A 56,586-nucleotide genomic window follows, 5' to 3' on the forward strand; every position below is an offset into this window, starting at 1 on the left:
GGTTGCGGCCTCCGGCGCCCGCCGCATCCACATCAACCCGCCCGCAATCACCAGCAGGATGGAAAGGATCTGCGTGCCGCTCATCGCGCCGCCAAAGAATTCGCCGCGTCCGGGATCGTCGCGGAAAAACTCCAGGAAGTACCGCCCGAAGCCGTAGAGGAACAGATACGCGCCCATCACTTCGCCCGCGATGCGTCGCCGTTTCAGGCGCCACATCAGCACGGTGAAGACCGCCAGTTCCAGCAGGAGCTCGTAGATCTGTGTAGGATGCAGCGGCACGTCCAGCGGTGTTCCCACCAGCGCGTTGGCCAGCGGATGTGTGAAGGTTACGCCCCAGGGCAGGTCGGTGGGCTTGCCGTAGCAGCAGCCGGCAGCGAAGCAGCCCAGGCGTCCGAAAGCGTGCCCGAGCGCCACGCCGGGAGCGAACGCGTCCGCGGTGCGGAGCGCAGGCATGCGGTGCTTGCGCATGTACCAGGCGGCCGCAAGCAGGCCCGCCACCAGTCCGCCCTGCCACACGCCTCCGGTCTGCAGCGTGGAAAGCGTCAGGATCTGCCGGGGATGCTCCAGGTAATAGCGCCAGTCACCGGCCAGGAACAGGAGCTTGGCGCCGATGATGGCGGAGAGGATCGCCACGATGCCCATGTTCCAGGCCAGGTCGGGGTCGATGCCGTCGCGCCGCGCCAGCCGCACGTTGATCATCAACCCCACCAGAAGGCCGGCCGCCGCCAGCACGCCATACGTGGGCAGCCCGTAGTTGCCGAAATCGAGCAGGCGGGGAAGCATGAGGCAGCGATTAGCGGTCGGCAGTTAGCATTTAGCTGACCAGCGATGTGCCAACCACGCTGAGCCAGTTTAACAGGGGAACAAGGAGGGTTGGCCAAGAGCCAAAAGCTAGTAGCTAGAAGCTAGCAGCTCGAAAAGTAAAAACCGACCCACTCGGCCGTGAGACTGACCGTTTAATGAACCCGTCTTACGACGGTGGGTGCCCTCCGGGGCCCTTTAGGCATTTCCGCATGGCGGAACATTGCTCACCGGGCCATCATCCGAGCCGGGCTCCCGTTCATTAGGTGTTGGTTCAAAAAAACGGCTTCGCCTACACCAACTTTGCAGGCCGGCTTTCGGGGCTCATCCTAAGAGCAAGGCTGGCGTAAGGCAAGAGGGATGCCGCAGAAAGTTGGCACTTGGTTTGCAATCATGAGCACGTGCACAGCCGCCTCCGCGATACAATGGCCACGCCGAGGAGGAGTTGTCATGCACCCCGCCCGCTGGACGACGCTTGTGTCCGTCGCCGCCTTCGTCCTGCTAAGTGAAGCGCCCGCTTTCGCCTACACCGACCCCGGCTCCGGCATGCTGCTCTGGCAGGGACTGATGGCGGCGTTGGTCGGCGCCGGCTTCTACTTCCGCAAGCTCCTGTTCCGCCTGGTGCCCTTCCGAAAGAAATCCGAGGAACCCAAGCAGTAACCGCGCATGGATCCGGTTGCCACCAGGGCTTCGTTTCGCGATCCCGCGGGGCGGCTGTTCCGGATCGACGGCCGTATTCTGCGCCTGGTGCAGCCCGACGCCCGCGCCGACCTCGAAGCCTTCCTCGCCTCCGCCGTGGCCCGCCGCTTGGCTGGAGAAGGTCGCCTGGTGCACACCGAAGTGGTGGACCGCAACGCCGCGCTCGCGCTTCTCAACCGCGACTCGGATGCGGCGGCGCTTCTCGCCGCTCATCCTGACGCGCTCGTGGTCGAGCACGAGGCCATCGAGTTCCCTTCCTATCCCTACGAATGGCCGCCGGAGATGCTGCACGAAGCCGGCCGTCTCACTCTCGATCTGGCCCAGGCCTTGCTCGCCGACGGCCTCGGTCTCAAGGACGGCACGCCGTTCAACGTCCTTTTCCGTGGCCTTGGGCCGGTGTTCGTGGACGTTCTCTCCGTCGAGCGCCGTGAGCCCGGCGATCCCACCTGGCTGCCCTACGCGCAGTTCGCCCGCACCTTCCTGCTGCCGCTGCTGGCCAACACCCGCTTCGGGTTGGCGCTGGACGAGGTCTTCCTCGGCCGCCGCGACGGGCTGGAGCCGGAGGAGGTCTACCGCCTGTGCGGACCGCTCGCGCGCCTGCTGCCGCCCGTTTTCGGACTGGTGACGGCGCCGGTGTGGTTGGGAGCGCGCGCCCGTGCGGACGACACGGCGCTGTATCAGAAAAAACTTCTGCCCGATGCCGAACGCGCCGCTTACATTTTGCGCGCCACGCTCGCGCGTCTGCGCCGCTCGCTCGACCGCCTGGCTCCGCGCCCCGGCCGCAAATCCATGTGGTCCGACTATCTGGCCACTGCCACGCACTATAGTCGCGAGCAGTTCGCCGCCAAGGAAGCGTTCGTCGCCTCCGCCCTGAGCGAGCTGAAGCCGCGCCGCGTTCTCGACGTGGGCGCCAACACCGGCTACTTCACCCGCATCGCCGCACGCGCCGGTGCAGGTGTGGTGGCCATTGATTACGACGCCGTGGCCGTTGGCGAGATCTGGCGCGGGGCGCGCGCCGAGCAGCTCGACGTCCTGCCGCTGGTCGTCAACCTGGCCCGTCCCACGCCCGCCACCGGCTGGCGCAACCGCGAGTGCCCCGCGTTTCTGGAGCGCGCCCAGGGCGCTTTCGACCTGGTGATGATGCTGGCGGTCGTCCACCACATGCTGGTCACCGAGCGCGTGCCGCTGGCCGAGATCGTGGACCTCATCGCCGCGCTCACCTGCGACGCCGTCGTGGTCGAGTATGTCTCCACCGACGACCCCATGTTCCGCCGCATTGTGCGCGGCCGCGAGGCGCTGCACCGCGACTTGACGCCCGAGAGCTTCGAATCCGCCTGGCGGCAGCGCTTCGAGATCGTCCGTAGTCTGCGTCCTGAAGGCGCCACCCGCGCCCTCTACCTTCTGCGTCGGAGAGACGGCGCCCGATGATGCGCCGCGATGCGCTCATCGCCCTCTCTCTCGCCAACGTGTGTTTCTTTCGCGTGTGGCGCGAACTGCTGGATGGCAAGCTGGCCTATTACAGCCGCACCTCACCCGCACCGCATCTGATGGCAGTGCTGCTGGACGTGCTGCTTGTGGGCGCGATTTTCTTCAGCGGAGCGACGCTTGTCCGGAGCATCGGCAAACCCGCCGTCACCCACGCTGCGCGGTTTCTGTTCCTGTTGCTGGTCGTCGCCAATCTGCGCTTCGGACAACTCGCGCTCGTATTCCGCGAGCGCTTCGGCTGGCCCGGAATCGCGCTGTGGTTCGTGTTGCTGGCGCTCATTCTGCTGGCCGTCCGGCGTTGGCAAAGACCTCTCGCCCGCGTCGCATCGGTTCTTCTTCTGATCGCTTCGCCCTTCGTCCTGGTGACCGGTACGCAGGGCGTGTGGCTGCTCTACCAACTCCAGCGGATGGACTTCGCAAATGCTCCCGCCATCCAGCCGCCTTCACCCGCTGACCCGGCTCGCCCACCGCGCGTGCTGTGGCTGGTGCTCGACGAGATGGATCAGCGCCTGGCCTTCGCCGAGCGCCCACCCTCGTTGCCCCTGCCGCAGTTCGACCGCCTGCGCAGCCAGGCGCTCTACGCGCCCAATGCCTACCCGCCCGGTCGCATGACCGAGCTCTCCATGCCCGCGCTTTTCACCGGCAAGCTGGTGGCGCGAACCGAACCCCGCGGTTCTGATGAGTTGTTGCTCTGGTTCGGCGACGAAAAAGGCAACGTCGCAGACCAGCCACGCCCCTGGACCGCCGAGCCGGGTATTTTCGCGCGAGCTCGCAACACCGCCCTCATCGGCTGGTACCACCCGTATTGCCGCGTGCTGCGCGGTCTGTCGCAGTGCGCCTGGCAGGACGGGCCTCTGCTGTTGGGCGCGGTGCGCCGTGACGCCTCCGTCGCCCAAACCATGTGGGACCAGGCCGAGTCCACGCTCGACACCTGGTTCGGCCTCGCCCGCTGGCGTCTGCTGCCGGCTCGCCTGCGCCGCGAGCGCCAAGAAGACATCCGCGACTACCAGGCGCTGTTCGACGCAGGGAAGAAGGCCGCCATTGACCCCGCGCTCGATTTCCTGGTGATTCACCTGCCGGTGCCGCATCCCATCGGCTTCTACGATCGCGCTCGCGGTGAATTCCGCCTCGATGGCGCGCCCGGCTATCTCGATAACTTGGTACTCGCCGACCGCACTCTCGGCGAACTGCGCGCCGCCATGGAGCAGGCCGGCCTGTGGGAGCGCACCACCGTCATCGTCACCTCCGACCACTGGTGGCGCGCCGACTTCTGGCGCCGGCAGCCCGGCTGGACCGCCGAGGACGAAGCCGCCCACGCCGGCCGCCTCGACCATCGCGTTCCGCTGCTGGTGCGCTTCCCGTTCCAGTCCTCCCCGCTGGTCTTCGCCAAACCTGTGAACACCGTGCTCCTGCACGACCTCACGCTCGCCATCCTCTCAGGCGAACTCCGCGATGCCCCCGCCGCCGCCCGCTGGCTGGAAACTCGCGCCACCTTCGGCGAGAGCCCGTACAACACCAGAAAGTAGAGGAAACCGCGGATACCCGCGGATTTAGGAAATCACCGGGCGAGTTGTGTGGATTGGGTTGGCCAGGTTCAAACTTCGAAGTTCACAGTTCGCAGATCGCAAATGGGCTTCATCCCACCCGTCTCATCTCGTCCAGCGCTTCATCGATCTGCCCGGCGAGCTGGTGGGCGCGCTGGTTGTACTCGGAGGCGACCTCGTCGTACTTGCGCTTGAGCGTGTGATACTCGTCGGCGATGTTCAGCGCGGCCAGCACCGCCACTCGCAACGAATCCACCGTGGCCGCCTGCGAGGCCACCACGCGCATCCGTTCGTCCACGAACTTGGCCAGCCGTTCGATGTATTCCGGGTCTGAGCCGCGCAGGTTATAGAGCTGGTCGTAGATTTCCACCTGCACGCTGCCGTCGGGCCGGTTGGGCAAGCTCTTCCTCCGTGAGTTCCGCGTTGGTCTGATTATGACGCGGATTCGCCCGACGTCAAGGCGTCAATCTGTCGCAGGATCTTTTCTACCCGGGTTCGTACCTCTTCGCGCTCGCGGCGCAGGGCCACCACCTCGGCCCGCAGCGCGTCGAACTCTTCGTCGCGCTCGCGCATCTGCTGGCGCACCCGCGCGGTTTCGCGTTCCGCCGCGGCGCGCGCCTCCTTGGCCGCTTTCAGGGCTTCGATGGTGCGCCGGATCTTCTCTTCCAGCGCCTGAAATTCGTCGGCGGAGATTTCCGGAGCCGGCTCGCGCAGCGCCTTCGCCGTGGACATGAGTGCACCTTCAAATCAATGCGTGAGGATTGCGAGCGCAGTATACCGCAGAACCGGCGCTCAGGCGCGCGCCGCTTCCGGCAGCGTGTCCCACGCCCGCCAGAACGCCTTCATCTCCTCCGGTGTGCCCAGCGAGATGCGCGCCATCGTCTCCAGGCCCGCGAACGGCCGTCCGATCAGGATGCCCTGCTTGGCGAAGTGCGCCATCACCGCCCGCACCGGCCGCCCGCACTCCACCATGAAGAAGTTGGTGAAGGAAGGGATGAAGCTCACGTTTCTCCGCTTCGCTTCCGTCTCGAAGTCCGTGTGGTCCTGCGCGATCCTCCGCGCCGCCGCCGCCAGTCCCTCGCGGTCGTCCAGCGCTGCCATGGCGCATTCCAGCGCGATTCCGTTGGCGCTGTCCCACAGCCGGTAGCGGCGCATCTTCTGGATTGCCTCCGGCGCGCCCACGCCGTAGCCCAGCCGCAGCCCCGCCATGCCGTAGATCTTGGAGAACGTGCGCGCCACGATCACCCGCGCGTCGTCCACCGGCCGCTCCAGGAACGAAGTGTATCCCGCCGCGCCCACCGCAAAATGATGATAGGCCTCGTCGATGAGTACGTGGGTCTCGCGCGGCAGCCGCCGCAGGAAATCTTCGATGGCGCCGCGCGGCGTCAGGCTGGCCGTCGGATTATTGGGATTGCAGATGTACACCAGCCCCGCCGGCGGCTTCTCCTTGGCGTGCACCCGCTCCAGCATCTCCTCCAGATCGTGAGCGTAATTCGTTGTGAGCGGCACCGTCTCCACCTGGCCTTCCTCCGCGCGCGCGTATTCCAGGATGGCCTCGAAGGTCGGCGTGGGCACGATTATCCGGCGCCCGGCGCCCGCGAACGCGCACGCCGCCATGCGCAGGATCTCCGTCGATCCACAGCCGGCGATCACTCGCTCCCGCTCCACACCGTGGAACCGCGCCACCTTTTCCATATACTCATCGTCCCTTTGGAACGGATAGATGCTGGCCACGCGCGCCGCACCGCGCATCGCCTCCAGCACGGAAGGCAGCGGCCCATACGCATTCTCGTTGCTGTTCAAGCGGATGGGCCGGTCGGCGCGCGACGCGCCCTGCCCCGCCAGCATCTGGGGAAATGGAAACTGCAAGACGCCGGCGGCTGCGGCCCCCGCACCCGCGGCCAAAAATTCCCTGCGTGAAAGCGGCATGGCTCACCTCGTACCGCGCGGATTGTACATTGAGCCGGCAAGAGGACGTGAGTCAGTGCCTGCCGGTTGGGACCCTGCTCCCTTTTGCTGCCGTCATCCTGAGCGAGGGAGGGTTCCCAAGTATTTTCTCCAGCTTGGGAAGCCCGAGCGAAGGACCTAGGGTTAGTGCTGGTTGCGGTTTACCTGGTGGGAAGTGATGAACTACCAATTGCCAATGACAAGTCCAGCATCACGCTCGTAGCGTGCCGCCCAATCCCTCCAGCGCCTTCACGATCTTCCCCGCCCACGCCGCCACTTCATCGTCGCGCAGCGTGCGCTCCCCGGATTGGAACGTGGCCCGCAGCAGCAGGGAATATTTGCCCGCTGGAATCGCGCCGCCGCGGAACGTTTCTACCGGCCGGAAGGCGCGCAGGTCGGCCAGCTTCAGCCCCTCCACCGCCGCGCGGATCTTCTCGAAACTCACGTCCTGTGCGAACAGGAAAGAGAAGTCGCGCTCCACCGCCGGGAACCGAGGCACCGGCCGGTACACCGGCTCGCGCAGTCCGCTCTTGAACAGGCGGTCCAGCGCGACCTCGGCCACGTACACGTCCTGCCGCAGCTTGCGCCGCTCCGCTACCTCAGGATGGATCTGCCCGAAGCGGGCCACGGTCGCCCCGTCCATCACCGCCCGCGCCGCGCGTCCCGGGTGGTAGTAGGAAGCGGCCAGCGCGTCGAAGTACAACGACTGATGTACGAACTGCCCCAGCAGCGTCTCGATGTCGCCCTTCAGGTCGTAGAACGAATACGGCCGCGGGGCTTGGTGGACGCTCGTTTCTCCCGCGTGCCCGGTGGCGCCGAGAACCAGCGCCTTGCGTTCGTCGCAATCGGAGCCCAGGGCGGCGAACACCTTGCCCATCTCGAACAGGCGCGCGTCGCTCACGCCGCGGTTCAGGTTCCAGGCCAGCATGTCGAGCATCCCCGGCGCCAGCGACGTCCTGAGCACCGTCGCTTCCTCGCTGATTGGATTGGCCAGCTTCAGCGCCGCTTCCGTCGAGAACGTCTTCGCGTCCGTCTCTGATATGAAGGTTGTGGAGATGGCCGCATGGTATCCCAGCGCCCGCAGGCAGGAGCGCACCGCGGCTTCTTTCGGGGCATCGGGCAGCTCGACCACCGCGCCGCTGAATGCCGGCAGCGTGTTGGGGAAGCGATCGTACCCCCACAGCCGCGCGATCTCTTCGATGAGGTCGATCTCGCGTTCCACGTCCAGCCGCCACGTGGGCAGCACCACGTGCCAGCCTTTGTCTCCACTGCCGCGCACGCCGAATCCCAGCCGCGCGAGCATGCGCGCGATCTCCTCGCGCGGCAGCTCCACACCCAGGATGCGCGTCACCTCGGAGTAGCGCAGTGCCACTTCCGGCCGCTCGATCGTGCGTCCGATAGCGTCCATCTCCTCGCCCGCCACTTCGCCGCCGCCCGTCTCCAGGATGAGCTGCGCCACGCGCGCGCAGGCCACCGGCGTCGCCGCCCAGTCGGCGCCGCGCTCGAAGCGATGCGACGCGTCGGTGTGCATGCCGTGCCGCCGCGCCGTCTTGCGCACGGTCATGGGATCGAACCATGCCGACTCGATCAGCACGTTGCGCGTCTTCTCCGTGATCATGGTGTCGAAGCCGCCCATCACTCCGGCCAGCGCCACCGCGCGTTTTGCGTCGGCGATCACCAGATCTTCGTTCGTGAGCGTGCGGTCCACTCCGTCCAGCGTTTTCAGCCTCTCTCCGTCCCGCGCCCGCCGCACCACGATCTTTTCCCCCTCCAGCCGGTCCAGGTCGAAGGCGTGCGTCGGATGCCCCATCTCGATCAGGTTGTAGTTGGTGGCGTCGGCCGCGTTGTTGATGGGCCGCGCGTCCATGCTCTCCAGCCGCCGCGCGATGGCCGCCGGCGAGGCCACCACGCGCGTGCCCTTCAGCACGCGCGCCGTGTAGCGCCCGCACAGCTCCGGCGCTTCGATCTCGATCTTGAAATCGGTCTTCCCCGCCGACGGCGGCAGCTTCGCCACGATCGGTCTCAGCTCGGTGTCGTAGATGGCTGCGCACTCCCGCGCCACCCCGTAGTGGTTCATGGCATCCACCCGGTTGGTGGTGATCTCCATGGAGAGAATGGCCGCGTCGCCCTCGCCCGCCAAGCTTTCCACCGAGATTCCCGCGCGCGTCAGGTCTTCGGCGAGCCTCTTCGTGTCGACCTTCAGGTCAACGAACTCGCGCAGCCAGGCAACCGAGATCTTCATTTTTGCTTTTTCCTGCCACTGGCCACTGGCCACTAGCCACTGCTTTTCTGGCCACTGACCCCTGACCACTGACCACTGTCTTATCCAAACTGCTCCAGGAACCGCACATCCCCATGGAAGAAAAGCTGTATGTCTTCCACGCCGTACTTCATGATGGCGATCCGTTCCACGCCCAGCCCCCAGGCGAAGCCGCTGATTTTGGCCGGGTCGTAGCCCTTCTCGCGCACGAAGCCATACACCGCAGGGTCCACCATGCCGCAGCCCAGCAGCTCGATCCAGCCGCTCTGCTTGCAATGCCGGCAGGGTCCGCCCGCCGCGTAATAGCCCTTCCCACCGCAGAAGATGCAACTGATGCTCACGTCCGCGCTGGGTTCGGTGAAGGGGAAAAACGATGGATGAAAGCGCGTCTGCACGCTCGATCCGAACATCGCCTTCATGGCGTAATCCAGCGTCCCTTTCAGGTCGCTGAAGGTGATGTTGGTGTCCACGGCCAGCCCTTCGATTTGGTGGAACACCGGCGAGTGTGTGGCGTCGGGCGTGTCGTGCCGGTACACCTTCCCCGGACACACGATGCGCACCGGCGGCGCATGCTTTTCCATGGTCCGGATCTGCACCGGGGACGTGTGCGTGCGCAGCAGCAGCCGCTCGCGCAGCGGCTTCTTGTCCTGTCCCGCCAGGAACAGCGTGTCCTGCGTGTCACGCGCCGGATGCTCGGGCGGAAAATTCAGCGCCTCGAAGTTGTAGTAGTCGCTCTCGACCTCGGGCCCGTCGGCGATCGAGTAGCCCATCGAGCGGAAGATGCCGAGCAGCTCGTCGTTCACCTTGAGCACCGGATGCTCCGCCCCCAACCGCCGCCGGATCCCCGGCAGCGTCACATCCAGCCGCTCCGCCTCCAGGCGCGCCTTCAGGCCTCCGCCGTGGACGCGCTGCCGTGCCGATTCGACCGTCTGTTCCACCCGGGCCTTGAGTTCATTCACCCGCTGTCCGACGTCGCGCTTCGCTTGGGCCGGGGCGGCCTTCAGCCACCGGTCGTTTACCTGGGTCAGGACGCCGTTCTTGCGCGCCATCCAGCGGTCGCGGAACGCCTTCCACTCGGCTTCGCTCCCCAACGCCGCCGCTTCACCGTCCAGCGCCGTCAGCAATTCGCGCACCGCCGCATCCACCGCTGCCGGCGTGTGGTCGTTCAGTTCGGGGACGCTGTACATGCTCGCCTGTCCCTCAAATGCAGCCCGAGCGAGCTTCACTCGGTCATGTGATCCCTGCCCCTTGTGGCCCTCATCCTGAGCGCAGGAGGGCCCCGCGCGACTTCACCAGCGCGGGAAACCGGAGCGAAGGACCTTGGGTTGCTTCTTTGGAAGAGCGGCACCGCCCGACCGACCCTTCAAGAGCAGAGAACGCCTGGCGGAGCCGCCTCAGGCCGCCGAACCCAGCGCAGCCCGGGCCTGCTCGGCCAGGCTCTTAAACGCCGCCGGGTCCTGTACCGCCAGGTCCGCCAGGATCTTGCGGTCCAGCTCGATGCCGCTCTTCTTCAGCCCGTGGATGAACTGGCTGTAGCTCATGCCGTTCAGCCGCGCCGCCGCCCCGATGCGCACGATCCACAGCGCCCGGAACTGCCGCTTCTTCAGCCGCCGGCCGGCGTAAGCGTATTTCAGCGCCCGCTCGACCGACTCCTTCGCCGAACGGTAGAGCTTGGACTTGGTGAGGAAATAGCCGCTGGCGCGATCCAGGATCTTCTTCCGGCGCGCGCGCCGCTTCGTCCCACGTTTGACGCGTGGCATGGTCTCTCCTTTTTCCTGCTTCGTTTCGCGGCTGGAGGCAGGATTCCCTCGGCCTCTTCGCTCGCGTGGGAGTTGAAAGCCTCTGGCTTTCAACTCCAGCTTCTTGCCTCTAGCTTCTAGCTAGAAGCTAGCAGCTAGTAGCTGCCTCTAATACGGCAGCATCGCCTTCACGTTCTTGACATCCGCCTTCGATACCGTGGCGCTCATGTCCAACTGCCGTTTGCGCTTGGTCGGCTTCGACGTCAGGATGTGGCGCAGATACGCCTGGCTGCGCTTGATCTTCCCTCCCGCCGTCTTCCGGAAGCGCTTGGCCGCGCCCTTATGGGTCTTCAACTTCGGCATGGATCTTCTCAACCCCTCTTCTCGAAACTGGAAACTCGAAACTGGTCTTACGCTTTCTTGGGCGCCAGGATCATGTGCAGCGTATTGCCTTCCATCCGCGGCCGGAACTCGACGATCCCCTTGTCGCCCACATCGGTCAGCAGCCGGTTCAGGATCGCCCGTCCCAGCTCCGGGTGCGTCATTTCCCGCCCGCGGAAGAAGATGGTGGCCTTCACCTTGTCGCCCTCGTCCAGGAAGCGCAGCACGTGGTTCTTCTTGAACTCGTAGTCGTGCTCGTCCACGTTCACCCGGAACTTCACTTCCTTGATGACGATGGTCTTCTGATGCTTGCGCGCCGCGCGCTCTTTTTTCCCCTGCTCGTAGAGAAACTTCCCGAAGTCCATGATGCGGCAGACGGGAGGATTGGCGGTGGGCGAAATCTCTACCAGGTCCAGGTTCTTGCTGCGGGCCATCTTCAGCGCTTCCTGCGGCGGCATGATGCCGATCTGCTGCCCTTCGTCGTCGATCACCCGGATTTCCCGCGCCCGGATGCGCTCATTGGCTCGGATGAAACGTTTGTCGATATTTCCCTCCGTTGCTTGGATTGCAGGCGAACTTCGTGATTATAACATGCAGCTTGCGCCCGGCCCTGCGCGGCGCCAACCGCAAGATGACAGCCTGACCCTTACAAATCGAGCTTCCGCAGATACGCTGGATTCTCCGCGAAGGCGCCGCCCATCACCGCCCTGTCGGCCTCACGCATGTCCCAGGCCACGACCGACTTGGGCTTCAGGCGGATGGTGACATCGTCCCACCCGGCGAACACCGGTCCCACGCGAGGGTCCGCCAGCGCCGCCTCACTCAGGTAGCGGCGGTGAATGCGCGCGTTCCACTCCCGCGAAGCTTCGCCTTTCAGCAACTCCGCGGCTCCACTCACCGTGACCCCGCGCGACGCCTGCGGATCGCGCGAGTCGACCATCAGGGAAGCCCGCGGCCGGGCTTCGACATTGCGCGCCTTTCGGCTGCGCGACGCCGTCGCCACGTAGAGCGCTCCGCCATCGAACAGATACCAGACCGCAACCAGGTGAACGGAGCCATCCGAGTTCTCCGTCCCCAGGCAGGCGACAGAGCGCCCATCAAGCAACTCTCTTACCAGCGGGTCAGAAAGGGAAGCCACGATACTGCACTCCAATTACGGACTGGGATTCGCAAATTACAAATTAGGGATTGCAAATTACAAATCGCAGATCACAAGTTACAGACTCCTTCGAGCCCGTCTTTCGTCACTCCCACTACTCGCACGCCCATCCACTGATTGGCCTCGTGCCGTCCTGCGAGTCTCATCTTCAAGTAATTGTCGGTCAACGCCTCGGTCGAATCGCCGTCCTGCGCGCTGAGCGTGATGGCCGGAATCGTTCTGCCGACCATCTGCCTGCGGAATGCCAGGTTCTTCTCCGCGGCCAGTTCACGCAGCACGCGATTGCGCTCCCGCGCGACCTCACTCCGCACCTGTCCCGGCATAGCCGCCGCCGGCGTCCCCGGCCGCGCGGAGTACGTGAACACGTGCAGGTAGGTGAAGGGCAGGGAAGCGATGAAGGCGCGGTTCTCCTCGAACTCGGCATCGGTCTCGCCGGGAAAGCCCACCATCACATCGGCTCCGATGGCGGCCAGCGGCATCCGCTCGCGGATCCTGTGGATGCGCTCCGCGTAGTGCCACGGACGGTAGCGCCGGTGCATGCGCCTTAGCACCCGGTCCGAGCCCGATTGCAGCGGCACGTGCGCGTGCCTGGCGATGCGGCTCTCCCCGGCCACGAGGTCGATCAGCCGCTCCGTCCAGTCCATGGGTTCGACCGAACTCAGCCGCAGCCGCTCCAGCGTCGTCTCCGCCAGGATGGCTTCGATCAAATCTTCGAACCTCCGCGGCGGCTCAAGGTCCCGCCCCCATCGCCCCAGATTGATTCCCGAAATGACGACCTCGCGATACCCGGCCTCCACCAGCGCCCGCACCTCGCGCACCGCATCCGCCAGCCTCAAAGACCGGCTTTGTCCGCGCACCGCCGGGATCACGCAGAAGGAGCAGCGATTGTCGCAGCCATCCTGCACTTTCAGGTTGGGCCGCGTCCGCTCCGAGTGCGTTCTGGCCTCGAACACCGGGGCAGCCAGCAACTCGGTGTGCGCAAAAATATCGCCCACCAGGACCATCGGGCCATTTGCAATCGCGTGATCGGGCGATCGGCCCAACGTCGCAACGGGAATGAAGTTCGGGGAGCGTCGCCACTCCTGAGTCTGCGCCACGATTCCCGCCACATCCTGCTTGTGCGAGTTGCCCACCACCCAGGCGACGCCGGGCAGCGCGGCCAGCTCCTGGGGCGCGCGCTGCGCGTAGCATCCGGTCACCAGGATGCGGCACTCCGGGTTTTCGCGATGTATGCGCCGGATGGCGCTGCGCGCGTCCTGGTCGGCCGCGCCGGTCACCGTGCAGGTGTTCAGGATGACGAACTCGGCCGCACCCGCGTCATCTGCCGGGTGCAATCCGTGTTCCAGGAGTTGGCGCTCCAGGGCGGCGCCGTCCGCCTGGGCGGCCCGGCAGCCAAAATTCTGTACGTGGAACGTGGACACTTCGGAGTATTATAGCGGCCAGCTTCGGAGGCGTATGAAGCGCCGCATCCTGCTTGCCGACGACGACCTGGCCGTGCAGCTCGCGCTGCGCAAGCTGCTGGAGATGCACGGATTCGAAGTGGAAACCGCCTCCTCGGCGCGCGAAGCCATCGCCAAGCTCGACCCCGGCCCTTTCCACATGGTCATCACCGATATGGCCATGGAGAGCGAGACCGCGGGCAGCGACGTGATTGCCGCCGCCCAGCGCCAGCCCTACAATCCGGCCACCGCCGTCCTCACCGAGCTGGCCGAAACCGGCCCTTCGCGCGCCGGCGCCCAGTCCGTCATGGTGCAGGCCAATGCCCAGGACCTGGTGCGCCAGATCGAAGCCCTGCTCATCGCCCACGAGGACGGCAAGCCCGCCCACGCCAAGGGGCCCGTCGCGGTGCCCGCCCCGCGCCCCCGCCAGCTCCGGCGGGCACGCTGACTCACCGCCGCTAGCCTACGCCACCGCGCTCGGCGCCGTGGCCCGCCGCGCCTGGAAGCATTCCCGGCAATAGACCGGGCGTCCCTGCGTAGGCCGGAAGGGCACAGTGGTGTGCTTGCCGCACTGCGAGCACACCGCCTGCGTTTCCACCTTGGGCGTACGCACAACGCTGCCGTTCCCGCCCAGGGAGGAGATGCGCTTCATCTTGCAGGGCTTGCACCGCTTGGGCTCGTTCTTGAACTGCTTATCGTGGAAGAACAACTGCTCGCCGGCCGTGAACACGAACTCGGCGCCGCACTCGACGCACTGCAACAGCTTGTCCCGGAATTCCATGTGAGAGATCTCCCCTACTGCCGAGTCTCCCTGCGCCGGCATCCTCATCCGCCCGGCCAGCTCGCGTAGCCGGCGCGGTCGGGAAGAGTTCGCAGGGTCTTGCCCCTAAGTTCGGCCCCGCCCTTGCCGCCAGAGGCGAGGGCGTACCTCACTCCGAACTCTTTCCGGCGCAATGGAATTCCAAAAGCAACGGGCCGCCGCGGCTGGGCGACGGCCCGGTTGACTCCGCTAGTCCTGCTCCTTGCGCGCTTTCTTGCGGTTCCGCTTGCGCGCCAGAGCTTCCTTCAAACGCCTTTTCTCTCCAGGCTTGAGGTAGTAGGAGTGACGCTTGACCTCCTTGATGATGTCCTCGGTCTGGACCTTGCGCTTGAAGCGGCGGAGGGCATTCTCCAGCGATTCGCCCTCCTGCAATCTCACTTCAGCCAATCGAAACACACCTCCCTGCTTATCCCGAAAGGATGTTTCAGTTATCGCAGCCCAAGCGAGATTCGTCAACTGCACTGCGCCGGAATACGAGTACGAAGCCGAATAAGAACTGGAACTCATCAGAACACCGCCTTGAGGGCGAACTGCACCTGCCGCGGCGAGTAGGAACGAACCGGCCGCAGGAAGCTGGAAAGCCGCTGGTAGAAGGCGGGGAAGATGGCGCCGCCGGCCGTGGTGGTGAGCGGGACGAAATTGGCTGCGGTATCGGCGAAGCCGTCGTCGCCGATATCGACCCGCCGGTTGTTGCGGTTGAACAGGTTGAAGGCCTCGACCATCAGGTCGAGCTTCACCCGCCGGGTGGCGAACAGGCGCCGCGCCAGGCGCACGTCCATGGTGGCGTAGTCGGGCCCGGTGAAAGCGTTGCGCCGGAAACCCGGCAGGCGGTCGTTCTCCAGATTGTTGTCGCCGTTGGCGTCGCCCGCGATGCGCGCGTTCACCGGGCGCCCGCTGCCGCGTGTGAACACGCCGGAGACACGCCAGTCGTTGAACGCCGCCCGCAGCCCGGGCTGGTCCGCGCCGAAGAACTTGAATTCGTAGATCCAGGAGACGGCCAGCCGGTGCCGCTGGTCGGTGACGCTGCGGCCACGCTCCAGCCGGGTGGCGAAGGAGTTCTGCACCGTGGCCGGGCCTGCGACCAGCCCGTCCTGGTTGTCGTCGATGGCCTGGCCGAAGGTGTAGGCCACGCGGAAGTAGAAGCCGTCGGTCATGCGCCGCCGCGCCGACAGCGTCAGCCCGTGGTAGACGCTGGAGGCCGCGCTCTCGAAAACGTTGATGGCTTCCACCCCGGCCAGCGGCCGCACCGGCTCGTTGATGCAGGGCGGAAACGGACAGGTGAGCGAAGGCGCAAGCTGCCAGGTGGAGAACGAATCCACGCTGAAGAAGTCGCCGGTGAAGTTCGTTCCTTCGAAGACGGGATAGGTGAGCTCGACCGGCTCGGGCAGGTTGACGTCGCGCGCCCGGATGAGATGCTGCCCGTGCACGTACAGATAGGCGGCGCCGATCGCGAACCGCCGCGCCACCTCGCGTTCCACCGTCAGGCTGGCCTGCTGCACGAACGGCGTCTGGAAGTCGGGCGCGAAGGAGGAGATCTCCGTCGTCAGGCGCGAGGTTACCGAGGCCGGCGCCGCGCAGGTGAGCGCGCGCACGCCGCACTCCACCAGCGGATTCGGATACGCGGGAAAGATCTGGCGGTCGAAGAAGTCGGCGTTGTCCAGCAGCAGATGGGAATTGTTCAGGCCGTTGTCGGTCTCGATGGCCGAGTTGTAGATCTGCGGAATGCGCGTGTAGAAGATGCCGTAGCCGCCGCGGATCACCCACGGCCGCCCTTCGCCGAACGAAAGGGCGAACCCCACGCGCGGCGCCACATTGTTGGTGTCCGTCGGCGCCTTGCCCGAATCCGGCCACAGCGGATTCGAGACCAGGCGGTCGCTGCGGAAGGTCTGCAGGTCCCAGCGCACTCCCAGGGTGAGTGCCAGGCGGTCGGAGACGCGGATGGTGTCCTGCGCGAACAGCGCGTACTCGCGCGTATCCGGATGCGAAACCGCGCTGCCGAAGTTCTGCGAATAGAAGCGCGGAACTTCGTGGGCGAAAGCGCGCAGCGGCGTCAACTGCAGGCCGAAGGTCTGCGGCGCGAAGGTGAAGGGATTCACGCGGATGCTGCGAAAGGTGTACTGCCCTCCGAACAGCAAGGGGAAGATGTTGGTGATCTCGACGTTGGAGAAGTCGCCGCCGAACTTGAAGGAGTGCCGACGGCCGTCCAGGCTCACGGTCTCGGCGATGTGTACGCGGTTCTCATCCGTGCGCCGCGGCAGGATGACCGAGCGCCCGAAGCCTTCGAGCACGTCGTCGATCACCGTGCGCGGCTCATCGGAGTTGGCCAGCGACCGTTCATTGTCCCAGGAGGCCTGCACCCGCAGGTGGCTGGTGGCGCGGAAGCTGAGCGCGCTGGTGAGCGAGAGCGCCGCGCTCAGCGTTTCGACTCTTTCCTCGCCGTTCGAGCTGAGCGCGAAGTTGCGCGCCGGGCTGGAGGGATCGAAGAAGACGTTGTTGTCGCCGTAGTAGCGCGAGGCGCTCAGCCGCCCCGAAAGGTAATGCTGCGGCGAAAGCGACACGTCCACTTTGGCGAAAGCGGCATGGCCGATGAGCGACGACTCGAACTCGCCGCCCAGCGCCGAGAGCTGGTCGGCGGCGGCGAACACCAGCGCCTGGTCATTGAACTCGAAGTCGTCCGCCGTGGGCGCCACTTCCGTCGAGCCGTCGGCGAACAGCACCACGTTGGGCACCCGGAAGACGTGCTGGTCGAAGCCCACGAAATAGAAGACCTGGTTCTTGATCAGCCGCCCGCCCAGCGTCCCGCCCACCTGATGGCGCCGGTCGGAGGGCTTCGCAGGCAGGCCCGGCGGCCGGGCCGCGAACTCGCTGTCCCGCAGGAAATAGAACAGGCTGCCGTGCGTCTGGTTCGAGCCCGAGCGCGTCACTACATTGATGACCGCACCGCCCGCGCGTCCCAGGTCCGCCCCGTAGGTATTTGAGGAAACGCGGAATTCTTGCACCACTTCGTTGCTGAACTGGTAGGGAGCGCGGTAGCGCCCGCGCGCCTGCGCGAAGAAGGCGTTGTTGTTGTCCGCGCCGTCCACCAGGAACGACGACTGGAAGCCACGCACTCCGCCGAACGCCAGGTCGCCATTCGTGGCCGAGGTGAGGCCGCGCGGATCCTGGATTGCGCCGGGCGTCAGCAGGGCAAGATCGGTGTAGCGGCGCCCGTCGAGCGGCAATTCCTCGATGGCCCGCTTGTCGATCACGGCGGAGACGCCCTGCGGTCGCGTCTCGACCAGCGGCGCATCCCCTTCGACCGTGACCACCGGCTCCGGCCCGGCCACTGCCAGCCGGAACTCCAGCTCCAGCACCCCGCCCACCTCCACATGCAATCCGGTGCGTCGCTCGCCGCGCATGCCATCCGCGCTCACGTGGACCTCGTATTCATTGGGCAGCAGCAGCTGCACCCAGAACTCCCCCTGCGCGTCGGTCCGCGTCGTGCGCGCCACCGCCGTGTGGGTGTTGATGGCCGTGACCTTGGCTCCGGCGATCCGCGCTCCGGCCGCGTCCAGTACCGTCCCCCGGATGGCGCCGGTCGCCGCGTCCTGCGCGCGCGCAGGAAGGACGGGGATGGTGAATGCCAGCATGACGACCATCTGCAAGCAGAGTCTTGGTGCGCCTGATGAGCCCGGGTTCCTGTAGCGAGTCCTGTGGTCCTGCCCCTCGAACGCGCGCATCATTCCTCGCGAACAGGCGGCTTATAGCACGCAATCTGCAAAGACGAGCGCCGGGGCCAGGTTTTGTTCCGGAATCGGAACATGAGACGGGGAGCCCGCTAACTCCATAAGAAATCAACAAGTTACGGGCGGTGAGAGGTGGGTCGGGTCGGCGCGCTGAACGGCCGCAGCAAGAAAAAAAGGCAGCGGCGGAGGCCGGTTCGTATCAGGGCACGCCTTCAATCGTGCCGGCGTGGGCGGTTGAGGCGCCTGGCTTTAGCCCCTGCGACGATGCGGCGTTGCCGGGACCCAAGTCGCGAAGCGACGGCAGCTTGACAGCCCAGCCTTCAACCTGCCCTGAGGGCATAGCCCTAGGGGTAAGTGCTGGGTGGCTATACAAGCAGCACGCTTTTTCGGCGCGTACGTGGGGAAGACAACCTTGGGTTGCCCCACCCTTGTCGCTCCCGCTTTTGGAGCGCCAGGGTGGACGGACGGCTTCCTCACATTGTTTCTCCCCTCTCCCGCGTGCTACTTTCTAGCGTTTTCGCACGGTCTTTCGGAGGGGCACGACTCAGTAGGTCGGGCCTTAGGCCCGACTCGCGTGAGCGAACGTGCCGTTTCACTGGCCAAAGAACCCCGGGACTTCAGCCCCTGAGGAAACAAGCGGCATGCTTCGCCCCTACAAAGGAACCTCACCCCGGATCGCTGACTCCTGCTACGTGGATGACTCCGCGCAGCTCATCGGCGATGTCACCCTGGGCCCGCACGCCAGCGTCTGGATGAACGCCGTGTTGCGCGGCGATGTGCATTCCATCCGCGTAGGCGCGAACTCCAACATCCAGGACTGCTCCGTGCTCCACGGCATGAAGGACAAGTTCCCCGTCGAGGTGGGCGAGTGGGTGACCGTCGGCCACTCGGTGACCCTGCACGGCTGCGCCATCGAAGACCGCTGCCTCATCGGCATGGGCGCCGTGATTCTGAACGGCGCGCGCGTGGGCACGGGCTCCATCATTGCTGCCGGAACCGTCATCCCGGAAGGAACCGTGATCGAGCCCGGCTCGCTGTGGATGGGCGTCCCGGGAAAATTCCGCAAGAAACTGGGCGACGCCGACCAGGAAACCATCCTGCGCTACGCCCAGAACTACCTCGATTACAAGAACCAGTATCTCAAGGAACGCAGGAAGTAGCGGAAAGCAAAGTCAAATGGCGGAAAGCGGAGAGCGGAAAGCGGAGGGCCGGGCGATTCGAGCCGTCCGTGGAATGCGCGACCTCTTGCCGCCGGAGACGGCGGTGTGGAACTTCGTCGAGGCCGCCGCCCGCGACGTCTTCCGCGTCTACGGCTTCCACGAGATCCGCACCCCGGTCATCGAGGACTTGGCGCTCTTCCAGCGCTCCGTCGGCGAAGAAACCGACATCGTCGCCAAGGAAATGTTCGCCTGGGAAGACCGCGCCCGCGCGGAAAGCGAAAAAGGCCAGACGCTCGCCCTGCGCCCGGAAAACACCGCCGGCGTGGTGCGCGCCTACATCGAGCACAAGCTGTGGGAACGGCCCGGCCTGCAGCGCCTCTTCTATATGGGGCCGCAATTCCGCCGGGAGCGCCCGCAGAAAGGCCGCTACCGGCAGTTCTACCAGATCGGCGCCGAAGTCATCGGCCCGCCCAGCGCGGGCAGCGAATCGCCCGCCGTGGACGCCGAAGTGCTCGAGATGCTGGCCACGCTGCTCGACCGCGTGGGCCTCTCCGGATGGACGCTGCATCTGAACTCGGTGGGCTGCGCGCACGACCGCCCCAAATTCAACGCCGCCCTGCGCAAGGCGCTTGCCGGTGTCGTGGGGAACATGTGCGCCGACTGCCGCCGCCGCGCGGAAACCAATCCGCTGCGCGTCTTCGACTGCAAGGTGCCCGCCGACCAGCCCATCATCGCGAAGCTCCCCCGCATGCTGGAGTTCCTCGACGACGCCTGCCGCGCCCACTTCGCCGAAGTGCAAGCGATCTTGCGCGCCGTCGAAGTCCTCTTCGTCATCAACGACCGGATGGTACGAGGCCTGGATTACTATAGCCGGACGGCTTTCGAATTCACGCATGGAGCGCTGGGGGCGCAGAATGCGGTGCTGGGCGGCGGGCGGTACGACGGGCTCTCGGAAGCGCTGGGCGGGCCGCGAGCGCCGGGGATCGGGTTCGCCATCGGCGAAGACCGCATGGTGATGGCGCTGGGGGAAGCGGCGGCGGCCGTGCAGCCGGCGCTCGAAGCTTACGTGGCGCCGCTGGGCGCGGGCATGAACCGCGAGGCGGCGCGGCTGGCGCGCGAATTGCGCCGGCACGACATCGTCGTCGAGACCGGCGACGAAGGCTTCCGGCTCAAGAAGTCACTGGAGACGGCGAGCAAGCTGGGCGCGCGCTGCGTGGTGATCGTGGGCGAGAACGAAGTGAAGGCAGGCGCATTCGCGGTGAAGAATCTCGCCACGGGCGAGCAAGTGAGCGTGCCGCGGGAGGAACTGGCGAAGAAGATACAGGCGCTGAGGGGATAAGAAGCGATAAGCGATAAGCCGTAAGCGGTGAGCGGTAAGCGGTAAGCAATAAGCGATCAGCGGAAAGCGGAAAGCGGAGGGCGCGCAATGTCAGCCGGTCGGGAAACGGTGAAGGCGGGCATCAGCTTCGGGACGGCGCTGGCCATGATCCTGTCCTGGAGCCGGAACGGGTCGATCCTGTGGGCCATGGTGCACGGCGTCTGCTCGTGGTTCTATGTGATCTGGTTCGCGCTCACGAGATAACAGCAGTGGTCGGTGGCTAGCGGCTAGTGGCCAGAAGACTTTTCAGCTGCAGGGTATTTCAAGGCCTGACGGAAGGCTGCTCGCGTTCACCGTCTTTCTCATAACGGTTTGCTGATTGCTGAGTGCCGAGAGCTGGCTTTCTAGGGCTGCACTTCGAAAATCTGGGTCAGCTTGGTCTTGAAGAACGGTAGCCAGACTTCGAGCGTGAGGTCGCCGGGGCGCTGGGGAATGTACTCGAAATCATACGTTTCGCCAACGGTGATGTTCTGCTGGGCCGTGCGCACGACGGCCTGCGCCGCTGGCAGTTCCGCGCCATCCTTGCCCACCGCGCGCCAACTGACGGCCTGGCCGTCCGAGCGCAAGGAGATGACCGCGTCCGCGTCATTGGTCGCGATGTTGATGAAGCGGAAGCGGTAGCGCGTGCCAATCTTGAGCGCGAGGGCTCCCGGCTGCGGGCTGCCGTTGAGCAGGAGCGGATAGACCGACTCATCGGGGCCGGCACGGGCGATGATGAAAACCTGGTCGGTCTCCGGATCGAATTTCTGGCCCGGCTCCAGCACGATCAGCGGTCCGTACAAACCACCGGTGAGCTGCAGCACGTCGTGCCAATGGGTGTGGTAGATGTAGGTTCCCGCGCGCGGCGGCGTGAAGCGGGCGACGAAACTGCCGCCGGGCGCGATGGGCGGGGTGATCTGGCGCGAGCCGCCCCATCCCGGCACGCCGTCGTAATAGCTTTCCAGCTCCATGCCGTGCCAGTGCACGGCGGTGGGATCGACCAGGCGATTGACCACGGTGATTTCGACCGGCTGGCCGCGCGTCAGCACCAGCGGGGCGCCGGGAACGGGCGGCGGGCCGGGCGTCTCCGTATCCTGCTCCTCGAGCTTGTAGCCATACCCTACGGGCAAGATGCCGGACGCGGGCCGCGGCTCGATCAGCAGGCGCAGCTTGCGGACAGCCTTATCGGAGGTCGCGGCGGCGGCGTCCAGCCCAGAATCCGGCAACACATCGATTCCGAGCACCAAGCCGCCCATGCCGGCAGCCTTTTTCGCATGTGAGGCCAGCGGGGGTTTCGAGCCATCCAGGGGATGGGAGTTGAGATCGAGCTCGTCGGACATGTGCCCGGTCATGTGGCAATGGAAGACCCAGCGACCGGTACGGTCAGGGGACCAATCGAGCGACATGGTGGAGCCAGGAGGCATGTGCTGTGTGACTGCAAGCGGCCGTTCACGATCAGGGAACAGGCGGTCACGGTCCGCATCACCGAGGCTGTTCACCCGGTAGAAGAATCCGTGCAGATGCATGGCGTGGTCGGAGGGGGTGGCATTGATGACCCGCCAACGAACGGTTTCTCCCTGGCGATACGTCAGACGCTCCGAGTGAGGCCAGGATCTTCCGTTGATGCCCATCACTTCGCGGAACGGGCCTTTCGACAGCCCTGTCATCCAGAGATTGATGACGAAGACGCGGTCGTCGGCCGTTGTTCCCGGCGGGTCGACGATCAAGGCCCCGGTCAGTAGCGCCTCCTTGCCGAACTGTGGCATCTCGTTGTCAATTGGCGTGAGCAGCGTGATAGCGGCGAGCTGGGCGCTGGTCTGCGGCGTGCTGCGGGCTTCGTAGAAGTACGTGCCAGGTTCGCCGGCGGGGAAGCGGACTTCACGCATGGCGCCAGGCGGGACTTCGAGGGGCGGCGCCGAGCCCGGACGCTGGTGCAGGCCAAAGACGAACATCGCCACCGGCAGGCGATTGCGGACCGTGGCGTGCACCACCGTGCCCTGGGGCACGCGGAGGAGCGGTCCGGGGATCTGCGCGGCGTTGCCTTCCTCCGCAAACGAATAGACCGCAAGGTGCGGCCCGCCTTCCTGCTGCGGAAACCACAGCGCCTCGACGATCTCCAGGCGCAAGGTCAATTCACCATTGCGTAGCGTGCCGGCGGGAACGCGGTTGTCATTGGCGCGCGCTGCCGGTGTTTGCGCGGCGACCGTGGAAGAGAGAGAGAGCAGACAAGCCAGCAGAAGCGAGTAGAGTCGCGACAAGGTATCCCCGAGCAGCGTTGTTCCGAATCGAATGGCCGCAGCATAGCGAGGAACGCAGAGCGGGTCAATCGGGCCGGCGAGACGGCGGCGCTACTCTATAATGGGCGATTCCGCAGAGGCGGAAATCTTCGCATTCAAGGGCCATTACTTGCTCGATTTTCTGGGTGATCTGCGGCGCACGCACACCTGCGGCGCTTTGCGCGCGGGCGATGCCGGCCGGCGCGTGGTGCTGATGGGCTGGGTGAACCGCCGGCGCGACCTGGGCAACCTGATCTTCGTGGACGTGCGCGACCGCACCGGCGTCACGCAAGTGGTCTTCAACAAGGAGCGCGACGCCCGGCTGCACGAGCGCGCGGGCGAGCTGCGCGGCGAGTACGTCATCGCCGTCATCGGGGAAGTGAAGCAGCGCGACGCGGCCACGGTGAACAGGAACATCGCCACCGGCGAGATTGAAGTGGTCGCCCATGAGCTGCGCATCCTGAACGAATCCAAGACGCCGCCGTTCTCGCCCGCCGAGAGCGTGCTGGCGAACGAGGAAGTGCGGCTGAAGTACCGCTACATCGACCTGCGGCGCGCCGAGATGCAGGCCCATATCGAGTTGCGGCACAAGGTGGCGCTGGCCATCCGCAACTATCTTTCGTCGGCCGGCTTCTTCGAGATCGAGACGCCATTCCTCACCCGCTCGACGCCCGAAGGCGCGCGGGACTTCCTGGTTCCCAGCCGCGTGCATCCGGGGTCGTTCTATGCGCTGCCGCAGTCGCCGCAACTGTTCAAGCAGATCCTGATGATTTCCGGCTTCGACAAGTATTTCCAGATCGTGCGCTGCTTCCGCGATGAAGACCTGCGCGCCGACCGACAACTGGAGTTCACGCAAGTCGATCTGGAGATGAGCTATCCCCAGCCGGAGCGCGTCTTCGAGGTGACGGAAGGATTCCTGAAGGCGGCGTGGGCCGCGGCGGGTGTGGAGTTGCCCACACCGTTCCCGCGCATGACCTACGACCAGGCCATCCGGCAGTACGGCAGCGACAAGCCCGACCTGCGCCTGCCGCCGCTCACCGATGTGCGCCCGTGCTTCCAGGCGTCGGAACTCGAGACGCTGAAGATTGCTTCGGGCCCGGTGGTCGCTATCCGCATTCCGAAAGTCGGCGAGCTCTCGCGCAAAGAGCGCGACGAGATCAAGACGCTCATCGCCGACCGCAAAGAGGCCAAGGTCTTCGAGGACATCAAGCGCCTGGAAAAGTCGTTCCCGGAGTCGGTGGCGAAGATCCGCGCCGCCGCGAAATTCGAAGATGGCGACCTGCTGGTGATCGTCGCGGGCGACTCGCGCCCGGAGGCGCACAAGTCCGAAGGCGGCGTGAAGCCGGAAGTGAAGCAGCACGACTACGCCGTCTCCACCGCGGCCGGCGCGCTGCGCGTCGCCCTGGGCCAGAAATACGCCGAGCGCCATGGCGCTTTCACCGGCGACCGCAAGGATGCGAAGTCCTACCGCTTCCTCTGGGTCACCGACTTTCCCATGTTCGAGTACGACGAGCGGATGCAGACCTGGGCGGCGGCGCATCATCCCTTCACCTCGCCGTACGAAGAAGACATCGCGCGCATGGAGCAGGACCCGGGTTCGGTCCGCGCCCTGGCGTACGACGTGGTGTTGAACGGCAACGAGCTGGGGTCGGGCTCCATCCGTATCCATCGCCAGGACGTGCAGAAGAAAGTGTTCCGCGCCCTGGGCATGACGGACGAAGAAGCGCGACAGCGCTTCGGATTTTTCCTGGAAGCTCTGGAATACGGTACGCCGCCGCACGGCGGCATCGCGCTGGGCCTGGACCGCATGGTGATGATCCTGGCCGGCGCCGACAGCCTGCGCGAGGTCATCCCCTTCCCCAAGACGGCGAAAGCGGTGGACCTGATGGTGGACGCCCCCACGCCGGTCAGCGAAGCACAGTTGAAGGAGCTGGGGATCGAGGTGGAGAAAAGGAAGTGAAACCGATGGTTTTACGGCGCGTTCGGCTCGCGGCCTGGATTGTGTCACTAACGCTGCTATCCGCGTTAGTCGCCGTGGCAGGGCTGCTCTACTTGTTCGAACGCACCTTTTCGCGGGATCTCGACGCTTCGCTGAGGAGGGCAAGCGTCGAGGAACTCGCGACCGTTGGCAAGAAGGTCGTTGCGGATGCTGTGGTGATGAGAAGCGAAAATAAGTCGCGCGCTGACGCAGTTCCACTGCCGCAGGGCTACCTTGTGGCATATAAGCAGGATCCGGAAGGCTTCAAGGCTGACGCGAAACTCGCGGAAACGTGGCTTCATGCGTTTTTGGTCGCGCAGCGAGTACTTGAGTCTGGTCCAGAAGGGAAATGGGTGCGACCAAGCGATGCCCTTGACTTTGTAAGACCTACAAATCGAGTCGATGCATGGGGAAATGCTTTCTGTGTCCTGCGTCGCGAGGAGGTGGTAGCAGTCGTCAGCGCCGGAGCGACCGCTAAAGCATCGCCTAAGTGCCTCGATGTACGTATTGACGAGAGCGAACTGATGCTATTGCCGAGAGGCTACCTTTTGGAAACGCCCGCCAGCAATTACGTGCTTATTCAGCAACGCCCCAGTCGCGAAGCGACGCCAGCTCGATAGCCCAGCACGTAAGTGCTGGGGTAGGAAGTTGGAAAGAAGAACCCGAGTCCCGAAGGGACGGCACCCATGCCGCAATCGCTGGTCAGCAACCGTGTGCACGTGATCTTCAGCACTCGGGAGCGCCGACCCTGGATCACGCTGCAGCATGAACAGCGGTTGTGGAACTACGTCCTGGGTATCGGCAAGAACAAGGGCATTCCCGTATTGGCAGTCGGCGGAATGGAGGACCACATTCACGTCCTGATCGCCCTGCCAGCGGCCGTGCCGCTCGCCAAGGCCGTGCAGATCATGAAGGCCAATTCCTCGCGCTTCATGCGGGAACGCGGGGCGCATTTCGAGTGGCAGCGAGGGTATGGCGGTTTCAGCGTGGGCGCCTCGGCGGTGGATGCGACTATCGAGTACATCCGCAATCAGAAGAAGCACCACCAGAAACGGGACTTCAAGGCGGAGTTCCTGGCGTTCCTGAAGCGGTACGACGTGGAGTACGACCCGAGATACGTGTTCGACTAGGGTGCCGTCGCTTCGCGACTCGGGATTTCTTTGCAACCCTTACCCAGCACTTACGTGCTGGGCTATCGAGTTTCCGTCGCTTCGCGACTGGGTTGCTTCGTATCAGGGCACGGCTTCAGCCGTGCCGCCCGGCGCAGTTAGAATGGCCGGCTTTAGCCGCTGCGGATCGGGAGTCTTACGAGAAACATTGTGAGTACATCAAGAAGAATCCCGTAGAGGGACGGCTGGCGAGGGCGCCGGAGGAATTTCCCTTTAGCTCCGCTTATCCCGGTTATGAACTTGACCCGCCTCCCCAGGGGCTAAAGCCCATTTGCTAGAGAGGGCTCGTTCGGCACGGCTGAAGCCGTGCCCTGATACGAACCTACCCCTTGCCCAGTAAGAAATTAGAAAGAAGAACCCGAGTCCCGAAGGGACGGCACCCATGCCGCAATCGCTGGTCAGCAACCGCGTGCACGTGATCTTCAGCACTCGGGAGCGCCGACCCTGGATCACGCTGCAGCATGAACAGCGGTTGTGGAACTACGTCCTGGGTATCGGCAAGAACAAGGGCATTCCCGTATTGGCGGTCGGCGGAATGGAGGACCACATTCACGTCCTGATCGCCCTGTCGGCGGCCGTGCCGCTTGCCAAGGCGGTGCAGATCATGAAGGCCAATTCCTCGCGCTTCATGCGGGAACGCGGGGCGGATTTCGAGTGGCAGCGAGGATACGGCGGTTTCAGCGTCGGAGCATCGGCCGTGGAGGCGACCATCGAATACATTCGTCATCAGAAGGAACATCATCAGAAGCGCGATTTCAAGGCGGAGTTCTTGGCGTTCCTGAAGCGGTACGGCGTGGAATACGACCGGAAATACGTGTTCGACTAGGGTGCCGTCGCTTCGCGACTCGGGTTTTCTTTGCAACCCTTACCCAGCACTTACGTGCTGGGCTATCGAGTTTTCGTCCGCCTACGGCGGACTGGTGTTTGCTGTCGTCACGGCCGGTTCGCGCGCGAAAGGTCCGCAGCGGCTAAAGGCGGTCATCCTACCGTTCGTGTCGGCACGGTCGCTCCGCGAGTCGGGCCTGAAGGCCCGGCCTGCCAAGCGGTGTGCCGATATGAAGGCAAGGTGCCGTCGCTTCGCGACTCGGGTTTTCATTGCAACCCTTACCCAGCACTTACGTGCTGGGCTATCGAGTTGCCGTCGCTTTGCGACTGGTTGCCTGGTGTGGTCATCGTCTGATTCCGCACGGAAATGGGCGCCGCACCCAACCCAGCACTTACGTGCTGGGCTCTCGCTTCCTTCGGCGGACTGGGTGTGGCGGTGCAATCACGCTTGAGACCGGCCCCGAGTTCGGAAGCCGAACAACCACATGATCTTTTCCAGGCCGCCCGGGTCCCCTTGCCAGCACTTACGTGCTGGGCTATCGAGTTGCCGTCCGCCTGCGGCGGACTGGAGTGCCGGCGCAATAATGCTTGAGGCCCGACCCCGGGCTCGGAAGGCAGACAGCCAAGATCGTTTCTTCCCGGCCGGCCGCAATCCGCGCGGCTTCAGCCCGTGCCCTGATCCCAAAATGACTCACTGAACGAGCCCTCATTCAATCCGTCCGCACCGCTTGTCAAGAGCCAAAAAGTGTCATTTTTCCGCTATTTCATTGGCTGCAAAGCAAATATAATTTTAGGAAAAATGTGACAATGGTCCTATCCAACATGCTATTCTTAACTTAGATAGTCAGAAAAGGAGAAAGAGGGGGACGCCGCCTGGCGTCCCCTTTTCCATTTACCCCACCTATGTCTCCTCTCATCAAGCATCCCAAGCGCCGCGGCGAGTGGGTCGAGCTGCAGTTCATGGCCCGCGCCGCTTCCCACGGCCTGACGGTTTCCCAGCCCTGGGGCGACAGCGCCCGCTATGACTTTGTGGTGGAGCACCGGGCCCGCTTCAGCCGGGTGCAGGTCAAGTCCACATCGTTCTGCAGCGGAGGCGCGTACGTGTGCAACACGATTTCCCGGCCGCCGGGGCGAACAGACAACGGCACCGGTTACACGGCGGAGGAGATCGACTTCTTCGCGTTCTTCGTGATACCCGAAGACGTCTGGTACATCGCACCCGTCACAGCGCTGCGCCGGACGCGCTACGCGGCCTACCTGAATCCGCACGACCGCCGCAACAAGTACTTCCGCTACATGGAGGCCTGGCACCTGCTCAAGAAGGGCCCGGACGATCGGCGCACTTCCGGGTGAATCCGCGGCCTGCTTTTCTTGGGGCACTCCAGTACCATGGACGAGTCCATGGCGCGCATTCACATCCTGCCGGAGCACGTCGCCAACAAGATCGCGGCGGGCGAAGTGGTGGAGCGCCCGGCGTCGGTGGTGAAGGAGCTGCTGGAGAACGCTCTGGACGCCGGCGCGGGACGCATCCGGGTGGAGGTCGAGGCGGGCGGCAAGAAGCTGATCCGCGTGACCGACGACGGTTCGGGCATGGTGCGCGACGATGCTTTGCTGGCCTTCGAGCGCCACGCCACCTCGAAGATCAAGGACGCCGAAGACCTGCTGACGGTGGCCACGCTGGGGTTCCGCGGCGAGGCCCTGCCGTCGATCGCTTCGGTCTCGCGACTGCGGCTGGAGACGCGGGCCACCGCCGAAGCTGCCGGCACGGTGATCGAGATCGCCGGCGGCAAGATGCACAGGGTGGAAGAAGCCGGGCTGCCGGCGGGGACTTCGGTCACGGTGCGCGACCTGTTCTTCAACACCCCGGCGCGCAAGAAGTTCCTCAAGGCGGAGGCCACCGAGCTTTCGCACATCGCGCAACTGGTGACGCACTATGCGCTGGCGCATCCGGAGAAGCACGTGGAGCTGCACTCGTCGGCCAACGCCATGCTGGTGGCCTCACCGGTGAAGACGCACGCCGAGCGCATGTTCCAGATCTTCGGGCGCGAGATGCTGGAACAGATGGTGCCGGTGGCCGCCGAGGCGCAACTGGAGCGCGTGGGCCTGCCCGCGCCTCCGCCGTGGGTGATCGAAAAGCGAAAGAAACAGGGGGAGGAGTACGAAGCGCCGGAACCGGGAGCGATGCGGGTGCGCGGGTTCGTCTCAAGGCCGGAGTTGCAGAAGCTGAACCGGAACTCCATCTTCGTGTTCGTCAACGGGCGGTTGATCCGCGACCGGCTGCTGCAACACGCGCTCAGCGAGGCGTATCGCAACATCCTGCCGGGGGGAGTTTTTCCGGTGGTGCTGCTGTTCCTGGAGATGCCGGCGATGGAAGTGGACGTGAACGTCCATCCCTCGAAGACCGAGGTGCGCTTCCGGCAGCAGGGCGTGGTGCACGACCTGGTGCGCGACACGGTGCGGGCGGCGCTGGTGGCTGCGCGTCCGGTGCCGCAGTTCACGCGCGAGATTGCGGCGCAGCCCACGGCGGCTGCGGCGCTGACGCCGGGAGCGGGCGGCGGAGTTGCTCCCGCCGGAGACGTGGCAGACTTTGCGCTGCAGCCCGAAGAGTTGCCGCCGCAGACGGCGCGGCTCGCCTTCCAGGGCGGGATCGAAGTGGAAGCGAACGCGGCCGTGCCCGCCGCCTCCGTCGCGCGTGCAGTGCCGGTCGCCGGCGGCGAGCGCTGCGGAGGAGCCATCGCGGCGGGAGCGTCGAACGGGCCGGCGGCTATCTCTTCGCTCCGGCCGCTGGGGCAAGTGCGCGATTCGTTCATCCTGGCGGTGGCCGAGGACGGGTTGTGGATCGTGGACCAGCACGTGGCCCACGAGCGCGTGCTGTTCGAGCGCGTGCTCAGGCAGCGGGGCGCCGCGCGCGTCGAGGGCCAGCGGCTGCTGATGCCGCTGATCGTCGGGCTGACCCCGGCGCAGCAGGCCGTGTTCGAGCAGATCGCCGACGAGTTGCGCGGCAACGGCTTCGAGGTCGAGCCCTTCGGCTCCCGCACGCTGGCGGTGAAGACGGCGCCGGCGGGCGTCGAGGCTTCCGACATCGAGCGGCTGCTCACGGAATTGCTCGAGGGCTGCGAGCGCGAAGAGCAGGCTGTGAACCTGGAGAAGCTGCGCACGCGCATCGCGGCCTCCATCGCATGCCATGCGGCGATCAAGGTGAATACGCCGCTGGATGGGAAGAAGATGGAATGGCTGCTGGGCGAGCTGGCGAAGACGGAGTGCCCGTTCTCCTGCCCGCACGGGCGGCCGGTGCTGCTGCGGTATTCGCTGGAAGAGATCCAGAGAGCGTTCAAGAGGATATGACGGAAAAGGAACTCCACGAAGCGCGGCGGGCGCGCTGGCGGCTGGACGGGCGCCCGGTGCGGACGGCGGACGACGCGGCCGGGTTCGTGGAGTCGGTGGGCATGTGCGCGCTGCATCCGCAGCCCGAGCTGCTGCTGCCCAGCTTCGTGGGGGCGTGGGTGGGCGGCGACGAGCGCCTGCCCACGGCGCAACGCGCCTTCGAGGACGAGCGAGCACACGCGGCGCGTGAACTGGCGGTGGAGCTGCTGCGGCGGCGCGCGGCGTTCGAGTCCAATCTGCTGGGCGAGAACGTGCTGCTGGTGGCTGGTTCCGTCTTCCCATTTTTTTATGCGCTGAAGGGAGACAAGAATCCGCGGGCGGAGCTGAAGCCGGGGCGGCGGGAGAGGATCTCGCCGCTGGCGGCGGACGTGTTCGGCGCCATCCAGAAAGGCGGGCCCATGAGCAAGCGGCGGCTGCGCGAGGCGCTGGGCGGGGAGCCTTCGGAGGCGGCGCTGGACCGTGCGCTGGGCGAACTGTGGGCGCGGCTGCGCATCATGCGCGTCGATTACCGCGCGGGTGAAGGCGCGCTGTGGGATACGCTGCTGCGCTGGGCTCCGGAGGCGGTGAAGGAAGGACTGCAATTGAGCGTGGGCGAGGCGCTCTCGGCGCTGATTTCACGCTATCTCGAAGCGGTGGTGGCGGCCGAGCGCAGCGAGATCGAGAAGTTCTTTTCCTACTTCGCGCCGCGTTCGCGCGTGCGCGAGAACATCAACGCGCTGCTGGGTGCGCGGGAACTGGCCTTCCACAGCGTGGGCGCGAAGACGCTGCTGGAGCTGGCTCCGGTGCGCGAAGCCGGGCGGCGGACCGTGGCGGCACAGAAACCATGAGCGTCGCGAAGAAGAAGCTGATCATCGCCATCGACGGTCCGGCGGGCGTGGGCAAGAGCACGGTGGCCGCGCGGGTGGCGCGCAAGCTGGGCTACGTCAACATCGAGAGCGGGGCGATGTACCGGGCGCTGGCCCTGAAGGCCATACGGAATGATGTGTCGTTCGATGACGGGCCGGCGCTGGCGCGGCTGGCGCGGCAGTCGCGCATCGAGCTGGAGCCCGTGCAGGACGGAAACCGCGTGCTGCTCGACGGCGAGAACGTCTCCGCCCGCATCCGCGAGGCGGACGTGAGCGAAGCGGCGTCGCGGGTCTCGGTGCATCCCGAGGTGCGGGAGTGGATGGTGGCGCGCCAGCGGGAGATGGGCAAGGGCGGCGGGGTGGTGATGGAAGGCCGCGACATCGGCACCAAGGTCTTTCCCGACGCCGACCTGAAGATTTTTCTTGAGGCCTCGCCGGAGGTGCGCAGCGAGCGCCGGCTGAAGCAGCATGCCGTGCCGAAGAAGGCGCGTGGGGCGGTGGCCAAGGAGCTGAAGGAACGGGACCGGCGGGACCGCACGCGGCAGGCTTCACCGCTCGAGCCGGCGCCGGATGCGGTCATTCTGGACACCACGCACCTGGGCCTGGACGAGGTGTTGCAGCGGGTAATCCGGCTCATCGACGAGCGCCGGTAACTGCTTTCCCTGATTGGGATTACCACTGGGTATCCCGTCCGTAATGGCACCTAAGTGGGGTTCCGTCGGAATTAATTTTCCGGTAAACACAACGTTAGGTATACTGGCTCGCTTTGAACGGCGGGCTATGGCCGGAGGTGTCGGTGGAAGAGACACTTTCGACAGGGCCGCGGCCGGTGTTCGCCCCCCGACGGACGTATTGCGCAACGCCCAAGTGCAAGCAGTGAGACCAGAAGTGCAATTTTGCTGTCTGAGGCGGTCCCGTGCTTCTGTTTGAGGACTTAATTCTCATCACCGTGTGGTTGGCGACCGCGGTGGTGATCGTCAACCTGGTGTTCCTGGTGTTCGTGTTCTACCGCCGCTGGGCACGCACGCGGTACTACCGGGCGAAGGACGAAGCCAAGGAACGCTACCGCCGGGCGGTGGCGGACTTCATGGCGCTCTCGGTGGGGGTGGAGCCGACGGCGCAGTTGCTGCGGGACGCCCGCAGCGAGGCGGAGAAAGACGGCGTCCTGGACCTGCTGAGGGAAGGATTGGCGGGGCTGACGACGCCGCGCCATGTGTCCTCCTCCTCGGGAATGCGCACTCCTTCGAGCGCGGGGCGGATCGCGTCAAGTTCCGGCCGGCTGCAGTCGGGCACGGGACGCATCACCTCGCCGACGATTGTGGTGGGCCAGGCGCTGGAACGGGTGAGCGAGCTGCTGTTCGCGCTGGGCTACATCGAGGGCTGGGCGCGGACGGCGTTCGGGCGCGGGCGGGCGTCGGAACTGGTGAAGCGCTCGCTGAACAAGGAAAAGACAGCGGTGAGCACGGAAGTGCGTCAGAGTCCGCTGAACCGCATCCGCCGGATGCGGATCTTTTCCGTGCCGCGGGCGCTGGCGGTGGACAAGCTGGGCAGCCTGGCGGCCGATTATGCCCATGTGTTCATGGCGGAGGCGCTGCACGATCCGGCCACGGAAGTGCGCAGCGTGGCGGTGGCGGCCATGGGGCGGGCACGGCATCCGGCGGCCATCCCCTTGCTGCTGGAGGAGCTGCGCAAGGCGCTGGAGGAGGGCAACGACGTTTCTTTGCGCTCCACCAAAGCGGCGCTGTGCTCCTACCAGATGAGCGACCTGGAACTGTTCGTGCCCTACGTGCGGCATCCCAACCGGCGGCTGCGCTTCTTCGTGATCGACACCATGCGGGAGATCTCCAGTCGCGCGGGGCGCAGCATGCAGCTGACGCGGCGCGGTTTTCCCGACGAACTGTGCTCGCTGCTGCTGGAGCACTCGGTGAACGACGTGTTCGCCGACGTGCGGGCGCGGAGCGCGGCGCTGGTGGCGCAGTTCCGCGATGCCCAGGCGGCCGAGGCGCTGCGCAAACTGCTGAAGGACGAGAACGAATTCGTACGGCTGCACACGGTGCGGGTGTGCGGCGACCGCTATTACGGGGACCTGATCCCGGACATTCTGCGCTGCCTCTCGGACTCGAAGTGGCGGGTGCGGGAGGCGGCGGTGGGAACGTTGCGGGCGTTCGGGATGGCGGGGCTCAACGAGCTGTTCCGCTACTTCGCGGCGACCTCGGACCGCTATGAGAGCGAACAGATCGCCGAGGAGATCCAGCGCACGGGAATGATCGAGCAACTGGTGACGGCGCTGGCTTCGGGCGGCGAGGCTTCGCGGCTGGCCGACGCGGTCTGCCGCAAGATGGCCACCATGGGCAAGACGTCCTTGCTGCTGAACGCGGTGGCGGCGCGCATCCCGCAGGAAGCGCGCATCCTGCTGATGGACGCGCTGATGGTGGCGCCGACGGCGAAATACATGTCGATCCTGGAGACGCTGGCCGAGACCGACGGCGGGCCGGTGGGCGACAAGGCGCGCGACCTGCTGCGCCAGGCGGTGAGCCGCAGCGGGCAGATGAGCGCAACGCCTTCCTCGGGGCGAGGGTTTCCGTCGGGGTCATCGGGGCGCGGATTTCCTTCGGGGTCATCGGGCCGGGGAACCCCGAGCCGGGGATAAAGCATGGAACAGCACATCGCACTGCGCATCCTGGATTACCTGAACACGCTGATCCTGATCTATTTCATCGTGACCAACCTGGGGTACACGGTGCTGATGGCGATCTCGCTGTACAGCGTGACGCAGCACTCGAAGTACGCGCGCAGCCGGGGGTACGCGGACCTGGCGGATTCGCCGGTGACGCCGCCGGTGGCGCTGATCGTGCCGGCCTACAACGAGGAAGCGGCGATCGTGGACACGGTGACGGCGCTGCTGAACCTGAACTACCCGGAGAAAGAGATCATCGTGGTGGACGACGGGTCGAGCGACCGCACCGTGCAGGTGCTGGTGGACGCCTTCCAACTGGTGCGCATGGACCTGATCTACCGCGAGCAGGTGCCGGCCAAGAAGCCGTACGCCTTCTACCACAACCACCGCCGTCCGGAACTGACGGTGATCTCGAAGGAGAACGGGGGCAAGCCGGACGCGCTGAACGTGGGCATCAACATGGCGCGCAGCCCGTATTTCTGCACGGTGGACGCGGACTCGATCATCGAGCGCGACGCGCTGCTGCGGCTGATGGCGCCGGTGATGCATTCCAGCGTGAACACGGTGGTGAGCGGCGGCATCGTGCGTATCGCCAACGGCTGCAAGCTGAAAGACGGACAGATCGCGGAAGTGGGGCTGCCCAAGAGCTGGCTCGAGATGTGCCAGGTGGTGGAGTACATCCGCGCCTTCATGTTCGGGCGGCCGGCGTGGAACTTCCTGCAGGCCACCTTCATCGTGAGCGGCGCCTTCTGCATGCTGCACAAAGAGACGGTGGTGCTGGCGGGCGGATTCTCCACCTCCACGGTGACCGAGGACATCGACATCATCGCCACGCTGCACCGCTATCTGCGGGAGAAGGGCTGGAAGTACCGCATGGTGTTCACCAGCGACCCCATCTGCTGGACCGAGGCGCCGCACACCCTGGCCATGTTCGCGCGCCAGCGGCGGCGCTGGCAGCTGGGACTGATGCAGACGGTGATGAAGAACCACGACATGATCCTGAATCCGCGCTTCGGGACGCTGGGCATGTTGAGCATGCCGTTCCACGCCTACATCGAGGCCATGGGGTGCCTGATCGAGGCCTTCGGATTCTGGCTGATCATGCCGCTGTCGTTCATCCTGCGATCGATGCCGCTGGGCCTGTTCCTGCTCTTCCTGTTCCTGGCGGTGGGGTACGGCACGCTGCTGTCGATGGGTTCGGTGCTGCTGGAAGAGGCGACGCTGCGCCGCTATCCCAAGCTGAGCCACGTGCTCAAGCTGATGGGATACGCGGTGGTGGAGAACCTGGGATACCGGCAGATCGTGGCCATCTTCCGCGCCCAGGGGGTGCTGCGCTTCTTCGCCGGCATGCGCCGGTGGGAGGTCGTGCGGCACAAGGGCCTGGAAGGCGGCGAAGGCTACACGGTGGCGCAACATGAAGCTTAAGGACTGGATCTTCAACCGCGTGCTGCTGGGGATGCTGCTGTTCTTTGTGGCGGTGGGGGTGTGGGAGTTCAAGCTGAAGCCCGATTACCGGCCGCACTACAACCTGGCGGTGGCGCATTACCAGAAGCAGGAATACCAGCAGGCGCTGACCGAACTGGACACGGCCTCGAGCATCGCTTCCAGCCGTGTGGAAGTGATTCTGCTGCGGGGCTGGACGCAGCTCAAGCTGCGCCATTTCACCGAAGCCGAGTACGAGTTCAACCGCGTGCTGCAGTACTTCCAGCACGACAAGGAAGCGGTGGAGGAAGCGCAGACCGGGGCGTCGTTCGTGGCTTTGGAAACCGGCCGGGGCTCGATGAACGCCGAGGCGCTGCGCAAGGTGCTGGAAGGGCGGCGCGGCGATCCCAACGTCCGCATCCTGGTAGCGGGCGCGCTGCAGCGGGAAGGCAAGAACCTGGACGCGGCGGTGATCTACCGCGAACTGCTGAACGACAAGAGTTACGGCGAAGCGGCGCGGGTGGCGCTGGACAGCATCTTCGGGCGCAAAGGGTTCGAGAACGACCCCATGCCGACGGAGCTGGCGCCGGCGCGCAAGCCCAGTGAGCTGACCACGCCATTCCGGGCCTCGGCGGGAGCGCTGTGGCGGGTGGCCGGCGGGGGACAGCAGCGATTCTACGTTGCAGGAGTGAACCTGGGCCCGGCGGCCCCGGGCTACTTTCCGGGAGCGCCGCCGCAGGAAGGCGGGACCTACCTGCAGTGGCTGCGGCGGGCGGGGGAAATGAACGCCAACGTGGTGCGGGTGTACACCCTGCTGCCGCCGGCGTTCTATCGCGCCTACCGGCACTACCGCGACGGCGGCGGGAAAGCCGTATTGCTGCAGCAAGTGTGGATAGGCGATCCGCCCAAGGGCGACCTCTATGATTCCGCCTTCACCGAGGAGACCAAGGCCACGATCCGCAACGTGGTGGATGCCATCCACGGCCGGGGCGACGTGCCACCAAGCCCGGGCAGGGCGGGGGGCGTGTTCGAGCACGATCTGGCGGCGCAGGTGGCGGGACTGCTGCTGGGCGGCGACGTCGATGCCGAAGCGATCGGGCAGACCAACCTCATCAACCCGGGCAAGACGGGATACAGCGGGAAATACATTTCGGCCGCGAGCGCGACCCCGGCTGAGGCGTGGTTCGCCGAGATGCTGGACTATCTGGTGAGCTACGAAACCGAGACCTACAACTGGCAACATCCGGTGGCGCTGGTGAACCATCCGGAGCTGGATCCCATCCGGCATCCCACGGAGTTGCCCAGCCAGGAAGCCATTTCCATCGACGAAGGCCGGCTGCGCCCGTCCGCCGAGTTCAAGGCGGGCCTGTTCGCAGCCTACGACGTCTACCCATACCAGCCGGACTTCATGGTGCAGGACCCGCAGTACGTGCGAGCCCGCGACGCCGAGGGACCCAACCCGATGGCGGGGTACCTGCGCGACCTTCGGGCACGCATCCCCCACCCGCTGGTGGTGACCGAGTACGGCGTGCCGGAGTCGATGGGCATAGCGCGGCTGTCGCCGGCGGGCTGGAATCAGGGCGGGGCGGATGAGAACACGCAGGCGACGATGCTGGCGCGCCTGGCGCGCGCCGTGCGGGATACGGGGTGCGCCGGCGGGGTGGTGTTCGAACTGGCCGACGAGTGGTACCGAACCGCCTGGCTGACGCGCGACTTTTCCAATCCGCCGGACCGTACGACCCTGTGGCTGAATGAGCTGAGCCCGGCCAGCCAGTTGGGCGTGATGGGGTATCGCACCAGCCAGTGGCGGCTGTTCACGGGCCGCGACGCGGACTGGCAGCGGGCCACCACCCTGTATCAAGCGAACGAAGGGGGAGACGCGGCGACCAGCATCCGGCGGGTGCAGGCCGCGGCGGACGAAGGCTTCCTGTACCTGCGCATCCAGGTGGCCTGCCTGGATTGCAGCGGCGGGGGACGGCGTCCGGACGGCAAGCCGGATTTCGACCAGGCGGCGTGGGGTGTCGCGCTGAACACCATCCCGACACTTTCCGGCATCCGCGGGCTGCCGTTTGGGGTGAGAATGGAACGGGGCGCCAACTTCCTGGTGCTGCTGATGGGGGAACCCGGGCAGGCCAAAGTGCTGGTGGCAGATAATTACAATCCGTACGAGATCACCGGGGGCAACGATCCCCGGCAGCAGAGAGTGGAGCACCGCCGGCCGCTTTCGCTGCGACTGACGGACAGCGGGGCATTCGTGGACCAGATCGTGCAGCCCAATCCGCCGCGGGAGGGCCGCGGCGGCGTGATCTATCCCGGACAGACCTGGAACCGCAGCGGGCTGCGGTACGGCAACGGCGATCCTGAGGCCAAAGACTACGATTCGCTGGCCGAGTGGTATGCCGACCTGAAGACCAGGAGCGTTCTGGTTCGTATCCCCTGGGGCAAGCTGCTGATGACCGACCCATCGAGCCGCAAGGCGTTCAGCGGCTTCGATCCGTCGGGCAACATGCAGACGTACCCCACGCAAGGGGTGGACGTGGCGGTGTTCGCCCTGCGACCGGGAGCCGGGGGCGCGCTGCCCTCGCTGGTGATGGCGCTGCCGGCGGCGAGCGGCGGCCGGATCGACGCGCCCAAACAGGTGACGTGGACAGGATGGGATTCGGTGAATCCGGAACCCTACTTGAAGAAGGCGTACTATGCGATGCAAAAAGAATTCTCGGAACAGACTCGCGCGCAGGTGGGCGCTGACGATGGCAGCCGCATGGCTGCTGGCCGCAGCTCCCGCAGCGCACGCGGCGACTAAAGCGCAACTGCTGGCCCAGGGCGACCGCGCCATGCGCGCGGGCAAGTACGCCCAGGCGTGCGAAGCCTACGGCAAGGCCATGCAGGCGGGAGCGGCGCTGGATCGCGACTTCGTCCGGGCGCAGAACCTGGGGCTGTGCCACCTGCGAGGGCAGCCCAAGGATGCGGTGAAAGCCGCAGCCTGGCTGGAGACGGCGTGGAAGCTGCGTCCGGCTTCCTCCGACACGCGCTTCCTGCTGGGCCATGCGCTGGCCGAGGCGGGCGAGACCGACCCGGCGCTGGAGCACTACCGCGCGCTGGCGGAAGCGAATCCTGCCAATCCCAAGTATGCGCTGGCCGCAGCGGACCTGCTGCACGCGCTGGACCGCGACGACGAAGCGGTGGCGACGGTCGAACCGTATGTGACGCGCAATCCGAAAGACACCAAAATGCGCATGGAGTACGCGCGCCTGCTGGGGCTGGCCAAGCGCTATGACCACGCCAAGCGGGAGTACCGCACCGTGCTCGAGATGGAGCCGACCAACACGTCGGCGCAGATCGGGATTGCGCGGGTCACGGCCTGGGCCAAGGATTATCCCGAGGCCATCCGCCTGTACGACGAGGTGCTGAAGAAGCGGCCCAACAACTACGACGCGCAAATCGGCAAAGCCTACGCGCTGCAGTGGTCGGGACAGAAAGAAGAGGCGCGGACGCTGTTCCAGGCGCTGCAACAGCGGAACCCGGGGGACAAGGACGTGGCTGCGGCGCTGGAAGCGATCGAGCGCTCGGAAGCGCGCGCACGCGAAGAAGCGGCGGCGGCCGCACTGCGGGAAGAGCGCCGCCGGGCGTATGAGGAGCAACTGCGGATCGAGGCGGAGCAGCGCGCGGCGAGAGCGGCCGCGGAGGAATCGCTGCGGGCGCTGATCACGCAGGCGCGAGCGGCCAGCGGGCGGGGCGACTACGAAGCCGCGGCCGCCGCCTACCGGCAAGTGCTGGAGCGCGAGCCGGGACACGTGACGGCCCGGCTGGGCCTGGCGCGCGTGTTCGCCTCCGAGCGGAAATACGGGGAGGCGCTGGAGCAGTACGACGAGATCCTGCGGCAGTCGCCCGATAACCTGACGGCGCGCCTGGAGAAGGCGCGGACGCTCACCTATGCGCGCAACTATGAGAGCGCGCTGCCCGAGTTCGAGCGTCTGGTGAAGGACGCGGAGACGGCGCCCAAGCCGGATGTGACGCCGGAGCGGGCGCGGCTGGAGTATGCCCGGGCGCTGATCGGGGCCAAGCGGTATGACGAAGCGCTGACGCAACTGAACCAGATCCTGCCGGAGGGCAAGACGCCGACGGCGGAGGATACCGCGGTGCTGGTGGAGAAGGCGCGGGCGCAGGCGTACGCCAAGCGCTATGACGACGCCCTTCGCAACTACGACCAGGCGCTGCAGGTCGATCCGCAGGACTATGAGGCGCGCATGGGCAAGGCGCGGACGCTCTACTGGACCGGCCGGTCAAGCGAAGCGGGCGCGATCCTGCGCGTGCTGCTGAGCGAGCGTCCCGACGACGGCGACGCCAACTACATGATGGCCACCATCGAGCGCGGACGGGGGCGCAATGCCAGCGCGCTCTCCCTGTTGGACAAGGTCGGAGACCGCGGGGAAGCGGCGACCATGCGCTCCGCCATCCGAGAAGATCTGCGGCCGGTGCTGCGCTTCCGCTATGGCTACGGGTACGAGCGTGACAACGACGAGTTCGACGATCCGGTGGCGGCAATTCTGGCGCACCGGTTCTCGACCGCGCTGGAGTTCAGCCCGCATCCCAACGTGCGCATGACGGTGAGCCAGGGGTTCAACGACTCGATCGGGCGCAGCAACCTGTTCGACGCGCGCTTCGGTCCCACCGCTCTCGCTACCGAGACCCGAGTGGCGGCGGCGTTCCGCGCCACCAAGTGGCTGCGGCTGACGCTGGGCGGCGGCGTGGGAACCACCGGGGGCGGCGAGACGGGCGGGGTCGAAATGCCAAGGCGGGCCCACTTCCTGTACGAAGTACGGCCGAGCATCACGCATCGCGGCCTGCGCCTTTCCGCCAGCTTTTCCCGGGACATTGCGGACTACACGGTGCTGGCCATCCACGACAACGTGGTGCTGCAGCGGCAGTCGGTGAGCGGCAGCTACGACTTCACGCGCCGGTTGCGGCTGAGCGCCAACTACTGGCACGGGATCTACAGCGTGGACCAGCCGGCCCTGTGCGCACCCGCCCCCTGCCAGGCGGATATCGCTGCGCAAGGCGGGGAAATTGCGCTGACGCCGACCCTGTATGAGAACGATCGCGTGACCGTGCGGCTGGGCTACAGCTACGAGATGTACGGCTACAACCGGGAGGACATTCAGTTCCTGCGCGACGTGAGCGGCATCGGATCGGCGGGCTTCTTCACTCCCACCGTCTACCAGAAGCACGGGGCGGTTCCGCAGGTGACCTGGCGTCCGCACCCGCGAGTGGAGCTGGACTTCGAGGGCTTCATCGGGGCGCGGCGGTTCTGCAGCTTCGATGCGTTGGCGACCGACGCCTGTCCGAACGGCCAGCCGACCGTGATTCCGGGACTCACGCCGCAGCCGGCGCAGGAATGGACGCTGGCGGGAGGCATTCGCGGCGAAGCGCGCATGACCTTCGGGCGGTTCTCACCGTCGTTCGGCTACAGCTTCTCGTCCACTGGTTCGGGGTTCCTGGGCCCGATCGGCACGGGGACATATCACACCCACTACGCGTTCGTGGCCCTGGCGATCCGCTTCTAATCGTTGGGGTGGGAGAAAGAAATCGGGCGGCCCGCAATGGGCCGCCCGTTATTTTCAGGGAATGCTAGTCCTGGTCGCTGTCCTTGGGGGTGTGGCCGGAAGGGCCGCTGCCAAATTCACCGCCGCGACGGATCTCGATGGAACCGCGGTCGGCGGTGAGGCGGATGCGGCCGCCGCCCGAGCCCACGGACCCGGCGGCGCGAGCATTGCGGTCCTCGCGGCTGACCACCAGCTCACGGAAGTCGGTTTCGATCTCGCCGCGGTCGGCCGAAGCCTCCAGATGGAAGGCTGCGCCGCTGGGCAGCCAGAGCTGAATGGGCTCCTTGCTGTTGTCGATCGCAATGTTGCCGACGGGAAGCTTGGAGACGTGGACGCCCACTTCGCCGTTGCGATTCTCCAGGGTAAGGTCGCCGGCCAGGTCGTCGAGGTGAATGTCATAGGAGCGAGTGAGGATGCGGCTGGGCCCGGTGACGCCGTGGCCGCGCAGGTCGCCGGAGTCGAAGGTGACCTCGCCCTCGATCCTGGAAGTTTCAAAATCGGTGCGCGACGACTTGAAGCGCGCCGTCTTGGCGATGCGCGCGAAGGTGAGCGGGCCGGAGAACTCGCCGCGCAGCGTGAAGGCGCCGCCGATATCGCTGACCTGCACCTCGTCGCCGCGGCCTTCGACGCTGAGGTCGCCGGAGACGCGCTCGGCGCGCAGGTCGCCGCCACGGAACTCGGCCTCGGCGTTGCCCTTGATCTCGGTCAGCGTGATGTCACCCCGATTGGTCTTCACCTTGACGGCAGCTTCACGGGACAACACCTCGATGTCACCGCGCAGGGTCATCAGGTCGACCGGGGCCCCGGGAGGCACAGAGATCTCCAGGTCGAGGCGGTCGGGCCCGGTCCAGCCCTGATTGGTTTCAATCGTCACCACGTCGCCGCTGACGGTGATCTTGGGGGAGAGGACGTCGCGGCGGCTTTCGGCTTCCGACTGCGAGCTGGCATAGACGATCTTGCGAACGTTGACGTGCATCGTGTTCGCCCCGCCGGGCACGACCTTGATGTCGCCGCGGTCATAGGCCACCTTCAGCGTGCCGTTGGCAGGGAACGGCTGCTGCAGGGTGTCGGTGAACTCGTAGCGGCGGCCGAAGATGCCGGGGAACTCGTCGCCAAAATCGATTTCGCCGCGCATGCGGTCCCAGTCGAACTTCCAGGCAGCGCTGGCCGTAAGGCCGCAGAGCACCAGGACGATCAGCAGGAAAACGCCGCCGGCGCCGAGGCCGCGCGGGGTGTAGCCCTCGCGCTGGGCCTGGTAGTAGTCGATCAGCTTGGACACACCCCACAGAATGATGAGCACCGGCCAGAAGCGCGCGAACAACTCGAAGATGGGCAGGGGATAGCCCATGTTGCGGAGCAGAAAGAGCACACCGATGAGAATGAGCACCAGCGGGCCGAAAAACGAACGGCGGTAGCGTGGAGCGGGCGCGGAAGCGGGAGTCGGGTTGGGAGCGGACATCAGTTCACCTGCGTGGGTGGATTCTGGTCGTGCGTGGAAGGCGTGGCGGGTGTGGCCGCAGCCGCCGGGGGCGGCGGGGTCGCCACCATATAGCGGTCGCGGTGCCCCTCAGCCGAGGCACTGGAGCGCAGGAAGATCATCAAGCCGGCCACAATCAGCAAGATGGGCCAGGACTCGCCGAAGTCGAAGCGAGTGTAGTTGGCCATCAGGAACAGGGCGCCCACGGTAATCAACATCACCGGGCCCATGAGGCCGGAGCGGCGGCAGCGCTCACATCCGCAAGCCGGATTGGGTTTGTAACCGTTCATGATTGCCTCCCCGCATCCGCACTCTGAGCGCGGCGGCGCAGCATCTGGATGCCCAGGGCGATGAGGATCACGGGCCACAACTTGCGCACGGCGCCGAAATACAAAATTCCCATGTTGGAGAGCAGGAAGAGTGTGCCCAGGCCGATGAGAATGATTGCGCCGATGGGAGCATTGGACGGCGCCGCGGTCACCGGCGCACCGGTCCCGCCGCTGATGCCGAGAGCCCGGTAGACGTTCAGGGGATCGGGCGTGGGCTGGCCCATCTGCTTGGCGCGGGCGGACCGGACAGCGTCGAAGATCTGGTAGAAGTAGTAGAAACCCATCGTGATCCCGAACAGCGGCGTTGCGCCATCGCCGTGCTCAATGGCGACAGCCAGCATGGCGAAGAACAGCATGTGCGCCAGGCCCTTGGCGTACTCGCCGTTGTAGACCGCTCCCAGGCCGAAAGGGAAGAATCCGGCCAGGATGCCGGCCACGGTTGGATTGGGGCCGGAAGCGGGCGGGGCCGCGGCCGTCGCGGCGACGAAGCCGGAAGCCGGAGCCGGGCCGGGCAGCGTGTGCTGCAGGCCGGCTACGATGCAATCCTCGCAGTAGATGACGCCACGAACATCACGCTTGCACTCTTCGCAGAGCGGCTTGCCGCAGGTGCGACAGTAGGCTGCGGCGGGCGTCTGAGTGTGGATGCTGCAGTTCATGAAGTGCTCCTGTTGTCCTGGATGGAAGTGACCCCCTGCGGACCCCTCTCCGCAGACGCCAGGGTCACCCCCAGGTCGTGGCGGTCATGGCCGGGCGGGCCGAGCACGCGGCTGGTGTTGTGCCGGTCGCGCTCGGCTGGCGGCTGGTTCTGGTCCTGCTGTTGTTGTCGCTGCTGCTCCTGATCTTCCTGCTCGTCAGTGCCGGCCGCCTTGCGCAGCGCGTCAATACGGGTCTGGAGTTCGTAGACCAGCCGCAGGTTGTCGTAGTAGCGCGTGACGCGTGCGCTGGTTTCGTAGTAGTGGCGCTCCAAGCTCTGGGCGATGGCGCTGGGGCGCAGGTCGGCCAGGCGGATGCTGGCGATCCTCACCCCGGCCACGTTCAGCAGCAGGGAAATGGAGAAGAAAGCCATGCCGAACGACATGGCGAAGCGGGGCTGGCGCACCGGAGCCAGCAGGCTGGCGAACCAGCCGCGGGCGCGCTCGCTCCAGGGAACGGCGGCCTCGCGCGCAGCCAGTTCGCTGGGCACGAAGCCGGTGGTAGCCATGAGGATGTTGCGGGCCAGGCCGGCCGGAGGCTCAACCTCGTCCAGTCTGGCCAGCAGGTTGTAGCCGTCCAGGGCCTCGGTGTAGAGCAGGCCGCAACGCGCGCAGGAAGCAGCGTGGGCCTGGAAGCGTCCCCGGAGGGAGGGTTCCAGAGCGCTCTCCACGGCCTCGGCCAGCAGCGCTTCGAACTCGCTGCAGGGCATCGCGAATTGGTCCTGTCCGCTCATCAACTGACCTGCTTATAGGTACGCTGCAAAAGGCGTGCCAGTTCCGCACGCCCGCGATTGATGCGGGATTTGACCGTCCCCTCCGGGACCTTCAGAGCCTGGGCAATTTCCTTATAGTCCATGTCCTGGAGGTCGCGCAGGATGACGGCTTCGCGCAATTCCGGGGAAAGCTTTTGTAGCGCCTGGTGAATCTTCTCGCGGGCCTCGCGGGCTTCGATGCCCTGCTCGGGCCCGCGGGCCGGGTCTTCCAGGCGCTCGCCGGCGGTGGGAGCTTCCGGCTCGGCGGAAGGGGCGGCGTCGAGGGAGTCGGTGACGCGGTCATGCTTGCTGCGCCGGAAGTGGTCCACCAGCAGGTTGCGGGTCATGGCAGTGAGCCAGGCGGCAAAGGAGCCGCGCTCGGCGTCAAAACTGGCCAGCGTCCGGTACACCTTGATGAAGACTTCCTGTGTGAGATCTTCGGCGTCGTGCGCAGAGCCGGTAAAGCGATAGCAGAGGTTATACACCCGCCGGTTGTGGGAACGAACGAATTCCTCCCAGGCCACGGCATCGCCGGCCAGGCATCGCCGGATCAGCGCTGCGACGGCTTGGGTATCCTCCAACCGGCACTCCCTGCGAACTCCGGTCCAGCGTTCTTATGGATGGGTACGAAATCCGGGAGACGAAAGTTCGCCCGCAATTTGGTCTGGGAAAGGCATTGTAACAGCCGGAAGAAGGGGAGTCAGTGAGGGGAAGAAAAGGGAAAGGCCGCCTTCTCCAGGGACTAAAGCCCGAATTCTTTTCGTCCTCTGCTCGGCACGGCTGAAGCCGTTCCCTGATACGGGGCAACCGCCGGGACGCCGGCGCAGCCATGCCAGCCCACGGGATCCCTCGTCCGCGGTCGCGACTCCGGATGGCAAACCAGGAATCTGCGAACCGCGAACCGCGAACTGAGAACTGAGAACTGAGAACTGCTTTACTCCGATGTGAAGTAGTCCACGGCCACCGGATTCTCGAACAGGGAGAAGTCGCGGGTGACAACGGTGATGCCGCTTTCGGTGACGAAATAGCGCTGGCGGTCGGCTTCCGGGTCGTAGCCGATCTCGGTGCCCTCGGGGATGTGCACGTCGCGGTCGATGATGGCGCGGCGAATGCGACAACGGCGGCCGATATTCACGTGCGAGAAGACGATGCTGGAATCGACCTCGGAGTAGGAGTTCACGCGCACATCGGGGGAAAGCACGCTGTTGCGGACCACGCCGCCGGAGACGATGCAGCCCATGGAGACGACGGAGTCGATGGCGGTGCCCATGCGGCCGGGGTCGCCGAAAACGAACTTGGCCGGCGGATACTGGCGCTGGAACGTGCGAATGGGCCAGGCCTTGTCGTAGAGGTTGAAGACGGGCTCGACTGCGACCAGGTCCATGTTGGCTTCGTAGTAGGCCTCCAGCGTCCCCACGTCCCGCCAATACAGGGCTTCCTTCCTGTTCTCGTCGATGAAGTTGTAGGAGTAGACCTTGTAGTCCGCGACCATGCGGGGAAGGATGTCGTGGCCGAAGTCGTGCGAGGAGGCCGGGTCTTCCGCGTCCTTGAGCAGCACCGGCAGGAGCACGTCGGTGTTGAAGAGATAGACGCCCATCGAAGCGGAGATCTTTTCCGGGTGGTAGGGCGAGCGGACCGAGGTTTCCTTGGGCTTCTCCAGAAAGCCGCGGATGCGGCCGCTGCCATCCACATCGGTGACACCGAAGCGGTGGCACTCGGCGGGATCGACGAGGATGGTGGCTACGGTGACGTCGGCGCCGGAGTCGTTATGCTGCTCGAGCATCAGGCCGTAGTTCATCTTGTAGATGTGGTCGCCGGAGAGAATGAGCACGTGCTTGGGCTGCTCCGACCCGATGGAATAGATGTTCTGGTAGACGGCGTCCGCCGTGCCCAGGTACCAGTTCTCGCTTACCCGCTTCATGGGAGGCAGAATCTCGATGAACTCGCCCAGATCGCGGGAGACGACGTTCCATCCCTCGCGGATGTGACGGTTGAGAGACAGGGCCTTGTACTGGGTGAGGATGAAGATGTGGCGCAGGTCGGAGTTGATGCAGTTGGAAAGCGTGACGTCGATAATGCGGTAGATGCCCCCGAAGGTGACGGCGGGCTTGGCGCGGTCGCGGGTGAGAGGATACAGGCGTTCGCCGGCGCCTCCGGCCAGCAAGACTCCGAGCGTGTCCTTCATGATGGCTGCCGTCGCGGGCCGTGCCGTGCGCTCCCGGTGAAGTCTCGACCGGAAGCGCGCGACCAGGGTGGAAACTCGATGGTACCACAGCGGGTGCGAACGCTTGCGCGAGGGAGAGCTGGGCTTTCCCCTGCGCTTTGGCTGGCGAGCCGGCATGTGAGCGGGGGCGGAGACGGCAACTTACAGCGCGCCAGGACAAACCGGTTACAATGCGGCCGTGAGGCCCTCTTCCAGCGCGCGTGAGGCGGCGCGGCTGATCGTGGCCGGGCGGCGCCATCCGTTGCTGGCGGCGGTGTGGGGAGCCCTGCGTGGCGCGGTGGCGGCTACCCTCGACGCGCTGCGGCGGCTGGGCCTGGAGATTGCCGGCTTCTTCTTTGTGGTGTTCGCAATTTTCGGAATGGGCGCAGGGTGGCGCGAGTACCAGGCCTACCGGGAAACCGGCATCGGCGAGATGCGGCTGGCGGTGACCGCAGCCTTCGTGATCGCGTTTCTTTGGTTCGGCGTGAGTTCCTTCCTGCGAGCGCGGCGAAAGGATTGATGGCCAGGAAGACCAGGACACCGGAGAAGGCATTCGAGCGGGCCGTGCCGAAGGAATCGCCGGCACGCATCGAGCCGCAACCCCTCTACACGCCCGCGGACCTGGAAAACTGGGACTACGAGCGCGACGTCGGCTACCCCGGCGAGTTTCCCTACACGCGCGGGGTACAGACCACGATGTACCGCGGGCGGTTGTGGACCATGCGGCAGTATGCGGGCATGGGCGACGCGGAAGAATCCAACCGCCGCTACCGCTACCTGCTCGAGCACGGCACCACCGGTCTTTCGGTCGCGTTCGACCTGCCCACGCAGATGGGCATGGACTCCGATCACCCCATGGCCCTGGGCGAGGTGGGCAAAGTGGGCGTGGCCATCGACTCGATCGAAGACATGCAGCGGCTGTTCGAGGGCATCGACCTGACGAAGATTTCCACTTCGATGACCATCAATGCCACGGCGGCCATCCTCCTGGCGCTGTATGTGGCGGTGGCCCGGCGACAGGGAGCCGACCTGCGCAAACTCTCGGGCACGGTGCAGAACGACGTGCTGAAGGAATACATCGCGCGGGGGACGTACATCTATCCGCCGCAGCAGGCCATGCGCATCATCACCGACATGTTCGCGTGGGCGAACGGCGAGGTGCCGGAGTGGAACGTGATCTCCGTTTCCGGCTACCACATGCGGGAAGCGGGCTCGACGGCTGTGCAGGAGGTGGCGTTCACGCTGGGCAACGCCATGACCTACGTGGAGGCGGCGCTGCGCGCGGGCCTGGACGTGGACCGGTTCGCGCCCCGCATCTCGTTCTTCTTCAACGCGCACAACAACGTGCTGGAGGAGGTGGCGAAGTACCGGGCGGCGCGGCGCATGTGGGCGCGCATCATGCGGGAGCGGTTCCGGGCGAAGAATCCCCGGTCGGAGATGCTGCGCTTCCATACCCAGACGGCGGGCTCGACGCTGACGGCGCAGCAGCCGGAGATCAACATCGTGCGCACCACGCTGCAGGCGGTGGCGGCGGTGCTGGGCGGCACGCAGTCGCTGCACACCAACAGCTACGACGAGGCGCTGGGCCTGCCGACGGAAGACGCGGCGCGTATCGCGCTGCGCACGCAGCAGATCGTGGCCTACGAATCGGGAGTGGCCAATACCATCGATCCGCTGGCGGGGTCGTATTACATCGAGGCCATGACCAACGCCATCGAGGAGCGGGCCACGGCGTACCTGGAGAAGATCGAGGCCATGGGCGGCATGCTGCGCGCCATCGAGCGTGGCTACGTGCAGCAGGAGATCCAGAACGCGGCCTACGAATATCAGCGCGCGGTGGAAGGCCAGGAAGCCATCGTGGTGGGCGTGAACCGTTTTACGGTGGAGGAAGAACGCTCAGTGCCGGTGCAGCGCGTGGACGAGGCGCTGGAGCGCCAGCAAGTGGAACGCCTGCGGGCGCTGCGGGCACGCCGCGATGCAGCCAGGTGGAAAGCCGCGCTGGCGGGCATCGAGGCGGCCGCCGCAGGGGGTGAAAACCTGATGCCGCGCATCCTGGAAGCGGTAGAAAGCTACGCCACGGTGGGCGAGATCTCCGATGCCATGCGCCGCGTGTTCGGCGAGCACAAGGAGACGGTGGTCATCTAGCCGGACAAGGGTCCATGTCGTTTTTTCCTTCTTCGCGGTCCCAATGATGCGCGTGCCAGGGTCAGTGGAGAGCGCCTGGCGGCGGTTCCGGCAGCGGACATACGCCGGCTATTTCGCCGCGGTCGCGGGCGTGGGCCTGGTGACGCTGCTGCTGGCGCCCTTCTACTACCGGATCGATTCGGTGGTGGCGGCAGTGTTGCTGCTGATGGTGGTGCTGCTGGTGGCCACCGGGTTCGGGAGCCGGCCGGCCTTGCTGGCGTCGCTGCTGGGCATGGCGTACCTGAACTTCTTCTTCCTGCCCGGCTTCGAGTTCGCCCTCGCCCAACCTGACGACTGGGTGGCGCTGATGGCGTTCCTGGTGACCTCGGTGACGGTGGGCGAGCTGTCGTCGAAGGCGCAGCGACGGGCGCAGGAGGCCGAGGCCGGGCAGCGGAAGATCGGGCAGCTCTACGAGGAACTGCAAGGCGCGTTCGATCGCGCCAGCCATGCCGAGGCCCTGCGGCAGAGCGAACAGTTGAAGTCGGCGCTGCTGGACGCGGTGACGCATGACCTGCGCACGCCGCTGACTTCCATCAAGGCTTCAGTGACCACGCTGCTGCAGGAAGGGCGTGCTCCCAGGGAAGGCTTGAAGTCGGAGGGCCGCCGCGAACTGCTGCAGGTGATCAACGAAGAAGCCGACCGGCTGAACCATTTCATCGAGGGCCTAGTGGAGATGGCGCGCATCGAAGCGGGCGACATCGCGGCCCGCCGCGTCTGGAGCACGACCGAAGAAATCGTGAAGGCAGCCCTGGGGCGCGCCGAGCCGCTGCTGCGCGAGCATCGCGTGGAGGTGGGCGTCGAAGGAGGAACGCCGCCCCTGCGGGTGGAGCCGAGAGCCATCGCCCAAGTCATCTTCACGCTGCTGGAGAACGCCAGCCAGTACGCACCGCCGGGAACGCGCATCCAAGTCCAGGTGAAGAAGTCGGCGAGTGGGGTGGAATTCGCCGTGGAGGATGAGGGGCCGGGCATCCCCGAGACGCAGCGCGAGCGCGTGTTCGAGAAGTTCTACCGCGCCAGCGCCGCAGAGAGAGCCGGAGCCGGGCGGCCGGGCGGGATCGGGATGGGGCTGGCAATCGCGCGCGGCATCGTACACGCGCACGGCGGCGTCATCCGCGCGGAACCGGCGAGGGCTGGAACCGGGACCCGCGTGGTCTTTATGCTCCCCGTGGAGGCGGGCGTGGAACCGGCCGAAACGCAATGAGCAGCGAACTGCCGCGCATCCTGGTGGTGGACGACGAACCGCAGATCACGCGCGTGCTGCGCGCCGGACTGAGCGCCGGCGGCTACGCGGTGCGCACCGCGGCCGACGGCGAAGCGGCGCTGGAGTTGTTCCACGACTGGTCGCCGCACCTGGTCATCACCGACCTTTCCATGCCCAACCTGGCCGGGCTGGAGCTGTGCCGGAGGCTGCGCCAGGTGTCCTGCGCGCCGATTATCGTGCTTTCGGTGAAGCAGGAGGAAGCCACCAAAATCGAGGCGCTGGATGCGGGCGCTGATGACTACGTGACCAAGCCGTTCGGCATGGACGAGTTACTGGCGCGGGTGCGGGCGGCGCTGCGCCGGGCGCCACCGGGGACGCACGAGCAGGTGACCGTGCTCGAGGCAGGTGAGTTCCGCATCGACCTGGAGGCGCGTGCCGTGCTGGTCGCTGGCAGGGAAGTGCACCTCACGCCCAAGGAGTACGACCTGCTGGTCTACCTGATGCGGCACGCCGGGAAGGTGCTGACCCATAAGACATTGCTCGCGGCCATCTGGGGAGGGGCCTACGTGGGACAGACGGAATCGCTGCGCGTGCTGGTGGCCGCCCTGCGCAAGAAGCTGGAACGCGATCCGGCGTCACCCAGGTACATCCTCACCGAGCCCTGGATCGGCTACCGGTTCGAGCCCGGAGCCTGAGCCGTCGGGTCCTGCAAGCTTACGATTTTTTTATTTCTTCCTTACGCCCTTCTTGGCGGCGGATTGCTAGCGTGGATAGCCGAAAGGAGGGTTTGAAACCCACATATGAAAAAGACGCTGATCACCATCTCGGCATGCCTGCTGGCGTTGACGCTGGCCACCCCCGGCTTTGCCAGCAAGAAGAAAAAGGCGGAGGAGAGCACCACCACCAGCAGCGAGACTCAGCAGAGCTCGACGAACACCAAGAAGTCCACCAAGAAGGCCAGCAAGAAGTCGCAGGAACAGAAGTCGGGCGAAGCGCCCAAGAGCCAGTAGCGCTTCCCCAACCCGGAGCCGCGCCCGCGGTTCCGGCGCCCCCAAAGGCGAGCCCCTCACCCGGCTCGCCTTTGTCTTTTCCGGGAGGATGCGAACGGCGACCTGCTGCTTTTCAGTACTGCGCCTGGAAGTCGCAGGCTTCGCGGCAATCGAGGCAGTAATACATGCCGTCCTGGCAGAGGCGAACCTGGTGGCCTCCCTGGCAGAGGAAGCAGTACTTGTCGCAGGTGCACTTGGCCTCTTCCTGGCCACAGATCGCGCAGCGGAACGGGTCAGCCATGCCGTGCAATGTAGCGCGTTTCAAGCGGAAGGGAAAGGGGGCCCAGGCGGGTGCTCCGTGGGGGATTTCCCGGAGCCGGAGGCGCCTCTCGGTAGAATGGAAGGGGAGAAGCTTCGCACTCCCGGAGGCCAGTGTGGCGCTACGCGTGTGTCCGAAATGCAAGAGCCACAGCGTGCATCGCTCGCGTCGCCGGAGCTTCTATGAGCGGTGGGTCCTGCGGCTGGTGCTGCGGCGTCCCCTCCGCTGTCACGACTGCAACTGGCGCTTCTATGGATCGGTGTTCAGCCAATCGGCGTGGCCTGCAGGACGCGAGCCGGTAGAGCCGCAGGTAGAGGAACAGCCTGCCCGCAATGGCGGCGTCGACCGTTGACCGTCCGAAAAACCGCGTGATAACGTAGCTTTTCTGCCATCTCAGCGGGCCGGCAACAAGCGACCCTACGAAGGAAATCCTAATTGTCCCCGACAGTCGAGGCGACTGCGCCGACGCTCCGGAAGACCGCGCTCAACAGCGTCCATCGCCAGATGGGCGCCAAGATGGTGGACTTCGGCGGCTGGGACATGCCGGTGGAGTATCCCGCGGGCTGGGGCGGACGCCCGGGCGGACTCATCCAGGAACACTTGGCGGTGCGGACCGCGGTGGGAGTGTTCGACGTCAGCCACATGGGCGACGTGCGGGTGCGCGGGCGGCAGGCGCTCGAGGCCGTCCAGCACATCACCATGAACGACGCCTCGCGGCTGGCCGTCGGGCAGGCGCAGTATTCCGCGCTGCTCTACCCGCAGGGCACGTTCGTGGATGACGTCATCGTGCATCGCACTGGGGAGAGCGATTACCTGCTGGTCATCAACGCGGGCACGCGGGAAAAAGACGTACGCTGGGTACGCGAGAACAGCCGCGGTTTCGACTGCGAGGTGATCGATGAGGGTGATGACTACACCCAACTCGCGATCCAGGGGCCTCGTGCGGCTCACCTGCTGGCCAAGCTGACCGACGTCGAGCTCGGCGACCTCAAGAACTACTGGTTCACCACGGGGAAGGTGTGCGGGCTGCCGCGGGTGCTGATCGCGCGTACCGGCTACACGGGCGAAGACGGTTTCGAGATCTACATTCCTTCCGATGCAGCGACGAGCGCGCGTGTCTGGCAGGAAGTGCTGGAGGCCGGGGACGCATTCGGCGTCCTGCCGTGCGGCCTGGGCGCGCGCAACACGCTGCGCCTGGAGGCCAGGATGGCGCTCTACGGCCACGAGATCTCGGAGTCCATCACGGTGTGGGAGGCGGGCCTGGACCGCTTCTGCAAGATGGAAAAAGGCGAGTTCATCGGGCGCGAAGCTCTGGCCAAACAGAAAACGGAGGGCGTACGCCGTGTCCTGGTGGGGCTGGAGATGATCGAGCGCGGCATCGCGCGCGACGGCTACAAGGTGATGGACGAGGGAGGCCGGGAGATCGGCTTTGTGACCAGCGGCTCCTTCGCGCCCTATCTGAAGAAGAACATCGCCTTGGCCTACGTGCCGCCGGAGGCGGCGGTGCTGGAGACGGTGCTGCAAGTGGAGATTCGCGGCCAGGGCGTGAAGGCCCGGGTCGTCCCGACGCCCTTCTATAAACGCAGCCGCACATAGCTGGAGGAGACCGGAGCGAGCATGGCCTACCCCAAAGAACTGAAGTACACGAAAGAACACGAATGGATCCGCATGGATGGCACGAGCGGGCTGATCGGCATCACGGACCACGCGCAGCAGGCGCTGGGCGACATCGTGTTCGTCGAACTGCCCAAGCCCGGCGCGAAGATCACGGCCATGCAGGGGTTCGGCACGGTCGAATCGGTCAAGGCGGTCTCCGACCTGTTCGCCCCGGTCTCCGGCACGGTGACGGCGGTGAACGAGGAACTGGCCACCGCGCCGGAGAAGATCAACAGCGATCCGCACGGGACGTGGATGATCAAGGTCACGCTGGATAACCCGGACGAGCTGAAGGGATTGATGTCCGCGCAAGAGTATGAGAGGTTCGTCGCGCAAGAAGGAGGGAATTAAATCAGTGAATCATTGAGTCCTTGAATCATTGCAACGCTGCCTGCAGCGTCTCCGAGAAGTCATGCAATGATTCGACCACTCAATCCTTCAACGCCTGCATGCGTTATCTCCCCAAATCTCCTTCGGATCGCGAGGCGATGCTGCGCGAGATCGGCGCGCGCTCCATCGACGACCTGTTCTCGCATATTCCCGCCGAGTACCGCCTGAACCGCGACCTGAAGGTGCCTCGGCAGATGGCGGAAGCGGAGATCGTGGAATATTTCCGCGAGCGGGGCGCCGGAACGGCGGCCGACCACGCCAGCTTCCTGGGCGCCGGCGTCTACCAGCACTACCGGCCGGTGGTGATCGACGCGCTGGTGTCGCGGGGCGAGTTCTTCACCGCCTATACGCCCTACCAGGCGGAGATCGCGCAGGGCACGCTGCAGTCGATTTTCGAGTTCCAGACCATGATCTGCGAGCTGACCGGGATGGAGGTGGCCAACGCGTCGATGTATGACGGCTCCACGGCCGTGCCGGAAGCCGCCATGATGGCGGCGCGGATTACGGGGCGGCACGCGGCGGTGGTCGCGCGTACGGTGCATCCGGAATATCGGGAAGTGCTCGCCACCTATGTGCAGCACGACGGAATGAAGGTCAACGAGGCCGGCTACGGCGAGAACGGCCGCGTGGATGCCGGCGCGGTCGAGCGCGCGGTGAGCGACGAAACGGCGTGCGTTGTGATCCAGTCGCCGAACTTCTTCGGGACGATCGAAGATGTGAGCGCCATCGCCGAGATCGCCCACCGCAAGGGCGCGCTGCTGGTGGTGGTGATTGCGGAAGCAGTCTCGCTGGGCATTGTGCGGCCGCCGGCAGAGGCGGACATCGTCGCCATGGAGGCGCAGTCGTTCGGGGTGCCTGCGGGATTCGGCGGACCGTTCTGCGGCGTGCTGGCCACGCGCGAAAGATACGTGCGCCAGATGCCCGGGCGGCTGGTGGGCGAAACCCGCGACCGCCACGGACGCCGAGGCTTCTGCCTGACGCTCTCCACCCGCGAGCAGCACATCCGGCGGGAGAAAGCGACTTCCAACATCTGCACCAACCAGGCGCTGGTGGCGTTGATGGCCACCATCTTTCTTTCCGTCTACGGACGCGAAGGGTTGAAGGAGCTGGCCACGCACAACCTGGCCAAGGCCGCCTATGCGGCGGGCGAGTTCGGCAAACGGGCAAAGGTGCTATTCGACGGCGCGCCACGCTTCCATGAGTTCGTAGTTGCGACCGAGGAAGACCCACACGAGCTCAACCGGCGCCTGCTGGAAAAGAAGATCGTGGGCGGCTTTCCGCTGAAGAAGTTCTATCCGGAACTGGGAAACGCGTCCCTGTGGTGCTGCACGGAGCAGACGAAGCGCGAATCCATCGATGCAGCGGTCGAGGCGGTGCGGGCATGAGCGGTGCGCGCAAGGCCACCACCCACGTCACCCAGAACGAGGGTCTCATCTTCGAGAAGTCGTCGCCCGGCAAGGCGGCCTGGAAACTGCCGCCGCTGGATGTTCCTCCGGTGGACGCCGAGAAGCTGCTGGGTGCAGCGAGGCGTTCCGACCTCGGCCACATGCCGGAGGTCAGCGAGATTGAGATCATCCGCCACTTCACGCGGCTTTCCACCTGGAACTACGGGGTGGACACGGGCCTCTACCCGCTGGGCTCGTGCACCATGAAGTACAACGCGCGGGTGAACGAGTTCGTGGCCCGGCTGCGCGGGCTGGCCGAAGCGCACCCCTACCAGCCGCAGCGGCTGTCGCAGGGGGCGCTGCGCATCCTGAAGACGCTGGCCGACTGCCTGCTGGAGATCACCGGCATGGAGGCGATCACGCTGCAGCCGGCGGCGGGAGCGCATGGCGAGCTTACCGGCATCCTTATGGTGCGCGCGTTTCTTGAGGCGCAGGGGAATCCGCGCAAGAAGGTCCTGATCCCCGATTCGGCGCATGGCACCAACCCGGCGACCGCAGCTATCTGCGGCTACGCGGTGGAAAACCTGAAGTCGAACGCGGCCGGCATGGTGGATGTGAGCGCGCTCGAACGGCAGATGAACGAAGACGTAGCCGCGCTCATGCTGACCAACCCGAACACCCTGGGTGTGTTCGAGCAGGAGATCCACAAGATCGCGGATATCCTGCACGCCAAGGGCGGGTTGCTCTACATGGACGGCGCCAACATGAACGCGCTCGTAGGCAAGACCCGGCCGGGCGACTTCAACGTGGACGTCATGCACTTGAATCTGCACAAGACGTTCTCTACGCCGCACGGCGGCGGCGGCCCGGGGTCAGGCCCGGTGGCGTGCAAGCGGAAGCTGGAGCCCTTCCTGCCGCTGCCGGTGGTGAAGGAGAACGCGGACGGCTCGCTCGAATTCGACTACGACCGGCCAAAATCCATCGGCCGCGTGCGGGCGTTCTACGGCAACTTCGGCATGCACGTCCGCGCCCTGGCCTACATCCTGGCCAACGGTCCTGATGGTTTGCGGCAGACCACCGAAGACGCCGTCCTCAATGCCAACTACATCCGCAAGAGGCTGGAGGGCGTGTACGAGCTACCCTACAAGACGCCCACCATGCACGAGGTCGTGTTCAGCGACAGGAAGCAGGCCGCGAAAGGGGTGAAGACCGGAGACATCGCCAAGCGGCTGATCGACTATGGGTTCCATCCCTACACCACGGCATTCCCGCTGATTGTTCCGGGCGCGCTCATGATCGAGCCGACGGAGAGCGAGTCGAAGGAAGAGTTGGATCTGTTCATCGAGGCCATGCAAGCCATCGCGGATGAAGCCGAGCGGGAACCGCAGATCATCCTGGACGCGCCGCACACCACGCGAGTTTCACGGCTGGATGAAGTACAGGCCGCCCGCAAGCCGGTACTGCGCTGGCGCCCGGCGATGCGCGAAGCCGCCGACTAGGCGCTCAACCACAAAGGACACAAAGGATCACGAAGGAATTCACGCTCACCACTTCGTGTTCCTTCGTGCCCTTTGTGGTTAAGGCTTCTCCACGATGGCCTCGGCTTCAATCTCGACCAGCATGTCGGGGTCGATCAGGCGGGTGACTTCGACCATGGTGGTGGCGGGGCGGATATTGGCGAAGAACTCGCCGTGAGCCCTGCCGATCTGCTCCCAATCGTCGATGTTGGTGACGAAGATGCGCGTGCGCACTACGTCGGCGAGTGAGGCGCCGGCGTTCTTCAGCGCGCGCTCGATGTTGCGCAGGGTCTGCACGGTTTGGGCATACGCATCGCCGGCGCCGACAATGAGTCCGTCCTTATCGGTGGCGGTGGTTCCGGAGACGTAAATGCGGTTGCCCACGCGCACCGCGCGTGAGTAGCCGACCACGGGCTCCCAGGGTGTGCCCGAGGAAATATTCTGCCGCGCCATGCGGACCTCCCTAGTCCTCACATGCAACTGCGGCGACCTGCCGCGACGCGCCTACTTGGCCGTCAAGTCCACCCAGGCGCGGGTCTTCTCCCAGTCCAGGCGCAGCGTGGCGCCGTTCGTTCCCTTTGCCATCAACGAGATAGTGAACTGCTCGACCGGGATCTCGATGAGTTCGGTCTTCATATCGACGCGAGCCAGGTCTTGCTTGGCGTCATAATCCGTGCCCCACTGACCAGTCTGCTTGTTGATGATGAGCTTCCAGCCTTTTTCATCGGGGATGGTGAACAGCGTGTACTTGCCCTTGGGGACGGCGACGCCGCCGATGGTGAGATCGGCCTCGGTGA

Annotated in this window: 53 protein-coding genes and 1 other RNA gene (1 of these 54 only partly in view); 29 read left to right on the plus strand and 25 right to left on the minus strand. The window is 65.6% G+C overall.

The window, feature by feature from the left end:
* Nucleotides 1-783: prolipoprotein diacylglyceryl transferase (lgt, locus tag VNK82_01110; GenBank protein ID HXE89541.1), on the minus strand; the 783-nt coding region annotated here is incomplete at its 3' end.
* Nucleotides 784-925: 142 nt separating this feature from the next.
* Nucleotides 926-1,116, minus strand: a non-coding RNA gene (ssrS, locus tag VNK82_01115) — 6S RNA.
* A gap of 135 nt (nt 1,117-1,251) precedes the next feature.
* On the opposite strand from ssrS, the gene VNK82_01120 reads away from it, so the two are divergent.
* The 3 genes from VNK82_01120 to VNK82_01130 are packed head-to-tail and all read left to right on the plus strand — an operon-like array spanning nt 1,252 to nt 4,511.
* Nucleotides 1,252-1,461 (plus strand): hypothetical protein, encoded by a 210-nt coding sequence (locus tag VNK82_01120; GenBank protein HXE89542.1) that lies wholly within the window; start codon nt 1,252-1,254, stop codon nt 1,459-1,461.
* 6 nt (nt 1,462-1,467) lie between these two features.
* Nucleotides 1,468-2,928, plus strand: coding sequence for a methyltransferase domain-containing protein (locus tag VNK82_01125; protein HXE89543.1), 1,461 nt, complete (start codon nt 1,468-1,470; stop codon nt 2,926-2,928).
* Nucleotides 2,925-4,511 carry a sulfatase-like hydrolase/transferase gene (locus tag VNK82_01130; protein HXE89544.1) on the plus strand — a complete coding sequence of 529 codons (1,587 nt, stop codon included), beginning with the start codon at nt 2,925-2,927 and terminating at the stop codon, nt 4,509-4,511. Before VNK82_01125 ends, VNK82_01130 begins: the two co-directional genes overlap by 4 nt.
* Nucleotides 4,512-4,620: 109 nt before the next feature.
* Here VNK82_01130 and VNK82_01135 read toward each other — a convergent pair whose 3' ends face one another.
* The 10 genes from VNK82_01135 to mtaB form a co-directional block, all read right to left on the minus strand.
* On the minus strand, nt 4,621-4,929 hold the full coding sequence (locus VNK82_01135; protein HXE89545.1) for a cell division protein ZapA: 309 nt from the start codon (nt 4,927-4,929) through the stop codon (nt 4,621-4,623).
* 32 nt (nt 4,930-4,961) lie between these two features.
* Nucleotides 4,962-5,261 carry a DUF4201 domain-containing protein gene (locus tag VNK82_01140; GenBank protein HXE89546.1) on the minus strand — a complete coding sequence of 100 codons (300 nt, stop codon included), beginning with the start codon at nt 5,259-5,261 and terminating at the stop codon, nt 4,962-4,964.
* 60 nt (nt 5,262-5,321) lie between these two features.
* A complete protein-coding gene (locus tag VNK82_01145; protein HXE89547.1) occupies nt 5,322-6,458 on the minus strand; it encodes an aminotransferase class I/II-fold pyridoxal phosphate-dependent enzyme in 1,137 nt (378 codons plus the stop codon).
* A 229-nt stretch (nt 6,459-6,687) separates the two neighbouring features.
* On the minus strand, nt 6,688-8,718 hold the full coding sequence (gene pheT, locus VNK82_01150) for a phenylalanine--tRNA ligase subunit beta (protein ID HXE89548.1): 2,031 nt from the start codon (nt 8,716-8,718) through the stop codon (nt 6,688-6,690).
* Between the two features lie 80 nt (nt 8,719-8,798).
* Nucleotides 8,799-9,923: a phenylalanine--tRNA ligase subunit alpha gene (pheS, locus tag VNK82_01155; protein ID HXE89549.1), complete on the minus strand. Its 1,125-nt coding sequence runs from the start codon at nt 9,921-9,923 to the stop codon at nt 8,799-8,801.
* Nucleotides 9,924-10,130: 207 nt separating this feature from the next.
* Entirely contained in the window at nt 10,131-10,496 is a 366-nt protein-coding gene (gene rplT / locus VNK82_01160) for a 50S ribosomal protein L20 (protein ID HXE89550.1), read from the minus strand.
* A gap of 147 nt (nt 10,497-10,643) precedes the next feature.
* Nucleotides 10,644-10,838: a 50S ribosomal protein L35 gene (gene rpmI, locus VNK82_01165; protein HXE89551.1), complete on the minus strand. Its 195-nt coding sequence runs from the start codon at nt 10,836-10,838 to the stop codon at nt 10,644-10,646.
* A gap of 47 nt (nt 10,839-10,885) precedes the next feature.
* On the minus strand, nt 10,886-11,422 hold the full coding sequence (infC, locus tag VNK82_01170) for a translation initiation factor IF-3 (protein ID HXE89552.1): 537 nt from the start codon (nt 11,420-11,422) through the stop codon (nt 10,886-10,888).
* Between the two features lie 80 nt (nt 11,423-11,502).
* On the minus strand, nt 11,503-11,994 hold the full coding sequence (locus VNK82_01175) for a TIGR03618 family F420-dependent PPOX class oxidoreductase (GenBank protein HXE89553.1): 492 nt from the start codon (nt 11,992-11,994) through the stop codon (nt 11,503-11,505).
* Between the two features lie 71 nt (nt 11,995-12,065).
* Nucleotides 12,066-13,436 carry a tRNA (N(6)-L-threonylcarbamoyladenosine(37)-C(2))-methylthiotransferase MtaB gene (gene mtaB, locus VNK82_01180; GenBank protein HXE89554.1) on the minus strand — a complete coding sequence of 457 codons (1,371 nt, stop codon included), beginning with the start codon at nt 13,434-13,436 and terminating at the stop codon, nt 12,066-12,068.
* Nucleotides 13,437-13,470: 34 nt separating this feature from the next.
* Between mtaB and VNK82_01185 the strand changes: the two genes are divergently transcribed.
* On the plus strand, nt 13,471-13,902 hold the full coding sequence (locus VNK82_01185; protein HXE89555.1) for a response regulator: 432 nt from the start codon (nt 13,471-13,473) through the stop codon (nt 13,900-13,902).
* A 15-nt stretch (nt 13,903-13,917) separates the two neighbouring features.
* Here the strand turns inward: VNK82_01185 and VNK82_01190 are convergent, their stop codons facing one another.
* The 3 genes from VNK82_01190 to VNK82_01200 all read right to left on the minus strand — a co-directional run bounded on the left by VNK82_01190 (nt 13,918) and on the right by VNK82_01200 (nt 17,912).
* Complete coding sequence (locus tag VNK82_01190) at nt 13,918-14,235, minus strand: zinc-ribbon domain containing protein (GenBank protein ID HXE89556.1); 318 nt, start codon at nt 14,233-14,235, stop codon at nt 13,918-13,920.
* A gap of 228 nt (nt 14,236-14,463) precedes the next feature.
* Nucleotides 14,464-14,652 (minus strand): 30S ribosomal protein S21, encoded by a 189-nt coding sequence (rpsU, locus tag VNK82_01195; protein HXE89557.1) that lies wholly within the window; start codon nt 14,650-14,652, stop codon nt 14,464-14,466.
* Nucleotides 14,653-14,780: 128 nt separating this feature from the next.
* Nucleotides 14,781-17,912 (minus strand): TonB-dependent receptor, encoded by a 3,132-nt coding sequence (locus VNK82_01200; protein HXE89558.1) that lies wholly within the window; start codon nt 17,910-17,912, stop codon nt 14,781-14,783.
* 728 nt (nt 17,913-18,640) lie between these two features.
* Here VNK82_01200 and VNK82_01205 point away from each other — a divergent pair.
* From VNK82_01205 to VNK82_01215, 3 genes are all read left to right on the plus strand, one after another.
* A complete protein-coding gene (locus tag VNK82_01205) occupies nt 18,641-19,159 on the plus strand; it encodes a gamma carbonic anhydrase family protein (protein HXE89559.1) in 519 nt (172 codons plus the stop codon).
* Nucleotides 19,160-19,232: 73 nt separating this feature from the next.
* Nucleotides 19,233-20,498, plus strand: coding sequence for a histidine--tRNA ligase (hisS, locus tag VNK82_01210; GenBank protein HXE89560.1), 1,266 nt, complete (start codon nt 19,233-19,235; stop codon nt 20,496-20,498).
* An 87-nt stretch (nt 20,499-20,585) separates the two neighbouring features.
* A complete protein-coding gene (locus VNK82_01215; GenBank protein HXE89561.1) occupies nt 20,586-20,741 on the plus strand; it encodes a hypothetical protein in 156 nt (51 codons plus the stop codon).
* 140 nt (nt 20,742-20,881) lie between these two features.
* Here VNK82_01215 and VNK82_01220 read toward each other — a convergent pair whose 3' ends face one another.
* A complete protein-coding gene (locus VNK82_01220) occupies nt 20,882-22,774 on the minus strand; it encodes a multicopper oxidase domain-containing protein (GenBank protein ID HXE89562.1) in 1,893 nt (630 codons plus the stop codon).
* 100 nt (nt 22,775-22,874) lie between these two features.
* On the opposite strand from VNK82_01220, the gene aspS reads away from it, so the two are divergent.
* The 12 genes from aspS (at nt 22,875) to VNK82_01280 (ending at nt 40,656) form a co-directional block, all read left to right on the plus strand.
* The gene (gene aspS / locus VNK82_01225) at nt 22,875-24,752 is read left to right on the plus strand and encodes an aspartate--tRNA ligase (GenBank protein ID HXE89563.1); all 1,878 of its coding nucleotides are present in this window, start codon (nt 22,875-22,877) and stop codon (nt 24,750-24,752) included.
* Nucleotides 24,753-24,826: 74 nt separating this feature from the next.
* Nucleotides 24,827-25,390, plus strand: coding sequence for a hypothetical protein (locus tag VNK82_01230; GenBank protein ID HXE89564.1), 564 nt, complete (start codon nt 24,827-24,829; stop codon nt 25,388-25,390).
* 66 nt (nt 25,391-25,456) lie between these two features.
* The gene (gene tnpA, locus VNK82_01235) at nt 25,457-25,900 is read left to right on the plus strand and encodes an IS200/IS605 family transposase (protein HXE89565.1); all 444 of its coding nucleotides are present in this window, start codon (nt 25,457-25,459) and stop codon (nt 25,898-25,900) included.
* A 421-nt stretch (nt 25,901-26,321) separates the two neighbouring features.
* Nucleotides 26,322-26,765, plus strand: a complete 444-nt coding sequence (tnpA, locus tag VNK82_01240; protein ID HXE89566.1) for an IS200/IS605 family transposase — start codon at nt 26,322-26,324, stop codon at nt 26,763-26,765.
* A 902-nt stretch (nt 26,766-27,667) separates the two neighbouring features.
* Nucleotides 27,668-28,117 (plus strand): group I intron-associated PD-(D/E)XK endonuclease, encoded by a 450-nt coding sequence (locus VNK82_01245; protein HXE89567.1) that lies wholly within the window; start codon nt 27,668-27,670, stop codon nt 28,115-28,117.
* A gap of 36 nt (nt 28,118-28,153) precedes the next feature.
* On the plus strand, nt 28,154-30,109 hold the full coding sequence (gene mutL, locus VNK82_01250; protein HXE89568.1) for a DNA mismatch repair endonuclease MutL: 1,956 nt from the start codon (nt 28,154-28,156) through the stop codon (nt 30,107-30,109).
* Entirely contained in the window at nt 30,106-30,975 is an 870-nt protein-coding gene (locus tag VNK82_01255) for a hypothetical protein (protein HXE89569.1), read from the plus strand. The genes mutL and VNK82_01255 overlap by 4 nt, the downstream gene beginning before the upstream one ends.
* Nucleotides 30,972-31,646: a (d)CMP kinase gene (gene cmk / locus VNK82_01260; GenBank protein ID HXE89570.1), complete on the plus strand. Its 675-nt coding sequence runs from the start codon at nt 30,972-30,974 to the stop codon at nt 31,644-31,646. Before VNK82_01255 ends, cmk begins: the two co-directional genes overlap by 4 nt.
* Nucleotides 31,647-31,909: 263 nt before the next feature.
* Nucleotides 31,910-33,643 carry a HEAT repeat domain-containing protein gene (locus VNK82_01265; protein HXE89571.1) on the plus strand — a complete coding sequence of 578 codons (1,734 nt, stop codon included), beginning with the start codon at nt 31,910-31,912 and terminating at the stop codon, nt 33,641-33,643.
* Between the two features lie 3 nt (nt 33,644-33,646).
* Entirely contained in the window at nt 33,647-35,095 is a 1,449-nt protein-coding gene (locus VNK82_01270; protein ID HXE89572.1) for a glycosyltransferase, read from the plus strand.
* Nucleotides 35,085-37,895, plus strand: coding sequence for a hypothetical protein (locus tag VNK82_01275; GenBank protein HXE89573.1), 2,811 nt, complete (start codon nt 35,085-35,087; stop codon nt 37,893-37,895). Before VNK82_01270 ends, VNK82_01275 begins: the two co-directional genes overlap by 11 nt.
* Entirely contained in the window at nt 37,843-40,656 is a 2,814-nt protein-coding gene (locus VNK82_01280; GenBank protein ID HXE89574.1) for a tetratricopeptide repeat protein, read from the plus strand. The genes VNK82_01275 and VNK82_01280 overlap by 53 nt, the downstream gene beginning before the upstream one ends.
* 64 nt (nt 40,657-40,720) lie before the next feature.
* Here VNK82_01280 and VNK82_01285 read toward each other — a convergent pair whose 3' ends face one another.
* The 6 genes from VNK82_01285 to glgC all read right to left on the minus strand — a co-directional run bounded on the left by VNK82_01285 (nt 40,721) and on the right by glgC (nt 46,286).
* Nucleotides 40,721-42,154: a DUF4097 family beta strand repeat-containing protein gene (locus VNK82_01285; GenBank protein ID HXE89575.1), complete on the minus strand. Its 1,434-nt coding sequence runs from the start codon at nt 42,152-42,154 to the stop codon at nt 40,721-40,723.
* Entirely contained in the window at nt 42,154-42,462 is a 309-nt protein-coding gene (locus tag VNK82_01290; protein HXE89576.1) for a DUF5668 domain-containing protein, read from the minus strand. The genes VNK82_01285 and VNK82_01290 overlap by 1 nt, the downstream gene beginning before the upstream one ends.
* Nucleotides 42,459-43,157: a B-box zinc finger protein gene (locus VNK82_01295; protein HXE89577.1), complete on the minus strand. Its 699-nt coding sequence runs from the start codon at nt 43,155-43,157 to the stop codon at nt 42,459-42,461. Before VNK82_01295 ends, VNK82_01290 begins: the two co-directional genes overlap by 4 nt.
* Nucleotides 43,154-43,903, minus strand: coding sequence for a zf-HC2 domain-containing protein (locus tag VNK82_01300; GenBank protein ID HXE89578.1), 750 nt, complete (start codon nt 43,901-43,903; stop codon nt 43,154-43,156). Before VNK82_01300 ends, VNK82_01295 begins: the two co-directional genes overlap by 4 nt.
* A gap of 23 nt (nt 43,904-43,926) precedes the next feature.
* Complete coding sequence (locus VNK82_01305) at nt 43,927-44,526, minus strand: sigma-70 family RNA polymerase sigma factor (GenBank protein HXE89579.1); 600 nt, start codon at nt 44,524-44,526, stop codon at nt 43,927-43,929.
* Between the two features lie 353 nt (nt 44,527-44,879).
* Entirely contained in the window at nt 44,880-46,286 is a 1,407-nt protein-coding gene (glgC, locus tag VNK82_01310) for a glucose-1-phosphate adenylyltransferase (protein ID HXE89580.1), read from the minus strand.
* Nucleotides 46,287-46,347: 61 nt separating this feature from the next.
* On the opposite strand from glgC, the gene VNK82_01315 reads away from it, so the two are divergent.
* The 5 genes from VNK82_01315 (at nt 46,348) to VNK82_01335 (ending at nt 50,543) form a co-directional block, all read left to right on the plus strand.
* Nucleotides 46,348-46,668 (plus strand): hypothetical protein, encoded by a 321-nt coding sequence (locus VNK82_01315; GenBank protein HXE89581.1) that lies wholly within the window; start codon nt 46,348-46,350, stop codon nt 46,666-46,668.
* On the plus strand, nt 46,668-48,293 hold the full coding sequence (locus tag VNK82_01320) for a methylmalonyl-CoA mutase family protein (GenBank protein HXE89582.1): 1,626 nt from the start codon (nt 46,668-46,670) through the stop codon (nt 48,291-48,293). Before VNK82_01315 ends, VNK82_01320 begins: the two co-directional genes overlap by 1 nt.
* Nucleotides 48,294-48,336: 43 nt before the next feature.
* Nucleotides 48,337-49,533 carry an ATP-binding protein gene (locus VNK82_01325; GenBank protein ID HXE89583.1) on the plus strand — a complete coding sequence of 399 codons (1,197 nt, stop codon included), beginning with the start codon at nt 48,337-48,339 and terminating at the stop codon, nt 49,531-49,533.
* Nucleotides 49,530-50,228 (plus strand): response regulator transcription factor, encoded by a 699-nt coding sequence (locus tag VNK82_01330; GenBank protein HXE89584.1) that lies wholly within the window; start codon nt 49,530-49,532, stop codon nt 50,226-50,228. The genes VNK82_01325 and VNK82_01330 overlap by 4 nt, the downstream gene beginning before the upstream one ends.
* Nucleotides 50,229-50,333: 105 nt before the next feature.
* Complete coding sequence (locus VNK82_01335; GenBank protein ID HXE89585.1) at nt 50,334-50,543, plus strand: hypothetical protein; 210 nt, start codon at nt 50,334-50,336, stop codon at nt 50,541-50,543.
* Nucleotides 50,544-50,655: 112 nt separating this feature from the next.
* On the opposite strand, the gene VNK82_01340 is transcribed toward VNK82_01335, so the two are convergent.
* Nucleotides 50,656-50,823, minus strand: a complete 168-nt coding sequence (locus tag VNK82_01340) for a hypothetical protein (protein HXE89586.1) — start codon at nt 50,821-50,823, stop codon at nt 50,656-50,658.
* A 172-nt stretch (nt 50,824-50,995) separates the two neighbouring features.
* On the opposite strand from VNK82_01340, the gene VNK82_01345 reads away from it, so the two are divergent.
* The 5 genes from VNK82_01345 (at nt 50,996) to gcvPB (ending at nt 55,771) form a co-directional block, all read left to right on the plus strand.
* Nucleotides 50,996-51,193 carry a hypothetical protein gene (locus VNK82_01345; GenBank protein ID HXE89587.1) on the plus strand — a complete coding sequence of 66 codons (198 nt, stop codon included), beginning with the start codon at nt 50,996-50,998 and terminating at the stop codon, nt 51,191-51,193.
* Between the two features lie 83 nt (nt 51,194-51,276).
* On the plus strand, nt 51,277-52,437 hold the full coding sequence (gene gcvT / locus VNK82_01350) for a glycine cleavage system aminomethyltransferase GcvT (GenBank protein HXE89588.1): 1,161 nt from the start codon (nt 51,277-51,279) through the stop codon (nt 52,435-52,437).
* A gap of 21 nt (nt 52,438-52,458) precedes the next feature.
* Nucleotides 52,459-52,848, plus strand: coding sequence for a glycine cleavage system protein GcvH (gene gcvH / locus VNK82_01355; protein ID HXE89589.1), 390 nt, complete (start codon nt 52,459-52,461; stop codon nt 52,846-52,848).
* A 98-nt stretch (nt 52,849-52,946) separates the two neighbouring features.
* On the plus strand, nt 52,947-54,272 hold the full coding sequence (gene gcvPA, locus VNK82_01360; protein ID HXE89590.1) for an aminomethyl-transferring glycine dehydrogenase subunit GcvPA: 1,326 nt from the start codon (nt 52,947-52,949) through the stop codon (nt 54,270-54,272).
* On the plus strand, nt 54,269-55,771 hold the full coding sequence (gene gcvPB / locus VNK82_01365; protein HXE89591.1) for an aminomethyl-transferring glycine dehydrogenase subunit GcvPB: 1,503 nt from the start codon (nt 54,269-54,271) through the stop codon (nt 55,769-55,771). Before gcvPA ends, gcvPB begins: the two co-directional genes overlap by 4 nt.
* A gap of 78 nt (nt 55,772-55,849) precedes the next feature.
* Here the strand turns inward: gcvPB and VNK82_01370 are convergent, their stop codons facing one another.
* Nucleotides 55,850-56,242, minus strand: a complete 393-nt coding sequence (locus VNK82_01370) for a RidA family protein (GenBank protein HXE89592.1) — start codon at nt 56,240-56,242, stop codon at nt 55,850-55,852.
* 51 nt (nt 56,243-56,293) lie between these two features.
* Nucleotides 56,294-56,586 carry the 3' portion of a DUF2911 domain-containing protein gene (locus tag VNK82_01375; protein ID HXE89593.1) on the minus strand. 256 nt of this gene lie beyond the right edge of the window, so 293 of the gene's 549 nt are visible here — the last part of the coding sequence; its start codon lies off the right edge, out of view; it ends in the stop codon at nt 56,294-56,296.

Source organism: Terriglobales bacterium (assembly GCA_035573675.1).
GTDB lineage: Bacteria > Acidobacteriota > Terriglobia > Terriglobales > Acidobacteriaceae > DATMAB01.

Excerpts from the sequence above, each read along its gene's own strand:
- VNK82_01120 (HXE89542.1), top strand. The coding sequence starts at position 1,252 with ATGCACCCCGCCCGCTGGACGACGCTTGTGTCCGTCGCCGCCTTCGTC.
- VNK82_01125 (HXE89543.1), top strand. The coding sequence starts at position 1,468 with ATGGATCCGGTTGCCACCAGGGCTTCGTTTCGCGATCCCGCGGGGCGG.
- VNK82_01130 (HXE89544.1), top strand. The coding sequence starts at position 2,925 with ATGATGCGCCGCGATGCGCTCATCGCCCTCTCTCTCGCCAACGTGTGT.
- VNK82_01140 (HXE89546.1), bottom strand. The coding sequence starts at position 5,261 with ATGTCCACGGCGAAGGCGCTGCGCGAGCCGGCTCCGGAAATCTCCGCC.
- VNK82_01145 (HXE89547.1), bottom strand. The coding sequence starts at position 6,458 with ATGCCGCTTTCACGCAGGGAATTTTTGGCCGCGGGTGCGGGGGCCGCA.
- pheT (HXE89548.1), bottom strand. The coding sequence starts at position 8,718 with ATGAAGATCTCGGTTGCCTGGCTGCGCGAGTTCGTTGACCTGAAGGTC.
- pheS (HXE89549.1), bottom strand. The coding sequence starts at position 9,923 with ATGTACAGCGTCCCCGAACTGAACGACCACACGCCGGCAGCGGTGGAT.
- rplT (HXE89550.1), bottom strand. The coding sequence starts at position 10,496 with ATGCCACGCGTCAAACGTGGGACGAAGCGGCGCGCGCGCCGGAAGAAG.
- rpmI (HXE89551.1), bottom strand. The coding sequence starts at position 10,838 with ATGCCGAAGTTGAAGACCCATAAGGGCGCGGCCAAGCGCTTCCGGAAG.
- VNK82_01185 (HXE89555.1), top strand. The coding sequence starts at position 13,471 with ATGAAGCGCCGCATCCTGCTTGCCGACGACGACCTGGCCGTGCAGCTC.
- VNK82_01190 (HXE89556.1), bottom strand. The coding sequence starts at position 14,235 with ATGGAATTCCGGGACAAGCTGTTGCAGTGCGTCGAGTGCGGCGCCGAG.
- VNK82_01200 (HXE89558.1), bottom strand. The coding sequence starts at position 17,912 with ATGGTCGTCATGCTGGCATTCACCATCCCCGTCCTTCCTGCGCGCGCG.
- VNK82_01205 (HXE89559.1), top strand. The coding sequence starts at position 18,641 with ATGCTTCGCCCCTACAAAGGAACCTCACCCCGGATCGCTGACTCCTGC.
- hisS (HXE89560.1), top strand. The coding sequence starts at position 19,233 with ATGCGCGACCTCTTGCCGCCGGAGACGGCGGTGTGGAACTTCGTCGAG.
- VNK82_01215 (HXE89561.1), top strand. The coding sequence starts at position 20,586 with ATGTCAGCCGGTCGGGAAACGGTGAAGGCGGGCATCAGCTTCGGGACG.
- aspS (HXE89563.1), top strand. The coding sequence starts at position 22,875 with ATGGGCGATTCCGCAGAGGCGGAAATCTTCGCATTCAAGGGCCATTAC.
- tnpA (HXE89565.1), top strand. The coding sequence starts at position 25,457 with ATGCCGCAATCGCTGGTCAGCAACCGTGTGCACGTGATCTTCAGCACT.
- tnpA (HXE89566.1), top strand. The coding sequence starts at position 26,322 with ATGCCGCAATCGCTGGTCAGCAACCGCGTGCACGTGATCTTCAGCACT.
- VNK82_01245 (HXE89567.1), top strand. The coding sequence starts at position 27,668 with ATGTCTCCTCTCATCAAGCATCCCAAGCGCCGCGGCGAGTGGGTCGAG.
- mutL (HXE89568.1), top strand. The coding sequence starts at position 28,154 with ATGGACGAGTCCATGGCGCGCATTCACATCCTGCCGGAGCACGTCGCC.
- VNK82_01255 (HXE89569.1), top strand. The coding sequence starts at position 30,106 with ATGACGGAAAAGGAACTCCACGAAGCGCGGCGGGCGCGCTGGCGGCTG.
- cmk (HXE89570.1), top strand. The coding sequence starts at position 30,972 with ATGAGCGTCGCGAAGAAGAAGCTGATCATCGCCATCGACGGTCCGGCG.
- VNK82_01270 (HXE89572.1), top strand. The coding sequence starts at position 33,647 with ATGGAACAGCACATCGCACTGCGCATCCTGGATTACCTGAACACGCTG.
- VNK82_01275 (HXE89573.1), top strand. The coding sequence starts at position 35,085 with ATGAAGCTTAAGGACTGGATCTTCAACCGCGTGCTGCTGGGGATGCTG.
- VNK82_01280 (HXE89574.1), top strand. The coding sequence starts at position 37,843 with ATGGCAGCCGCATGGCTGCTGGCCGCAGCTCCCGCAGCGCACGCGGCG.
- VNK82_01285 (HXE89575.1), bottom strand. The coding sequence starts at position 42,154 with ATGTCCGCTCCCAACCCGACTCCCGCTTCCGCGCCCGCTCCACGCTAC.
- VNK82_01290 (HXE89576.1), bottom strand. The coding sequence starts at position 42,462 with ATGAACGGTTACAAACCCAATCCGGCTTGCGGATGTGAGCGCTGCCGC.
- VNK82_01295 (HXE89577.1), bottom strand. The coding sequence starts at position 43,157 with ATGAACTGCAGCATCCACACTCAGACGCCCGCCGCAGCCTACTGTCGC.
- VNK82_01300 (HXE89578.1), bottom strand. The coding sequence starts at position 43,903 with ATGCCCTGCAGCGAGTTCGAAGCGCTGCTGGCCGAGGCCGTGGAGAGC.
- glgC (HXE89580.1), bottom strand. The coding sequence starts at position 46,286 with ATGCCGGCTCGCCAGCCAAAGCGCAGGGGAAAGCCCAGCTCTCCCTCG.
- VNK82_01320 (HXE89582.1), top strand. The coding sequence starts at position 46,668 with ATGGCCAGGAAGACCAGGACACCGGAGAAGGCATTCGAGCGGGCCGTG.
- VNK82_01325 (HXE89583.1), top strand. The coding sequence starts at position 48,337 with ATGATGCGCGTGCCAGGGTCAGTGGAGAGCGCCTGGCGGCGGTTCCGG.
- VNK82_01330 (HXE89584.1), top strand. The coding sequence starts at position 49,530 with ATGAGCAGCGAACTGCCGCGCATCCTGGTGGTGGACGACGAACCGCAG.
- VNK82_01335 (HXE89585.1), top strand. The coding sequence starts at position 50,334 with ATGAAAAAGACGCTGATCACCATCTCGGCATGCCTGCTGGCGTTGACG.
- VNK82_01340 (HXE89586.1), bottom strand. The coding sequence starts at position 50,823 with ATGGCTGACCCGTTCCGCTGCGCGATCTGTGGCCAGGAAGAGGCCAAG.
- gcvH (HXE89589.1), top strand. The coding sequence starts at position 52,459 with ATGGCCTACCCCAAAGAACTGAAGTACACGAAAGAACACGAATGGATC.
- gcvPA (HXE89590.1), top strand. The coding sequence starts at position 52,947 with ATGCGTTATCTCCCCAAATCTCCTTCGGATCGCGAGGCGATGCTGCGC.
- gcvPB (HXE89591.1), top strand. The coding sequence starts at position 54,269 with ATGAGCGGTGCGCGCAAGGCCACCACCCACGTCACCCAGAACGAGGGT.
- VNK82_01370 (HXE89592.1), bottom strand. The coding sequence starts at position 56,242 with ATGGCGCGGCAGAATATTTCCTCGGGCACACCCTGGGAGCCCGTGGTC.